Genomic DNA, 54,149 nt, shown 5'->3' with positions numbered 1-54,149 from the left:
GGCTGAAATGGAGCCCGGCCGGCGCTTGAGGCCACGGCTGGGCCGGCTAGGCCACTTCAGCCCGGCCGGCGCTTGAGGCCCCCACAGCCCGGCCGGCGCTTGAGGCCAAATGAAGCCTGGCCGACGATTGAGGCCGATCAAGCCCGGCCGGCGTGTGAGGCCACGTCGCGTCGCTCTGCCCGACAATGGAACACCTGACCGCAGCTCTGGAGGCACCGTGCCCGGTTTCCGCACCCCGAACCCCGCGCTCCGCACCCTGCGGCCCACCTCGTTCGGCGGCGACCCCACCGGCGAGCGCCTGCGGCGCATCCGCAACTCGCCGAATTTCGCGGACGGCTCGTTCCGCAACCCGGACGGCCTCCCGGCCACACCGTCCGCCGCCACACCCCGCGACCTGGCCCGCGCCTACCTCAGCAGGACCGGGCGGGTCCGCCGCGCACCCGCCCGGCCGATCCCGCTGCACCCCACCACCGTGGCCGACCTGGCCCGTCCGCCCGCCGACGGGCTGCGGCTCACGTGGATGGGCCACTCCAGCGTCCTCGTCGAGATCGACGGCGCCCGCCTGCTCTTCGACCCGGTCTGGGGCGAGCGCTGCTCGCCGTTCGGTTTCGCCGGACCGCGCCGCCTCCACCCGGCACCGGTGCCGCTGCGCGCGCTGGAGGCGGTCGACGCCGTGGTGATCTCCCACGACCACTACGACCACCTGGACATGCCCACCATTCGGGCCCTGGCCCGCACCGGCACGGTCTTCGTGGTGCCGCTCGGTGTCGGCGCCCACCTGGAGCGGTGGGGCGTCCCCGCCGACCGGCTGCGCGAGCTGGACTGGCGGGAGTCCACCCAGGTCGCCGGGGTCACCCTGACCGCCACCCCGGCCCGCCACTTCTGCGGGCGCGGCCTGCGCAACCAGCAGCACACCCTCTGGGCCTCCTGGGCCGTCCGGGGCGGCGACCACCGCGTCTACCACAGCGGCGACACCGGCTACTTCCCCGGTTTCCGGGACATCGGCGCCGAGCACGGCCCCTTCGACGCGACCATGATCCAGATCGGCGCGTACAGCGAGTTCCTGCCGCACAGCCGAGGCGGCGCGACGCGCGACCCGGGACCGTGGCCGGACATCCACATGACGCCCGACGAGGGTCTGCGCGCCCAGCTCGACCTCCAGGGCGGCGCACCCCACGGCGTGCTGCTGCCGATCCACTGGGGCACCTTCAACCTCGCCCTGCACCCTTGGGAGGAACCGGCGGAGCGCACCCTGCTCGCCGCCCACCGCGCGGGCCAGCAGGTCATCACCCCGCGCCCCGGCGAACCGGTCGTCCCCTCGCGGGCGCCCGCCGCCGACCCCTGGTGGCGCGCGGTGGCGGCGAAGGCCCCGGCGGACGGCTGGGCCACCTGGCCGCCGTCCGGGGAGCAGCGGGAGACGCTGGACCTGGCCGCCCCGGAACGCTGAGGCCCTGCCGCGGCCGTGCCGGTCGGAGCGGAGGCTTCACGGCGGGGTGTCGCGGGGCTGACGTCGGCCGGGTACGACTCCGGCAGCCTCGCCGACCTCCGCGCGGGGCCTTAGGCGGTGCCGCGCCATGACGAACCCCGCCACTCCCGCAAACCACCTCAGAACCGTCTAGCCTGGCCGGGCATCCCCGCAGATCCCTGGGTGGCCGCCCGTGCGAGCCCGCCCCCTCCTCCCTGCCGCCCTGCGCGGTCGGCTCGCCCCGACCCCGCGCCGCCCGCGGAGCGGGCCCGGCGCCGGGCCCCAGGAGGCCGCCGGACGTACGGCCGGAGCGAGTGGTCCCCGGTGACCGCGCCGCACGACCTCTTCGTCCGCACCGGCAACCTCTACCGCTCGCCTCTCGCCGAACGCCTCCTCGCGGCCCGGCTGCCCGGCGCCCGCGTCGAGAGCGCGGGCACCCACGCCTTCCCGAGCCCCGGCATGGAGGAGGAGACCCGCCGGGTCCTGGAGGAACGCGGGGGCGACGGTGCCGGCTTCGCCTCCCGGACCCTGGCGCCCGGCCTGGTGGCCGACGCTGATCTGGTCCTCGGTAGGGAACGGGCGCACCGCGACGCGGCGGTCCGCCTCTGCCCGGAGGCCCGCCGACGCGCTTCACGCACCGGGAGTTCCTCCGGCTCGCCGTGGGGGTATCGCCGGGAGCGGGCCCCGCGGCCGTGATCGCCGAGGCCGCCGCGCACCGCGGTCTCGCGCCGCCCGTACCGGCCACCGAGGACGAGGTGGAGGATCCCTACGGCGCGGGGGAGGACGTCCTGCGTGACTGCGCCCGCGCCCTCGACACCCTGGTCGCCCGGGTGGCGGCGCTGCTGGGAGGCTGACGCGGTGGCGAGGGTGGGAGCTCCCACTCCGCCGTGCAGGACCCTTGTTCGGGTCCTCGCCATGTCCGCCACCCCGTCAGTTCGCGGCAGCGACGCGGCCCGAGCCCCCACGGCCCGCGACAACCCCGCCGCCCGGGTCCGCGTCTACGCCGTCGTCTTCGCGGCGTTCGTCGGGGGAGGCGGGTACGTTCCCGCCGCGCTCTTCCTCCCGCTGACGGTGGCCTGGACGGCCGTCATCCTCCTCTCCGGGCTCCCCGCGATCGTCACCGGGCACGTCGCCCGGCGGCGCGCCGTGCGGCGCGGACTGGGCGGCCGGTGGCTGGCCCTCGCCGGGATCGCCGGCGGCTGGGTCTGCGCCCTGGTGGCCCTGCTCGCCGCCGCGGCCCTCGTCGGCGTGGTCGGCGGCCTCGCCGTACTGATCGGCTCCTGAAGCGGGCGCCTACGCCGGGCTGTCCATGGGTCGCCCGGGCGGCGACCGCACGTAGGGCGTCGTCGTGGTGACGGCGTGCAGGCCCAGCCGCCGCAGGATCGGGGCGCTGTCGTCGGAGGCGTCCACCTGGAGGAACCGTGTGCCGCGGCCGGCGGCGAGCCGGGCGCGGACGGCGGCCGGCGCGCGGTAGATGTCCGGCCCCGTGGGGGCGGGCCGCCGGTAGGCCGTCCGGATGGTTCGAACCTCTGTCCCCCCAGGGGTTTCGGACTGGCGTGCGAAGGGTCGTCCGGGAGGGGGGTGCTGCCCGTCCAAGTGGTCAACTGTCCACCGCGCGGGATGCTTTGATGACTACCGTGTGTGTCCGTCAGGTCGCGCGGAGCCCACGCCAGGGTGTCCGCGCGGCCGTCGCGGACCGACGCCGCATGCCCGCCACGCATCGCGCACCCCGGGGCCGCGCCCCCACCAGGAGCCCCGCCACCGCACCCCCGCCCCACGCCGGACCGGGGGGTTTCTTCCGAGGACGTCGATGTCACAACTACGCGCACCGGCCGCCCCCCGGGTGGACCGCCGTGAGGGCGGAGGCCGGCACGGCAAGGCCGCCCAGCAGCTCCCCGAGGCCCACATACGGCCTCAGTTGCTGCGGATCGCGGTGCTGCCCGCCGTCGCGGTCTCCCTCAGCGGTGCCGCCGCGGTGCTCTTCGCGCTGCGTTCGGCCGGCGGCGGCGGAACCGCCCCCCACCTGCTCTGGGCGGTCCTCACCGGCGCCGCCGCGGTCGCGCTCACCGGGATCGCCGTCGCCGCCGTGGCCGCCGACCGCACCGCCCGCAACATCCTGGACAGGGCCGGGCAGCTCCGCCGCACCAGCGCCCGCAACCAGGTCGAACTGCGCGGCGTCGTCGACGCCCTGCGCCAGGGCGAGCAGCCCGTCGTCGAGCACCCGCCCCTCGCCCCCCGCGGTGACGGCTTCGACCTGCTCGGCGAGGAGCTGCACCGCTCCCACCGGATGGCGGTCCAGGCCGTCGTCCAGGCCGCCCAGCTCTCCAGCCAGGCCGGCAGCGAACAGAAGGTCGAGGTCTTCGTCAACCTCGCCCGGCGCCTGCAGTCCCTCGTCCACCGCGAGATCCAGCTCCTGGACGAACTGGAGAACCAGGTCGAGGACCCCGACCTCCTCAAGGGCCTCTTCCACGTCGACCACCTCTCCACCCGCATCCGCCGCCACGCCGAGAACCTCGCGGTCCTCGGCGGCGCGATGTCCCGCCGGCAGTGGAGCAGGCCCGTCTCCATGACCGAGGTGCTGCGCTCCGCCATCGCCGAGGTCGAGCAGTACTCGCGGGTCAAGCTGGTGCCCCCGATCGAAGGGGACGTACGCGGCCACGCGGTCGCCGACACCATCCACCTCCTCGCCGAACTGGTCGAGAACGCCACGGTGTTCTCCGCCCCGCACACCCAGGTGCTGCTGCGCGCCAGCCGGGTCGCCGCCGGGGTCGCGGTGGAGGTCGAGGACCGGGGCCTGGGCATGCCCGGCGACGAGCAGCGCCGGATGAACGCCCTGCTCGCCGACCCCGACCAGGTCAACGTGGCCAGCCTCCTCCAGGACGGCCGCATCGGCCTCTACGTGGTCGCCACCCTCGCCCGCCGCCATGGCATCGCCGTCCGCCTCCAGTCCAACATCTACGGCGGCACCCAGGCCGTGCTGGTCCTGCCCGCCGCCCTCCTGGGCACGGTGCCCGACGAGGCGCCCGCCGCCCCGGAGCCCCTCCCCGGGCCGGCCGCTCCGGCCGAGCTCACCGGCCCGCCGCCCGCGGCCCGCGAGGCCGTGCCGAACACCTCCGCGGCCGAGCCGCCGGCCGGCCCGCCCGCACCGCCACCGCCCGCCCACGACGAGGAGCCCGCGCCGTTGCGCCCGGCCCCTGCCGGGGAACACCCCGCCCCGGACGAGTCCCCGGCCCGGCGCCCCGCCCCCGCCGACGGCGTCCCGCCGCCCCTGCCGATCCGCACCACCCGCCGGCAGGCGGCGGCCCGGGCCCAGCACGCCGCGCCGCCGGAGCCCGCGCCGGCGCCCGCCGTGCCCGGCCCGCGCACCCTGCCCGTCCGCGACACGCAGGAGCAGCGGCCCACCCCCGCCGAGGCCCGCCCCGGCATCCGGCCGGAGCACCGGGACACCGTCGAGGCCAACGCCGCCTCGCCCCTCGTCCTCGGCAACGCCCTCTACGAGCAGTCTCCCGAGCGGCCCTCCCTGCCGCGCCGCCGCGCCCAGGAACACCTCGCCCCGCAGCTGCGCGAGGGCCCGGTCGCCCGCACCGGGGAACAGCCCCACGTCGGCCACGACCCCGGCCTGATGGCGGCCTTCCGACGGGGGATCGGCCTCGCCGAGGCCCAGGACGAGCGGCCCGTCCACCCCGCGCCCGAGGCCGGTCCCGCCCACCGGCCCGGGTGAGGCGGGGCGCGTACGGCCCGTACCCGTCAGTCCCCACGTTCCCGTAGCCCCACAGGTACCCCCATGTATGCAAGGAGTCGATCCACCATGGCGAGCGATGCGCCGACCGGCCATGCCTCCGACCTCGACTGGCTGCTCGGCGGACTGGTCCAGCGGGTCCCGCACACCCGCAGTGCCGTGCTCCTCTCCGCCGACGGCCTGGTCAAGTCCCTGCACGGCCTCGACCCGGACAGCGCCGACCACCTCGCCGCCCTCGCCTCGGGCCTCTACTCGCTGGGCCGCAGCGCCGGAGCGCGCTTCGGTGAGGGCGGCGACGTACGGCAGGTCGTCGTCGAGCTCGACACCAGCCTGCTCTTCGTCTCGACCGCCGGGTCCGGCACCTGCCTGACCGTCCTGGCCGGCCGTGAGGCCGACGCCGCCGTCCTCGGCTACGAGATGACGATGCTGGTCAAGAGCGTGCGGCCCTACCTGGTGACCCCGCCGCGCCGCCCGGCGCCCGAACCCACGGCGATGAGGAACTGACCATGGCCCTCCCGCAGGACGGGCCCTGGCTGGACGACGCGGCCGGGCGCCTCGTCCGCCCGTACACGGTGAGTGGTGGCCGGACCAGACCGACCACCGCGCTGGACCTGATGTCGCTGGTGATGTCCACCGGCACGCAGCCGCTCGGCTACCTCGGCCCCGAACACAGCGACGCCCTCGGGCTCTGCGAGGCGCCCACCTCCGTCGCCGAGGTCGCCGGCCAGCTGCGGCTGCCCGCCGTCGTCACCAAGGTCCTCCTCTCCGACCTGGTCGACTGCGGCGCCCTGACCACGCGGGCCCCCGACTACTTCCACAACCCCACCGACCGGTCCCTGCTGGAGGCAGTGCTCGATGGACTACGACGACGGCTCTGACCCCTTTCCCACCGCGCTCAAGATCCTGGTCGCGGGCGGATTCGGGGTCGGGAAGACCACCTTCGTGGGCGCGGTCAGCGAGATCGCCCCGCTCAGCACCGAGGAGCTCCTCACCACCATCAGCGCCGAGACCGACAGCCTGGAGGGCGTGGAGAACAAGACCACCACCACCGTGGCCATGGACTTCGGCCGCATCACCCTCGACAGCAGCCACGTCCTGTACCTCTTCGGCACCCCCGGCCAGGAGCGCTTCTGGTTCATGTGGGACGAGCTCTCCGAGGGCGCGCTCGGTGCCGTCGTCCTCGCCGACACCCGGCGCCTGGAGGACTGCTTCGCCGCCGTCGACTTCTTCGAACAGCGGGGGATGAGCTTCGTCGTCGCCGTCAACGAGTTCGACGGCGCCCACCGTTACGGCCCCGAGGAGGTGCGCGCCGCCCTCGACCTCGGCGCGCACGTGCCCGTCGTCCGCTGCGACGCCCGCATCTCCAGTTCGGCCGTGCAGACCCTGCTCACCCTCGTACGGCACCTGCTCACCTCGCACCCCGCCGAGAGCCAAGGAGCACCCCTGTGACGTACGACCCGCTCGGCCACCTGCTCCTGACCCCTGCCGACCCCGAGGCCCCGGCGCGCGAGGAGCGGCTGGGCAGGCTCGGCCTCGGCCACCACGCCGACGCCGGGCTCGACGCCTTCGCCACCCGCCTCGCCGACCTCACCCGCGCCCCGTACGCCATGGTCAACTTCATAGGCACCGGCGGGCAGTTCTTCGCCGGGCTGCACACCCCGGCCGGGCCGCTCGCCGGGGGCACGGAGCCCGCCGGCGCCTTCCGGCACATGGCGCGCGACCACGGCTACTGCCCGCACGTGGTGGTGCGGCGCAGGGCGCTGGTGCTGGAGGACGTCTGCGACTTCCCGCGCTTCGCCGGGAACCCGGTCGTGGACGAGATCGGCATCCGCTCCTACCTGGGCGCCCCGCTCATCGACCGCACCGGCATCGTGCTCGGCACCGTCTGCGTGGTGGACACCCAGCCGCGCGCCTGGGGCCGGGCCGGGCTCGACACCATCAAGGCGATGGCCGCGGAGCTCACCGAGCAGCTCCAGCGCCGCGACCCGGGAGATGGCTGAGCGCCGCCGTCACCGCCCTGCGGCGTACTGGAGCCGGAGCTGGCCGATCTCGGCGGCGTTCTTCATCAGCTCCGCGTTCACCCAGGCCGCCGTGTGCCCCACGGTGAGCCCCGCCTCCGCGCCCCACGGGTAGGCCGAGGGGCGGTCGAGCGCCGCGTCGTCCAGCCCGTCGAGGACGGCCGCCCACTCCTCGCGGAGTCCGCGCAGCCAGGCGACGGCCGCCGCCCCGTCGCCCGGCCAGGCGATCTCCGTCCGCTCCGGCGGTCCGGCGCCCCGCACGACGGCGGCGGCGGTCGTCCACCACCAGCCGATGTGCCAGGTCAGCCAGGCGATCGTGGGGACCGGGACGGGGTCGGGCTCGGTCTCGGCCCAGTCGGGCCACCAGCGGCCGTCCGCGTCCTGACGCACCGTCCAGCAGAGGGCGGCCGGCTCCCGGAGGAAGTCCCCGGGCTCCAGCCGGTCCAGATGGTAGGTGAACAGCGACCAGGTCAGTTCCGACTGCCAGCGCAGCAGCTCGGTTCTCGAAGCGCCCATCGGGCCATCCTGGCACGCCGCGGAGCGTCCCGCCGCCGTCAGGCCGTCGGCGCAGCCGAGGCATGAGCGGGCCCCCGACCGGGGAGGGGCAGGCAGAGCGCGCCCGGAGCGGTCCGGGCGCCGACCGCCGACCGCACCGACCCCAGGGGAGCGCACCCGATGACCAGTCAGCCCGCACCCGGCAGCACCGCTCACCGACCCGGCGTCCTCAGCGCCCACGACGGGGTGGCCATCGCCACCTACACCTGGCTGCCCGAGGGGCGCCCCCGCGCCTTCGTCCAGATCGCCCACGGCGCCGCCGAACACGCCCAGCGGTACGACCGGTTCGCCCGCCGCCTCACCGCCCACGGCTTCGGCGTCGTCGCCTCCGACCACCGCGGCCACGGCGCGACCGCCCCGCTCACCGGCGGCTTCGGCGTCACCGGCGAGGACGGCTGGCGGTCGATCGTCACCGACCTCAAAGCCGTCGGGGACCAGATCCGCGCCCTGCACCCCGGCGCCCCCGTCCTGCTGCTCGGCCACAGCATGGGCTCCATGCTGGCCCGCGACTACGCCCAGGAGTATCCGGACGACCTCGCCGGACTCATCCTCTCCGGCACCTTCCGCTCCCTGCCCGGCGCGGACTTTGGCCGCGACACCGCCCGGCTGGAGAAGGAGATCGACGCCCACGGACGGGAGCACATCTCGTCCTTCGTCCCCGAGCTCTTCGCCGCCTTCAACGAGCCCTACCCGCACCGCACCGGTTACGAATGGCTCTCCCGCGACGAGGCCGAGGTCGACGCCTACGCGGCCGACGAGGCGTGCGGCTTCCCGTTCAGCGCCGGATTCAGCCTCGACTGGGTCCGCGCCGCCGAGAAGGTCAACGACCCGGACAACCTGGCCCGCTTCCCCGCCGACCTGCCCGTGCACGTCGCGGTCGGCTCCGACGACCCCTGCCACCAGTCCATGGCCCAGGTCGACGCCCTCCTGGACGACCTGCGCGGCCAGCGCGTCGAGGACCTCACCTGGAAGGCGTACGAGGGCGCCCGCCACGAGATCCTCAACGAGACCAACCGCGACGAGGTCCACGAGGACCTCACCCGCTGGCTCGACGCACACGCCCTCTGACCGGCGGGCCCGTTGTCGGTGCCGTCGCCTACCCTCCCGCCATGGCCGAAGCCCAGGACGCACGCACCATCGCCCTCTCCCTCCCCGGGACCACCGAGAAGACCGCCTGGTCCATGCCGACCTTCCGTGTGGCGGGGAAGATGTACGCCACCATGCCGGAGGACGAGACCTCGATCGCCGTCCGCTGCCCCAAGGTGGAACGCGACGAACTGGTCCTCGCCGAACCGGACAAGTTCTGGGTCGCCGATCACGAGGCCTCCTCCGCGTGGGTCCGCGTCCGCCTCGCCGCCGTCGACGACCTCGCCGAACTCCGCGACATCCTCACCGACTCCTGGCGGCAGGCCGCCCCCGGCCGGCTCCTGGAGGCCCATCCGGAGCTGGCCGGGCCGAACGGGGCGTGAGCCGGGGCCGGAAAACCGCGCGCCGTCCCGCCGCGGGCGTGGCATGATCCGGCCGGGCGGCGCGTGACGGGGGCCGCCCGACGGTGAGGAGGACGGACGGCCATGGCGGCAGCCACCGACACAGGCACCGGAACGGACCCGGAGCCCCGCCGGGGCTACTGGTCCCGCGACTTCGGCCTCTTCTTCACCGCCCGCGCCGTCGCCAAGCTCGGCGACACCATGCTCCCCGTCGCCCTCGCCACCGGCCTCCTCCTGCACGGGTACGGCGCGGGCGCCGTCGGCCTCGCCATGGCCTCCTCGGTCGCCTGTTTCGCGGGGCTGGTGATCTTCGGCGGGGTCGTCGCCGACCGGGTCAGCACCCGGCTGCTGATGATCGCCGCCGACGCCGTCCGGCTGGTCAGCCAGACGCTGGCCGCCGTCATGTTCTTCACCGGCCACGTGGTGCTCTGGCAGCTCTGCGTCATCGGCGCCCTCAACGGCGCCGCCGCCGCGCTCTTCCAGCCCGGAGTCGCCAGCACGGTGCCGCGCCTCGCCCGCGACGTGCAGGGCGCCAACGGCGCGATCCGCGTCGCCGAATCCGTGATGTCCCTCGCCGGTCCGGCCGCCGCGGGCATGCTCGTCGCCTTCGTCTCGCCCGGCGGCGTCTTCGCCGCCCACGCCGCCACCTACGGACTCAGCGCCCTCTGCCTGGTCCTGCTGCGGCTCCCGCCCGCCCCTCCCCGCGTTTCCACCGGAAAGGGCGGCGCCGCCTTCCGCCGGGACCTGGTCGAGGGGTGGCGCGAGTTCCGCTCCCGCACCTGGCTCTGGGGTGTCATCGCCATCTGGGGGCTGTTCATGCTGGCGGTGTCGGGCCCGGCCGTCCCGCTGGTCGCCGCCGACGTGGTCCAGGAACACGGCCCGCGCGCCTACGGACTGGTCAACTCCGCCCTCGGCGCGGGCACCGTCGTCGGCGGGCTCCTCGCGATGCGCGCACGGCCCCGCCGCATGCTGCGCGCCGGCGCCTTCGCCGTCCTCGGCTTCGGCCTCTTCCCCGGCACCGTCGGCGCCGGGCTGGGGGTGCCCGCGATGTGCGCGGGCGCCGCCGTGGCGGGCGCGGGCATGTCCTTCTGGGGCGTCATGTGGGCGACCAGCGTCCAGACCCAGGTACGGCCCGAGGTGCTCAACCGCATCCACGCCTACGACGTGGCGGGATCGCTCGCCATGATGCCGGTCGGCCAGGCCCTCGCCGGCCCGGCCGCGGGCCTCCTCGGCACCGACGCGGTCCTCGTCACCGGCGGTCTGCTGACCCTCGTCGTCGGCGGGCTCCTGCTCGCGGTCCCGGCCATCCGCAATCTGGAACGCGCCGACGACCGTCCGGTGACCGGTTCCCCCGCGGCCGCGCCCGGCGTCAGCCCCGCCCCGGCGCCAGGAACGCGCTGATGTCCCGGCGCAGCGAGGCCGCGTCCAGGCCGTGCGCGGCGTCGTGCTCCTCGGGCCGCCCGTAGCGCCGCAGCTCCTCGCGGCCCACCCCGAGCCCCAGCAGCCGGTGCGGCACCACGGACAGCGCCTCGTCGGCGGCCCGCACTGAGGTCCCCGCCAGGTACGGCTCGACCAGCACCACCTCGGCGGTGCCCCGGCCCGGGTCGACGGCCGCCCGGCGCAGCCCCGCCGCGTCGAAGGGCCGCACCGTCGCCGCGTACAGCACGGTGAGGTCCAGCCCCTCGGTCGCCGCCAGGACGACGTCCAGCATCGGGCCCACGGCGACCACGGCCACCCCGGACCGGCCTTCCCGCACCTGCCGGAACCGCGTGCCGTCCAGCGCCCGGCCCTCCACGTTGGCCCGCTCGGAGAGGCGTACGTACACCTTGTCGTCCCCGGCGGCGACGGCGGCGCGGACCAGGGCCTCGGCCTCGTCGGCGTGGCCCGGGACGTGCACGGTCCAGCCGGGGAGGGTGTCGAGGAGGGCCACGTCGCCCGGGGACATGTGGGTGTAGCCGCCCGACGCCATGTCGTAGGAGGCGCCGGAGCTGACCAGTACCCCGCCCACCCCCTGGTGGCCGAAGTCGAGCTTGACCTGCTCGAACGGCCGCTCCACCAGGAACGACGCGAAGGTGTGCAGCACCGGGCGCAACCCCGACAGGGCGAGCCCGGCACCGGCGGAGACGAGGAGCTGCTCCCGGATGCCGACGTTGACGACGCGGTCCGGGTGGGCGGCGATGGCGCCCTGGAGCCGGTCCCGGCTGATCTCTGCGATGACCAGGGCGACGCGCGGGTCGGCGTCCATCAGCTGGTGCACGGTGTCCGCGAAGCGGTCACGCATGGAGTCCACGGGGTGGTCCTTTCGAAAGGGGGGTGGTGGGGGAGGGGCGCCGTTGGTGGGCGGGGCCGGTCAGCGGCTCACGCGGGCGACCACGACGTGCGGGCGGCCCGGGTGGGGCGCGGTGAAGGCCCGGTACAGGGCCTCGTGGTCGTGGCCGTCGACGGTCTCCGCGGACCAGCCGGCCACCGCGAAGCGGGCCGCGAGATGGCCGGGGGCGGCGTGGCTGGCGGAGGCGTTGTCGACCACCACGGCGTGCAGGGAGTCCACCCCGGTCAGCCCCGCGAAGGTGATCGCCTCGTCGTTGGACCCCTCGTCCAGCTCGGCGTCCCCCGTCATCACCCAGACCTTCGGCTCCGTCAGCCCCTGCGCCCGCAGCCCGAGGGCCACCCCGACACCGATCGGCAGCCCGTGCCCGAGCGACCCGCTGCCGATCTCCGCACCCGGCACCAGCGTCCGGTCCGGGTGGTGGCCCAGCCGCGAGGTGAACCCGCCGAAGCCGCTGAGCCACGCCTCGGGGAAGAAGCCCCGGGCGGCGAGAACGGCGTAGTACGCCATCGGGCCGTGGCCCTTGGAGAGCAGGAACCGGTCCCGCCCCGGGTCCTCGGCGGTCTCCGGGGTGATCCGCAGCACCCGGTCGTACAGCACCCAGAGCGGGTCGAGCGTGGAGGTGGCGGCCGCGCCGTGCTTCTCGTCGCCGGTCTGGAGGCTCATGAGGCGGGGGATACCGGCGTAGGACGGGGCCGCGCCCGAGGTGGTGGTCGTCATGCGATCACCGTGCGACCTCGACTTCACTTGAGGTCAAGAGCGGCTACCCCCGGAAAGGGGAGCGCGACCACCGCCGCGAGTGAGGTATGGTTTTCCTGCGCGTTCGGCCAGGGGAAGCCCCAGGTCACACGGGCACCGGGACGTGGCGCAGCTTGGTAGCGCACTTGACTGGGGGTCAAGGGGTCGCAGGTTCAAATCCTGTCGTCCCGACTCGAGAGAGTCGATGACAAGGGCCGGTATCGGAGGCATCCGATACCGGCCCTTGATCTTTGTGGAAACCAGCCGGGGGCCGACCGACCGGACGACGCCCGGGGCTGGGCGGCGGAGGAGCCAAGGCCGCAGGAGAGTCACGTAGGCGGCTGCTGGCCCTGTCCGGAACGGCTACGCACCTTCTGGGCGGTCTCCTCACCAGTTCGACGCAGTCCCTGCCCGGCTTCCTTCCCGGAGTCCTCGGCCTGTTTCTTCGTGGCCTGGGCCGCCTCCTGCGCCGTGGATTTGACGGCCTCCGCCGCTTCGGCGGCGGGCTGCCGCAATTCCTCGTTGACGTCGTGCGCTGCTCTGCCCGCTTCCCGCTTGACCGGTTCGAGGAGCTCGTCGGATCGGTCCCGTAGCTGTTGGCCGACCCGTTCCTCGGCTTCGGTCGTCGGCATCAGCGCGGCGGTCAGCATGCCTGCCCCGAAGGCGATCAGGCCGACTGCGATCGGGTTCCCCTGAGTCTGCTGCCTCGCCTGGGCGGGTCCCTGTTGGAGAGCGTCGCCGATCTGATCCTTCGCACCCTCGGCCGAGTCGGTGAGCTGGCTCGCGGACTGTGCCGCGCCGCGCGCGGTGTCCTTCATGCCGGCGGTGGTGTCGCGGGCCGAGCCCATCACACGCTCCTTCATGCTGGTGAGCCGGCCTCGCGCCTGCCCGGCCTTGCGCTGAGCGATCCTGCGAGGGGTCACCTTGTTCGACAGGAGGTCGACGTCGCGGGCCAGCCGGGCGCGCCGCTGTTCGACATCGGTCCTCAGCTCGTCGGGTGTCGTGCCCATGCGGCGTCCTCCTTCAGAGTTTCCACGGTTCGCTCGGGCTTGATGTTGACCACGCGCAGCTTCTTGCGGCCGGTGAGGAAGAGCACCGCCGCGACGATCGCCCACAGGACGGTGACGATCAGAGCCGCCCAGGCGATGTTCATGACGTTCGCCAGGCCGAAAATGACGGTGAGGCTGCCCAGCAGCAGGACCAGGTGCCCGGCGTAACCGGCACCACCCAGCATGCCGACCGCCTTGCCCGCCTTCGTGGACTCCTGCTTGATCTCGGCCTTCGCCAGCTCGATCTCGTCGCGCACCAGCTGGGACACGTCCGTGCTGATCTCGCTCAGCAGATCGCCGATCGACGTTTCGCTGTCCGCCGTGGCGCCTGCGTGAGACGGGGGCGGGTGCGGAGGAAGGTGAGGATCCACCCCGCCCGATTCAGGGAACTGTGTTGCCATGGTCAGCTCCCTCGAGTCGGTCGTCGCAGGTCCGAGGGGGGCGGTCCGAAGCCAGGGGCCGCAGGCCGCAGATGGGTCTGCCCGGGCGGGTCCTCCGCCCCGGCAGAGCGTTCCGGTCCTGCCTGCGGGGCATCGCCGTCGTCTGGCCCCGTCCGAGAAGGGGCACCGGATCCGGCGGCATCCGGATCACCACCGGACGCGGTGGGCGAGTCCGCCGAACTGACGCCCTTGCCCAGGCGCGCGGCCGCGAACCCGGCCAGCGCGGCACCCGCGAGAAATGTTCCCGGCCGGCGCCGTGCGAAGTCCTGCAGGTCGGCGAGGAGGCCGTCCGGTCCGCGTTCGTCGAGACGCGAAGCCACCTCGTGGCCCCGGTCGGCTACCCGGCGAACGGCGTCCGTCGCGCTGGAATTCTCCTTGCCGTTCTCGCTCATGTCGCGCAACTCGTCCGAAAGCTTGCGCACGTTCTCCGCCAGGTGCTGGGTCTGGGACTGCGCCTGGCTTCGAAGCTGACCGCGCAGCTCGCCTGCCATGTCCTGGGCTCGCGCGGTGGCCTCCTGCCTGACGTCGGCCGCTTGCTCCTTGGCCGTACCGGCTACGTCGGCCGCCTTGTCACTCGCCAACTCAGCGCCCTGCCTGGTCTTTTCCTGGGCGGTTTGTGCTGCCTGCGCCGAGCTGTCCTGGCGGTCGGAGCCCTTCGCGTTCTCGGAGTCGTTCAACGTTCCTCCTGGACGATCGAAACGATGGGTTACCAGGCACCGTCCGTGCTCCGGCCGGGTTCTTGGCAGGAGCCGTGGTGAGCGTGCGCCGACAGGGGTGGGCTTCACGTGCCTCTTCGCACACCGGCACGGCCATGGTTCGACTGCCGCTGCCGGTGGCTACACCCAAGGACAAGATCGCCTCGCGCGGTCGTCACGCGCTTCTCCCGGCGGGAGCCGCCCCGCAGGCGGGGCTTCGAGATGCTCCCCTCTCCAGACTCCCCCAGAAGGGTGAGCGTCGCATGTCGGCCCGGGAGGAGGGCGCCAAGGGCCGACGGGGCGCAGGGTGTGCCGACCGCCGGGCGCCTCAGACGTGTGCTACTCCTGCCTTCCTGCGCCCCACCCGGCAGCCCCCTCGGCTCCCGCACCTCGCATGGCGGGCTCCCGGCCGGCGGACGAGTATGGGAGGTGGCGTCCAGCTCCCGGCGGCCCGCCCCTCGGCCCGTCTCCGCAGGGCTGTGCGCCTGCCCCTGCCCAGCCCTCCGACCCTTGGGAGAGACGCCATGCCCGAGCCTCGTCAGCAGCAGACTCCCCCCGGTTCCACCTCCGCGATGCACCCCGAACCCGACCACGGTGAGGAGAGCTACCGCGGCTCCGGGCGGCTGGCCGGCAAGGCGGCGGTGATCACGGGCGGGGACAGCGGCATCGGCCGCGCGGTGGCGATCGCCTACGCACGCGAAGGCGCGGACGTCCTGATCTCCTATCTCGACGAGCACGAGGACGCGGAACAGACGCGACGCTGGGTGGAGGAGGCCGGCCGCACCTGCGTGCTGGTCCCCGGGGACCTGGCGGACCCGGCCCACTGCCGGTCGATCATCGAAACGGCGGTGCGGGAGTTCGGCCGGCTGGACGTCCTGGTCAGCAACGCCGCGTTCCAGATGACCCGGAACGCGGTCGAGAACATCCCCGACGAGGAGTGGGACCGGACGCTCGCGATCAACATCAGTGCCTTCTTCCACCTGACCAAGGCCGCCGTCCCACATCTGCGGCCCGGCTCGGCGATCATCGGGTCGACGTCGGTGAACTCCGACGCCCCGCCGCCGCAGCTGCTCCCGTACAACGTCACCAAGGCGGGCATCGCGAACATGGTCGGCTCGCTGTCGCAGCTCCTCGGTCCGAAGGGCATCCGCGTCAACAGCGTGGCACCGGGGCCCATCTGGACGCCACTCATCCCGGCGACCATGCCGCCGGACCAGGTGGAGAGCTTCGGGGCCGACGTACCGCTCGGACGGCCCGGCCAGCCGGCCGAACTGGCGACGGTCTACGTGATGCTCGCCTCCGACGAGGCCAGTTACGTCTCCGGAGCGCGGATCGCGGTCACCGGCGGGCAGCCGATCCTGTGAGCGGCCGCCCCACCGGCCTCCCGCCGCTGCGGCTGACGGCCCTGGCCAAGCCCCTGGTCTTCGGCGGCCACGCCATCGCCCGGCACCTGGGGAAGACCGGCATCCCGGACTGGAACATCGCGGAGACGTGGGAGTGCAGCGACGTCTCGGGCGCGGGCGGCGTGGTCAGGACGGGGTCGCTGGCCGGGCAGTCGTTGCGCCAGGTGCTCACCGACCATCCGCGGGAACTGATGGGCGAGGGCTGGTCGGGCGAGTACTTCCCGGTGCTGACCAAGTTCATCGATGCCGCGGGCGCCCTCCCGGTGCACCTGCACGCGGACGACGAGGCCGCCCAGCGCCTGGAGGGCGAGCGCAACGGCAAGACCGAGGCGTGGCACATTCTCGCCGCCGCGCCGGGGGCGACCGCCCTCTGCGGGGTCAAGGAGGGGGTGACGGCCGACCGGCTGCGCTCCGCCCTGGAGGCGCAGGAGTTCGACGCCGTCCTCCGGCGCCTGCCGGTACGGGCGGGGGAGACCATCTACGTGCCCGGCGGCACCCCGCACAGCTTCGGGCCGGACACCCTGGTCTACGAGATCGAGCAGACGTCCGACGTCCAGCAGCACGCGATGCGCTGGAACATGGAGGACGGCTCCGCCGTCGGCGACGAGGAGTTCGCCTCCAACCTCGACATGCTGATGCGGCAGGTGCATCTCGGGTCGAGGCCGGACTTCACGCCGGGGCTGCGGATCGCCGCGGGCGACGGGGTCGCCCGGGTCTTCCTGACCGCGGGCCCCTACTTCGCTCTCGAACGCTGGACCGCCGGAACGGCCGAGCCACTGCGCCACTCGTTCGCCACCGCGCAGATCCTCACCAACGTCGGCGCGCCGGTGCGCGTGCGGACCGGCGGCTGGAGCGAGGAACTGGGCCGGGCCGAGACGCTGCTGCTGCCGGCCGCCTGCGGCGAGGTCGAGATCACCGGGCCGGCCGACGTCCTCTTCGGATATCTGCCCGACCTCGACCGTGATGTCCGCGCCCCGCTTCTGGAAGCCGGTTGCCCGCCCCCGCTCATCGACTCCCTCGTCGCGACCGCCCGGACGGCGTGACGAGGAGCGTGCCACCACCCCGGGGCGGTGGCACGTTCCGGGGCAAAGACCTCGGAAAGGACAGGTCGTGGCCTAGGACGGGCCCCGGAGGGACTCGCCGCACGCACCGACGGCGTCCCGGACAGACGGCGGTCCGGTGTGACGGCCTAGACGGGCTGGCTGAGCTCCGCCCGGCCGAAGAGGAGCGCGTGGCCGGGCGGCAGCTGGTCCAGGAGGCGGTCGAGGAGGTCGGGGTCGACCAGGTCGGCGACGACGGTGAGGACCGAGCCGGTGTCCCAGCGGGTGGTGGCGACCGAGGCGCCGCTACGGGCGGCGAGGTCGGCCACGAACTCCTGTCCGGACAGCGGGGAGGCTCCGGGTATCTCGCGGCTCAGCAGGCGGGCGGCCTCGGCGGGCAGCCGCGCGGCCAGTTCCGCGCGGGCGTCGCCGTCGACCAGGCGGCCCAGCCCGGCCAGGACGAGGCGGGCGGCCTCTTCGGCGCGCTCGCGCGTCGGGTAGACACCCCGGTAGCGGATCGCCTCCAGGAGGCGCGTCCAACTGGGCGCCGGAGCGGGGAGAGTGGTGTGGTGGGGGCCGTACGGCACTGCTGGGCGCCTTTCGTGTCGAAGGGCCGTGGGCGTGGGGCGGAGGGGAGGGCGCGCCGCCCGCCCGCCCCCGGACCCGGGACGTGTCTGTCCGTACCCGGGCTCAGGGGCGACGGCAGGGCGGCGACGAACGCCGCAGGCCCGTACCCAGCCGCGTACGGGCCTGCGGAGCCGGCCGGATCGACCGGCGGGCTCAGTTGGTGATCTCCTTGCGTGAGTCGCTCTGCCCGATCTTGATCCGGCGGCGCTTGGCGCGCTCGGCGATCGGGATGCGCAGGGTCAGGACCCCCGCGTCGTAGGCGGCCCGCACCTGCTCGGTGTCCAGGGTGTCGGCGAGGACGAGCTGGCGGGAGAAGACACCGAGAGGGCGTTCGGAGAGCTCCATCCGCACCTCCTCCGCCTTCGCGGCGGGGCGTCGCTCGGCCTTGACGGTGAGCATGTTGCGCTCGATGTCGACCTCGATGGCGTCCGGGTCGACACCCGGCAGGTCGAAGGAGACCACGTACGTGTCGCCCTCGCGATAGGCGTCCATCGGCATCGCCGACGGGCGGCTCCAGGTGCCGGAACCGGTCAGCTCACGGGTGATCCGGTCGAACTCGCGGAAGGGGTCGGTGCGCATCAGCATGGGTGAACACCTCCAGAAGTCCAGGCAGTTGATGCCATGCGCTTCACCTGACACCGTTGTAACATGTCATCGGAACGATGACAAGCAAGGCGTCGTCCATGTGATGACGACGCCGGAGTGCGAGGTACGCGGCCCCGCGCGGCACAGGAGGCCCCATGAGCACCGCCGACCGACCCACCCCCGGCCACCCCGGCCCCGCCGGACAGTCCCCGGCGTCCTTCACCCCGGACCCGGCTTCCTTCCTGGCGGTCGCGGGCGCCCTCGAAGCCATCAGGGAGGCGGTCGACGCCGCCGAGGCGGGGAGGACTGACGCCGCCGGCGGGGGAGCGGGGGCCGACGACGTCCTCGCCAGCCTGCTCCTGCTACGGCGGCTGCGGGAGCAACTCGCCGTCTGGGAGCCGGGCCTGGTCGAGACGGCGCGTCAGGCGGGCGCCAGCTGGGCCGAGCTCGCCCACCCCCTCGGCGTCTCCAGCCGCCAGGCCGCCGAACGCCGCTACCTGCGCAACCGGCCCGGAGCCTCGGGCTCCACCGGCGAGCAGCGCGTCCAGGCCACCCGCGAACGCCGGGCCGCCGACCGCGACCGGAGCGCGTGGGCCCGCCGGAACGCCGCTGACCTGCGCCGCCTCGCCGCCCACGTCACCGGCCTCGCCGACCTCCCCGCGGCCGCCCGGCGTCCCGTCGCCCGGCTCGACCAGGCCCTCGCCCACGACGACCCGGCCACCCTCCTGGAGCCGCTCCGCGAGGCCGGGCCGCCGCTCCGGGACGCCCACCCCGAGCTGGCCACGCGGCTCGACGCCCTGCCGGGACCGGGAGGAGTTGCGCGGGGCGACTGACCCGGCCGGAGGTGCGCCGGGGGTGCCGCCCCGGCCGGGTCATGGTGATGACCTCGCGGCCGGAGCCGGAGCCGGAGCGGAAGGCGCAGCCGCTCCTCGGCGCGGCCGTCCGGACCGCCTCACGGGTGCGGCGCGTCGTACGCCGCGTCGGGCGCCGGAGAACACACCCGGCCCCGCCCAGCCTCTTCCACGGGGCCCGGGGCGCCCGACCAGCCACCGGCCCGCACCGCTCAGGTGCGGGCCGGGCCGCCGTGCCGCAGACTGCGGCTGTGGGAGAGCGGCGGCAGCGCTTCGAAGGGTGGATCGCCGGGGTCGGCACGGGCTCCGGCACCCGCCTGGTGCTCGGGCACTGGGAACGGTCGCCGTTCGGCGCGTTCAGCGATGTGATGGTGGAGAACGCCGACGGACGGCGCATCCTGCTCGCCCCCTCACCGGAGGTCGCCGCGTACGTGGCCGCCACCTACCGGTTCGAGGAGGTGGTGGTCGTACCGGTCCAGGTCACCGTGGCGGGCCGGCGGTGGCAGGCGGCGGCCGGGCCGCTGCGACTGGAGTTCACGACGGGGCCCAGGACCCCGCTGGGGGTGCTGCTGCGCGCCGTACCCGTACGCCTCGCCCGTTGGCCCGCCTGGGCGGCCCTGCTCGACGGACCGGCGCGGCTGCTCCCCGGAGTCCGTACCCGGGGGAGCGCGGGCGGGGGACGCCGGGAGTGGTACGGCGCCCACGACCTGCGGCGGATCACCTCCGCCCGGGCCACGTGGCAGGACCGGGAACTCGGGCCGCTCGCGCCCGTGGAGCCGCCCGTCGCCTTCGGGTTCGGCTCCACGCCGCGCGGGCCCGCGCTGGTGCGGGTGACGACGACCGTGGAGACGGGCCCGTCCCGCCCCCGGAGGCGCGCCGGGGGCGGGTGACCCGGCTCCGCTCAGCCGATCCTGTACCGCAGGTTGGCCTTCACCTCGACCAACCGGGCCTCCGAGATGTACAGCGTCACGCTGCGGGCGCCGGAGGCGTTGTTGGTCCAGTGCACCGCGTACCCGGAGCCCGGCGAGACCCGCTTCGAGGCGAGGTTGCCCGAGGAGTTCTTCAGGCCGACGGTCAGCGCCTTGCCGCCCGAGGAGACGAGCTCCACCGAGACGGTCCTGCCGCGCGGCACCGAGAAACTGCGGCAGTTCTTGGCCGAGGTGTTCTTCGGGAGCGCGCAGCTGAAGTTGACCGGCGCCGCCGCCCGGGCCCCGGTGGCGGCCGGAGCGGTGGTGGGGACGGCCGGGGCGGCGGTGGCCACCGGCCCGAGGAGCAGGCCGCCGGTGAGGAGGGCGGTGGTGAGCAGGGGCAGACGACGGGGCAGGCGCATCGGTGTCTCACTTCCTCGTGGTCGATCGGCGGGTCGGCACCCGCCGGACCGAAGCTGCCACCTGCCCGCCGGACGGTGCCAGGCGCCGCCCGCAGCCCGGGGCCACACGGGACGAGGCACCTCCTGACCTGCGGAAAGGGGCGTCCGCACGAGCATGTGGCGGGACGCGTGGGACGGCCGGGAGGCTCTGGCGGAGGGCCGCTCTGCCGGTGGCGAATCTGCCACCGGCAGAGAACGGGTTCCGCCCGCCCGGCGGCGGCGAGAGTGAGGCCACCGGGGCGCGTCGGCGTCCCGCACCGGACCTGAGGAGAACGGACATGGCGCCCTCTCACCCCGCCTGGTCGGCCGCTGACGCGGAGACCGCCCCCACCCGCCACGACGACCAGCTCGCCGGACAACTGCTCAGCCAGCGCATCGTGCTGCTCGGCACCCAGGTCGACGAGACCTCCGCCAACCGCGTCTGCGCGCAGCTCCTCCTGCTGTCGGCGGAGGACCCGCGCACCGACATCAGCCTGTACGTCAACAGCCCCGGCGGCTCGGTCACCGCCGGGCTCGCCATCTACGACACGATGCAGCTGATCCCCAACGACGTGGCGACGCTCGCCATGGGATTCGCCGCCAGCATGGGCCAGTTCCTGCTGACGGTGGGCACGGCCGGCAAGCGGTTCGCCCTGCCCAACGCCCGCATCATGATGCACCAGCCCTCGGCGGGCATCGGCGGCTCGGCCGCCGACATCGCGATCCAGGCGGAGAACCTGGAGTACACCAAGCGCGCCGTCGAGCGGCTGACGGCCCGGCACACCGGGCGCAGCGAGGCGGAGATCAGCCGGGACAGCGACCGCGACCGCTGGTTCACCGCCGAACAGGCCAAGGAGTACGGCATGGTGGACCGGGTCGTGCACACCCTGGACGACGTCCGTCCGTCCGGCGCGCGGCGGAAGGCGGGGATCTGACATGGCGCAGTACACCATCCCCACCGTCGTCGAACGCACCGCGCGCGGCGAGCGGGCCTTCGACATCTACAGCAGCCTGCTCTCCGAGCGGATCATCTTCCTCGGCACCGAGATCGACGACGGCGTCGCCAACGTCGTCATCGCCCAGCTCCTCCACCTGGAGTCGGTCCAGCCCGACCGGGAGATCTCGCTGTACATCAACTCGCCCGGCGGCTCGTACACCTCGCTGATGGCGATCTACGACACGATGACCTTCGTGACCTCGCCCCTGTCGACCTTCTGCGTCGGGCAGGCCGCCTCCACCGCCGCCGTGCTGCTCGCGGGCGGGGATCGGGGGCGGCGGCTGATCCTGGAGCACGCCCGGGTGCTGCTCGGGCAGCCGGCCAGCGGCGGCAGCCAGGGCACCGTCTCCGACCTGAGCGTGCAGGCCAAGGAGGTGGCCCGGGTGCGCAGCCAGACCGAGGAGGTCCTCTCGCGCCACACCGGGCACAGCGTCGAGCGGCTGCGGGCCGACATGGACCGGGACAAGGTGTTCACCGCCGAGGAGGCGGTCGCCTACGGCCTCGCCGACGAAGTGCTCACCCGCAGGCGGCCGTCGGGCTGAAGGAGCCGGTGGGGGCGTCCCCGGTACGGGGGTCCGGGGGCGCCCCCGCCGCCGGCGGAGACCGGCGGAGAGGCGGCCGGCCTTCCGGCCGCGGAGAAGTCAGGCGGCCAGCCTGACCTCCGCCCGGGCCGGGCCGTTCCCCGCCGACGTGCCGCGGGGGAGCCGGGTCACGGCCGCCACCGGGAGGGTCGCCGCCGAGGTGGCGGAGGCCTCGGGGCGGGCGGTCCGGTCGGCCGGGACCAGGCCGCGCCGGGTCAGGGCGAGCAGGTCGGCGAGGCTCAGCCCGAGGGCCCCGGCGGCGGCCGCCAGCACCTCGGAGGACGCCTCCTTGCGGCCCCGCTCGATCTCGGAGAGGTACGGCATGGAGATCCGCGCCGTCTCGGAGACCTCCTTGAGGGTGCGGCCCTGCGCCTGCCGCTCCCCACGCAGGGCGCCGCCCACCACCTGCCGCCAGAGAGGTTCCTTCGCCGCCTGCTCGCGCGCGCGGGGGCCGGGGCCCCGGCGCGCGTCCCGGTTCTGGTTCGCCACGTGGTCGCTCACCGTCCCAGCGTAGGAGTGCGTGGGCGCGGTGGGGACCGGTACGCGTTCCGCCCGCGGCGAACCAGGCGGATGGGGTGGCTCCGGTTGGGCGCGGCGGGCGGCGCCGCAAAGCGGCCGCGCCCCCGGTACCGCTGGTCGCGGTACCGGGGGCGCGTCGGTACGTCAGGGGAGCGGCGCGGATGCGTCAGGCGGCGTCGTTGGTCGTCACCCGGACGTAGTCGACGACGAGTTCCTGCGGGAACGTGGTGTTCCCGTCGGGGTCGCCGGGCCAGTCGCCGCCGACGGCGAGGTTGAGGATCAGGAAGAACGGCTTGTTGAAGACCCACGGGTTGCCGCCGACGTCGGCGGGGGTGCGGGTCTGGTAGACCTGACCGTCCACCGACCAGCTGATGCGGTCCGGCGACCAGTCCACGGCGAAGGTGTGGAAGCCGTCGGCGAACACCTCGCCGTTCGGCAGGGTGTACCCGGCGCCGATGCCGCCGCCACCGGAGTAGCCGGGGCCGTGCAGCGTGCCGTGGACCGTCGACGGCTCGAAGCCGACGTTCTCCATGATGTCGATCTCGCCGGAGGCGGGCCAGCCCACCTGGCCGAAGTCGGCGCCGAGCATCCAGAACGCGGGCCACATGCCCTGGCCGCGCGGCACCTTCAGCCGGGTCTCGACGTGGCCGTACTCGGCGTCGAACCGCTCGGCCGTGTTGAGCCGGGCCGAGGTGTACTCGCACCGCCCGTACCAGCACTGGTAGTCGCTGGGGTTCTCCTTGCGGGCGGTGATGACCAGGTTGCCCTGGCCGTCGAGGGCGGCGTTGTCGGCGCCGGAGGTGTACCACTGGCGTTCGTGGTTGTTGACGTTGTCGCCGGTCTCCAGCTGCCAGCGGCCGCCGTCGACAGCCGAGCCGGCCGGGCCGTCGAAGTTGTCCTCGAAGGTGACTGCCGCTGCGCGGGCGGGGGTGGCCGATGTGTCGGCCGCTGCCGTTGCCGCGGGGGCCAGCAGGCCCGCGGTGCAGAGCAGGGAGGCCGCCCAGAGGGCGGTGGGGAGGCGTCGGGAACGGTGCACGGTGGCATCACATCGCTTCACGAGTAGTCGTGTCCATGTCAATGCGGTGGGGGGAGTGCCAGGGGGGTGCTGCGCTTGCTCGGTGGGGCTTCGCGGTGCGGGTGGAGCGTGACGGCGGGCCGGGATGGGTGCCCCGGTCGTTCCTTCACAGGTTGATTGAAGGGGTGTCCTGCGCGGGCGTCAAGGGTTCGCGTTCCAGAACCTTTTGAAGTCGAGGGGGGTGGGGCGCGCCGCGTGGGCGAGGGTGTCTTCATGTCGTGAAGGAGGCGCCCCGGTGTGTGCTGCGGATTCGCCGCCGCCGAGGGGTGGCCGCTGTCCCGAAACGCATCAAGCGCCGGCCGGGCTGGGTAGGGGTGGTGCGTCGTTCGGCCGCCTCCGGTCACGGATGGCCTCAAGCGCCGGCCGGGCTTCAGAGGGCGCCCCGTCCGCGAGGGCATGTCGGAGGGCACCCCGGGCACGCGCCCAGAGACCGAGGCGGGACGCCACAGGTGCCCGTTTATGTGAGGAATGTCTTACTTTGGAGAGCGTGGGTCCAGAGCGACCCCGACCGACGTAGACCCGGAAGGACGAACATGAGCGACAACGGCACAAGCCGTGTCCTGGCGATCGTGACCAACTACGGCGTCGAACAGGACGAACTGCTGGTCCCGGTCCGGCACCTGCGCGACCACGGCACCCCCGTCGACGTGGCCGCGGTGTCCGCCGGCGAGATCCGCACCCTGGTGGGCGACAAGGACCCCGGCGATCCGGGCCAGGCCGACCTCGCCCTCGCCGACGTCGACCCGTCCGGCTACGACCTGCTGCTCATCCCGGGCGGCACGCTCAACGCCGACTCCCTGCGACTCGACGACGCGGCCATGGACATCGTCCGCGCCTTCACCTCGTCGCAGCGCCCGGTGGCCGCGATCTGCCACGGCCCGTGGGCCCTGGTGGAGACCGGCGCCGTCAAGGGCAAGCGCCTCACCTCCTACGCCTCTCTGCAGACCGACGTGCGCAACGCCGGCGGCGAGTGGGTGGACGAGGCCGTGGTGACCGACGACAGCGGCGGCTGGACGCTGATCACCTCGCGGACCCCCGACGACCTCAAGCAGTTCCTCCAGGCCGTCGACAGCACCCTCACCGCCTGACCCCGGCCCGGCGGTGGCATCGGTGGCCCGCCGTACGGTGCGCGTCCGCGCGTACTGTCCGGCGGGCCCGTGTGCGTGGCAGCATCGGTCGCTGTGACCGACATCCCGCGATCCCTGTACCCGGAACCCGCCGGCGCGCGGAGGCTCACCGTACCCGCGGCCCGTACGGCGCCCGGCGCGGGGGCGGGACGCCGTACGGGGTGGAACCGTCACTCCTGGCGGGCCGGTTCGCCCGTCGCGGAGGAGACGTCGGCCAGGACGGAGCGGCCCGACGGGGTCAGCCGCAGGATCGGCACCGCCTTGTCGCGCGGGTCGCCGTTCTTCTTGAAGGAGAGGAAGCCGCTCGCCCCCGCCACCTGCTGCGCTCCGGCCATCTGATGGAACATCCGCGCGACCGACGGGCCGGTGACCTTGTCCTGGCCCTGCCACTTGGACGCCATCTCGACCCCCTTCGCCGCGGTGAGGACCGCGTCGTGGCCCATGATGTCCTGCCCGTCGTACCGGGCGTCGTCGGGGAACCACGTGTCCAGCAGGCCGTCGGGGAGGAAGTTGCGGACCGACGGCTCGGAGACCGCCTGCGGGTTCTTCCGGTACATGTCCTGGTGCGCGAGGCCCGTGTAGTACACCTGCACGCCGGTGCGCGCCGCGTCGGCGAGCTGCTGCGGCGTCAGGTTGGTGGTGTCGTCCCCGGTCAGCACCGTGAACTCGCGCTCCTTGCAACTGCTGCGGTTGGCCAGCGCGTTGAGGAAGTGCGCCAGGTGCCTGCCGCGCCCGGCGAAGTACACCGCCTCCGGCTTCTCCTCGCAGAGGTGGCCGGGGATGTACCGCAGCTCGCCCTCCCAGGCGCTGGGGACCGACGAGTCGTACGACAGCGAGTCGCCGACCAGCCGGTGGTTGCCGTCCGGGTACTCCTCGCGGAACGCCTGTGCCAGGGTGGCGGCGTAGAGGTTGGACTTGGCGTCGTCCTGGACCACCGCGGCGGTTCTGAAACCCTCCCGCTTCAGGTACGCGGCCCCCGCCCGGGCCTCGTCGACGTTGGTCGGCGCCACCCGCACGAAGCCGCCTATGCCCTTGATGTCGGTGGCCGTCATGATGCTCGCCACCGTCGCCACGTCGTTCTCGGAGAGCTTCTTCAGCGCGTCCAGGTTCCGTTCGGTGCTCGGCCCGAGCCCGGCGACCGCGACCAGCCGGTCCGGCTCGTCCGTGCGCTCCAGCAGCCGGTCGACCGTGTACTTCCACTGCGCGGAGTCGCTGCCCGTGTTGGCGACCAGCAGCCGGATCTTCGGCGACGCCGACAAGTCCCCCTGGTTGTGCCGGTACTGCGCCAGATAGGCGCCCTGCAGCTCGTGGCGGACCGAGTCCTCCGAGTTGCTGTCGTCGTCGGTGAGGGTGAAGGAGGTCAGGTACGCCACCGAGACGTACGGGTGCTTGTCGCCCTCCGCCTCCACCCGCGCGTTCTCCTTGGCGATCAGCTTCTGCACGTCCTCCAGGTGCGGCCCGAAGACGTGGCCGCCCGCGGTGACGCCGACGCACTCGTCGTGCGGGCCGCGCCGTACGACGTCCTCGTGGCAGGTGGCCCGCGCGCTCTGCCACCAGTTCCACGCCACCACGCCCGCCACGGCCAGCACCCCGGCGGCCACGACCCCCACCACGGTGCGGATCACCAGGTGCAGCGGCCATTCGATCCTGCGCATCCGGCCCTCAGCTCCCGTCCGTCGTCGTGCGCGAGGGGCGCCAGTGCAGATAGCGCTCCGACTCGTTCAGCAGGGCCACGTTGTCGCTCCTGCCCAGCCGCGAGAGCTGGATGAATCCGTCCGCCAGCACATGGCCCAGCCGCATCCCCGGGTCCGCCAGCGGGTCGCTCCACAGCCAGCGCGCCGCCACCAGGCCGCGCACCACCGACCGGCCCGTCACGGCGCCGCCCGGCTCGGGCGGTGCCAGGGCGGCCAGCAGCTCCAGCGGCCCGCCCACGCTCGCCAGCCGGTTCGGGGCCGCCGTGACCTTGTCGAACTCACTGATCCAGGTCGTCGCCGGCAGCGCGGTGAACCGGGTCAGCAGGTGGTCGGTCACCTCGTCGAGGCGGCCGGTCGCCAGCAGGTGGTACATCCGGTCGGCGGTCTTCCCCGCCTCCAGGGCGTGCTCCGCCAGCAGGTCGTGCGCCGCGTCCCAGTCGCTGGGCCGGGCGGCGAGCTTCCACAGCAGCAGCCGCCGCAGCCACGGGTGGAGCGTCGGCGTGAACGCCCCGGGTCCGTCCATCAGGCGGCGGATGCGCAACTGGGTGAAGAGCGCCTCGCCGTGCCCGAGCACCTGCGTGCCCACGTACAGGTCGGGCGCGGCCGCGCACTCGGCGAGCCGGTCCCGCTCCCGCTGGTCGAAACCGTCGAGCAGCGAGTCCAGCGCCGCGTCGGCCAGCGTCCGCTGCGCCTCGCCGACCAGTACGATCCGGTCGGGCAGCGTCCGCAGCCAGCGCTCCTGGGCGGGGCCGGGCGCGCGTTCCCCGTCGGCCTGCTGGAGTGCCTGGAGCACCTGGCTGACCGCCTTCGGCAGCCCGCCGGTGAGCCGGTGGACGAAGGGCGTCAGCCGCGTGAAGGGCGACAGGCCCGGGTGGGTGTGGAGCTGCTTCTCGACGAGGGTGTGCACCTCCTCCTGCTGGAGGTCGCGCAGCCTGATCGGGTACCACCAGGTGTCCTCGCCGTCCCGGGGCGGCCGGTGCGCCCGCCAGTCGTCCAGCGACGCCCCGTCGGGCACCCGCAGCTGCCACGGCCACTGCTCACCGGAGGCCGGGCCCCAGCGCGGCAGCCACCGGTTGCAGCTCGCGACCACCGTCAGCGGGTCGCACGGGCCGCTCGCCACCACGGTGTCGTCGTGGCGGGCCCGCAGCAGCAGGTCCAGGAAGCGGCGCCCGTACCGGGTGTCGGCCTGGTCGAGCAGGAGCAGGAACGACCGCGGCGAGAACGACGGCGCGGCACCGCGCCGCAGATCCTCCAGGAACGCGGAGAAGAGGATGCGGTCGAGGCGGTCCCGGTCCTCCTCGTGGCCCCGGTGGCGCCAGGAGTTCAGCTCGGTCAGCGCCTCCCAGCGGTCCTGGCCCCGGGTGAGCGGATGCGCGCCGTACCAGTGGGCGGCCTGCCCGAAGCGGTTGCCGCCGGGCAGCCGCCGACGGCCGCGCCGCAGCGCGTCGTTGAGCAGGGCGAGGGCTGCCGTCGAGGCGCCCTCGGGCGCGCCGACCGCACCGCCCGCCACCTCGAAGAAGGCGGCCAGGTAGTCGCCGTAGCGGTTCTCCGCCTGCTGCTGGAAGTGGCGCAGCCGCTGCTGGATGGAGCGCCGCCCCTCCTCCAGCGAGGTCATCGACAGGTCCTCGTCGGAGGCGAGCAGACCGAGGGTGAGCAGCGGGAACGACGTCCGGCGGTACTGCGGCAGCCGCCGCTCCAACTGCCGAGCCAGCAACCCCAGCGCGTACCTCGGCAGCAGCGCCTGCCCGGGGGCGAACCGCAGGTAGGCGAAGGGGTACGAGGGCCCGTACCGCTCCATCAGCGCGCTGTGCGTCTCGCTGGCGCCGCTGCCGCGCGGTCCGAGCAGCACGGTCACCGGTCGTTCCTCCTCAGGCGGGCGGCCCAGCGACTCACCCGTCAGGGACACGATCCCCCAGCGCCCGAGGACGCCCGCGCCCACCGCCGAATCCGTCACCTTGCCGAGTCCCCCTCCCGTCCGTGCTGAGCCCTCCGCGGCCTGACCGCCCAAGCGCGGTGCCCGGTCCGGCACCGCCGAGGCGTCCGGCGCGGCCTCGCGTCCCCGTGGCCCGTCCGGTCCCGGCGCCCCCCTGCGCTTCCCGTACCCTCCGTCGGCGTCGGGGACGCCTGCCCATGACTGTGGTCCGCGATGGTACGCGCGTAGCTCACGCTTGCGAAACACCTTTAGGGGCACGGGTGTTGAGGAAACGGGCGCGCGGGGACCCGGCAGATGCCCGTACGGGCGTCCGCCCCGCCCCCGCCCCCACAGAACGCCAGGACCACCAGCCCCAGCAGGCCGGCACCCGCCACCACGAACGGCGGCGCCAGGAACTCGGCCGCCGCCCCGGCCGCCGCGAACCCCAGCCCCTGGCCGGCCATCAGCCCGGCCAGGGCCAGCGTCAGCGTCCTGCCGCGCAGTTCGGCCGGAGCCGCCTCCAGGGTCCGCTGGTCCAGCGCCATCGCGTACGGGTAGCCGAGCCCGCTCAGCACCAGCAGCGCGGTGGCGGCCATGAGCCCGGGACGGAACGCGAAACCCAGCAGCGGGACGAAGATCAGCACGGCGGACGGGACGAGGAGCCGTGCCCGGGTGCGGGGGCTCAGCAGCGTCCCGTACAGCAGCTCACCGGCGACCGACCCGGCCGGAGCGGCGCAGAGCAGCAGCGCCGCCCCGCCCGGCCCCGCGCCCAGCTCCGCCGCGTACGGCGCCGCCAGCGCCTCCGGAGCCACCGCGAGGGCCGGCGGCAGCCAGGTCAGCAGGAGCAGCGGGCGCAGCCCGGGCACCGCCAGCACCCGCCGGACCCCCGCCAGCGAGGCGCGGGCCACCGACCCGCCCGCCGGCAACCGGGCGGCGCGGCGCCGCGTCCCGTACCGCAGGACCAGGGTGGCCACCGCGAAACCGGCGGCCGAGGCGAGCAGGGCCTGCCCGGCGGGGACCGCGAGAAGCAGCAGGCCGCCGACGGCGAAGCCCGCGACCTGCGTGGACTGCGAGACCAGGCGCAGCAGCGAGCGGCCGAGCGGGTAGCCCCCGGCGGGCAGCAGGTCGGGCAGGGCCGCGGCACGGGCCCCCTGGAAGACCGGCGCCGCGATCCCGAGGACCAGCACCAGCGCCAGCAGTGCGGGGACCGGCAGTCCTGGCAGCGCCATGGCGGCCGCCATGGCGCAGCTCAGCGCCTGGCAGGCGACGAGCACGTCTTGGGCCGGGTACCGGTCGGCGACGGCCGACAGCAGGGCCGCGCCGAACAGGTACGGGGTGAAGCCGAGCGCGAAGGCGAGTGACGCCAGCAGGGCGGAGCCGGTCCGCGCGTACACCAGGACCGAGAGGGTCAGCTGGACGACGACGCCGCCACAGGTCGCGAGGGTCTGGGCGAGCAGGAGGGCGCGGAACTCGGGCACGGCGAGCACCGTGCGGTACGAGGCCGGGCGGGCGGGCACGGCCGGGGCACCCCGGTGGCCGGGGGAGTCGTGGGTCGGCATGGCCCGGAGCCTGCGGGCGGCGCCGCACCCGGTTCAATGGATTCGTGCCGGGCCGAATCCTCAGGGCCGGAGCGGAGGAACGCGGGAGGGAGTGCCGTGGCCGTACGGCTTCAGGTGGGAGAGGCGGACCTGCTGCGCTGCCGCTTCGCGCTCTCGCCGCTGTGGGAGACGGTGGCGGCGGTGCGGACGCTGGGCGAACCGCGCCGCCAGGCGTACCACCTGCCGTGGCTGCGCGAGGTGGCCGCGGGCCACGACCCGGCCAGCACCGCCCCGCTCGCCCTGCTGCTGCCGCGCACCGGAAGCACCCCCGACTTCCTCACCCCGCCGCCGGCCGGGCCGCACGCCGACATCGAGGAGGAACTCGGCCGGGTCGCCGCCACCCCGCTCGCCCGGGTCGAGGCGGAGCTGCGGCGGTCCCTGCACGGACCCGGCCGCGACGCGCCCCCGCCGCCCGAGGCCGCCGCCCGCCTCCTCGCCGACCCCGGCCGCACCCTGAGCGAGCTGACGGCGCTGCTGCGCGAGTGCTGGCAGCGGCTGCTGGCGCCCCGGTGGACGCGGGTGCGGGACCTGCTGGACGCGGACATCGCCGTACGGTCGCGGGGGCTGGCCGAGGCCGGGCTGCGGCGGACACTCACCGGGATCCATCCGGGGATCGGGTGGGAGGAGCCGGGGACGCTGCGGGTCGAGGCCGCCCACCGCGCCGTGCGGCGGCTCGACGGAGCGGGGCTGCTGCTCGTGCCGAGCGCCTTCGTCTGGCCCGCTCTCACCGTCGTCACCGATCCTCCCTGGCAACCCACCCTCGTCTACCCGGCGCGCGGCGTCGGCGAGCTGTGGCGCGGCGGTCGCCCGGACACGCCCCGCGCCCTCGCGCGGCTCCTCGGACGGACCCGCGCCCTGCTGCTGGCCGCGCTGGACGAGCCCGCCACCACCTCCCGGCTGGCCCGCGCCCACGGCCTCAGCCCCGCCACCGTCTCCGCCCACCTCACCGCGCTCCGCGAGAGCGGCCTGGTCACCCGGCGCAGGCTCGGCCGCTCGGTCGCGTACGCCCGCACCCCGCTCGGCCTAGCCCTCCTGCGCGGAGGCGCGGGCGAGGAGCCGCAGACGGCGGCGCCCCCGCCCCGGTGACGGGACGGGGGCGCGGGCCTGGCCGGGGAGGGACGTCAGCAGACGCTGTCGGTCGGCTTCGGGTTGCCCAGGCCGAAGAAGGGGCGCAGCTTCAGGCCCGCCCAGGTGCCCGCGATGGCGACGGCGCCCCAGAGCCAGCCGTGCAGCGAGCCCGAGGCGATGCCCGCGAGGTAGGCGCCGATGTTGCAGCCGCCCGCCAGCCGTGCACCGACGCCCATCAGCACACCGCCGAGCACCGCGGCCACGGCGGTCCTCCCCGGGATGCCCCGGTGCAGGGTCCAGACGCCTCCGGCCGCCGAGGCGAGGGCGGCGCCGATCATGATGCCGATGTCGGTGAGGCTGTTCTTGTCCGTCAGGACCGGGCCGGAGAGCTGCGCGGCGTTGCCCGGCTGCTGCCAGAACGCCCAGGTCTCCGGGGAACCGCCGAGGAAGCCGACGACCTTCGAGCCCCACAGGGCGAAGGCGCTGGTGATGCCCCAGGCGCCGCCCGAGACGAGCAGCACGGCCGCGCCGAGCACCGCCAGCACCACCGCGCCGACGGCCAGCGGCCACGAGCCGCGCACCACGCGGGCGAGCGTGCCCCGCGCCGACGGCGGCGCGCCGACCGGCGGCGGGTTGCGGCGGGCCTGCACGGTGCGGGCGATCCACCAGACGGCGGCCAGCGCCAGCACGGTCACGGCCCACGACCCGAACCAGCCGACGTGGTCGGAGAGCAGGACGGGGTCGAGCGCCGGAAGGTCGCTCCACAGGCCGAACTGCCACGCGGCCAGCGTCGACCCGCCGATGAAGCCGAACAGGGTCAGCACGATCGAGGACTGCCCGGAGCCGACCGCGAAGAGCGTGCCGGAGGCGCAGGCGCCGCCCAGCTGCATGCCGATGGCGAAGACGAACGCCCCGATCAGCAACCCGATGCCGAGCGGGCCCGCGCTGGGCGCCGGGGTGGAGCCGAAGAGCCCGGTCCCGGTGCCGATGATCAGCGCGAAGAGGGTGGCGGTGGTGCCGAGCAGCAGGGTGTGGGCGCGCAGCCCGGTCCCGTTGCCGACGGCGACCAGCTGCCGCCAGGCCGAGGTGAAGCCGAAGCGGGAGTGGAACAGGGCGTAGCCGAGGCCGGTGCCCAGCAGGAGCAGCACACCGGGCTTGGCGCCGTGCCGCGCGAAGACGTACGCGGAGAGCAGCACGCCGACGACGGCGGCGACGGTCAGCGGTAGGCGGCGCACGGCGGGGGCGGTGCTCGCCTCGGGGGCGGGCGCCGAGGTGGGGGAGGGGGTGATCAGGGCGGCGCGGGGCGGCGCCCCGGCGGGGGGAGCGGTGGTCACAGCGGTACTCCGGGGGGAGGCAGGGAGGCCGGACAGTACAGGCGGTCACGCGCCCCGGGGCAGGGGGAGGGGCGCGGGGAAGCTAGCTGCGACAGAGCGCGTCGTCCACGCTCCACGGCGTGGCCGCGAAGAGGGCGAGCGCCAGACGGCGTGCGGGTCCGAACATGTGCGCCACTGTAAGGACGGCAGGGGCGATGTGGGGAATGTGTCTCGCATCGCGAGAAGGAAAATGAGACGGGGTGGGGTGCGCCTGGCTTCGGGGGGCTGGTGCTGAGTATCCGCATGGACGGAAAATGCCAGGTCAGGTCGGTGTGCCCGAGAAGGCGGGTGAGCGGGCCCGTCGCATCCCGGACCGGGCCCGTCCACGGCAGGGCCGGACGCCCGCGTTCCCTGTCCGGGATGCGGACGCCCGGCCGGGCGTCCGCGCGGGTCAGCTCATCGCGTCCACGCCGGTCAGGGCGCGGCCGATGATGAGCTTCTGCACCTGGCTGGTGCCCTCGTACAGCGTGAGGACGCGGGCGTCCCGCAGGTACTTGCCCACCGGGTACTCGTCGATGTAGCCGTAGCCGCCGAAGACCTGGAGGCAGTTGTTGCTGACGCGGACGGCGGCCTCGCTCGCGTGGTACTTGGCCACCGAGGCGTCGGTCGCGTACTCCTTCGGCGTCGCCCCGGCGTCCGCCATCCGCGCCACCTGGTGGGTCAGCAGCCGGGCGGTGCGCACATCCACCTCCGAGTCCGCCAGCAGCTCCTGGACCAGCTGGAACGAGGCGATCGGCTTGCCGAACTGGGTGCGCTCCCTGGCGTACCGCACGGCCGCGTCGACGGCGCCCTGGGCGAGGCCGACGGCGCCCGCCGCAACCGAGATCCGGCCCCGGGAGAGGGTGCCGAGCGCGATGCCGAGGCCCCGGCCCTCCTCGCCGAGCCGGGCCGAGTCGGGCACGCGGACGCCCCCCAGGGCCAGCTCGGCGGTGGCCTGGCCGCGCAGGCCGAGCTTGCCGTGGATCTCGGTGGCGGTGAAGCCGGGGGTGTCCGTGGGCACCAGGAAGGCCGTCAGGCCCTTCTCGCCGGTGCGGGCGAAGACCAGTGCCACGTCGGCGACGGTGCCGTTGGTGATGAAGATCTTGGCGCCGTCGATGACCCAGTCGCCGCCGTCGCGGACCGCGCGGGTCGACACCGACCCGGCGTCCGACCCGGTCCCCGGCTCGGTCAGCGCGAAGCAGCCCAGCGCCTCGCCCGCCGCCAGCCGGTGCAGCCACTCGGCCTTCTGCTCGTCGGTGCCGTGCGTGGCGATCGTCTTCGACACCAGCCCCAGCGACACCGACACGATCCCGCGCACCGAGGAGTCACCGCGCCCCAGCTCCTCGGTGACCAGCGTGTAGGAGAGCATGTCGGCCTCCACGCCCCCGTACTCCTCGGGCAGGGTCAGGCCGAGGATGCCCAGCTCGCCCAGGCGCTTGACGATGCCGGGGTCGACGCGCTCCGCCCGGTCCCAGTCGCGCACGTGCGGCACGATCTCGTTGTCGACGAACTCCGCGGCCAGGGACCGGAAGTCGCGCTGGGTCTCGGTGAGGCCGAAATCCCTTGTCAGCACGGTGTGTTCTCCTTCAGCGCGCCGACACGCCGGGCGTGTCGGACGGACGGGTGGGTGCGGGTGCGGGTGCGGGTGCGGGTGCGGCGGGTGGCGCGTCCGGCCGGTCAGCCGTACGCCGCCTCGGGACCGGTGCCCGGATCGGTGAGCGCCACTCCCAGCCGGGCCCGTTCGGCGACCCAGCGGGTCGGCCGGTGGCGCGGGTCGCCGGTCGCGGCGAGCAGCGCCTGCTGGAGTGCGAGCAGCCTGCCGGGACCGACGAGGTCGCCCCAGGCCAGCGGGCCCCGCGGGTAGCCGAGCCCGGCCGTGACGGCGGTGTCGATGTCGGCGGGCCGGGCCAGCCCGCGTTCCGCGACGGAGGCGGCGACCGAGACGATCGAGGAGAGCAGCCGCTGCGCCACCGAACCCGCCGTGTCCCGTACCGGCGTGACGGTGTGCCCGCCCGCCGCCAGCACAGCCCGGGCGTCCCGGGCCGCCTCGGGGGCGGCGGCCGGTGTCACCGACAGCACGCGGCGGGGCCGGTCCACCGAGAGCGGGTCGACACCGAAGCTCCGGTCGCCCGGCAGCCCCAGCTCCGCGACGGCCTGAGCGACGCTGCCGCCCCACACGGGGACGAGGACGAGGGCGCCCGGCACCTCCTGACCCTCCCGCAGGAGCTCGGCCCCGTCCGCCGCGAGGGCGTCGCGCAGGGCCCGCACGTCGGGCCCGGTCCCGGCGATCCGCACCGCGCGCCGGGCGTCGCCGGTGACCGGCGGTTCCGGCGCGGGCTCCGGCGCGTCCGGCCCGTAGCGGTAGAAGCCCTGGCCGGTCTTGCGGCCGTGCAGGCCGGCGGTGACGCGGTTGGGGGTGAGGAAGGAGGGGCGGAGCCGCTCGGAGTGCCGGAACCCCTCCCAGATCGTGTCGATCACCCTCGACGTGACATCGAGACCGGTCAGGTCCATCAGCTCGAACGGGCCCATCCTCAGGCCCAGCACGTCCCGTGCGATCCGGTCCACCGCCTCGACGGGAGCGATCTCCTCCTCCAGCAGCGCCAGCGCCTCGGTGACCAGGCCCCGGCCCGCGTGATTGATGAGGAAGCCCGGTGTGTCGGCGACGGTGACGGCGGCGTGGCCGGACGCCCGGACCGTCCCGGCCAGCCAGGGGGCCAGCTCCGGCCGGGTGCGGGCGCCGGGGATCACCTCGACCACCTTCATCAGCGGCACCGGGTTGAAGAAGTGCAGCCCGATCAGCCGCTCCGGCGCGCGGAGCCCGGCGGCGATCCGGGTCACCGGCAGCGAGGAGGTGTTGGTGGCGAGGACGGCGGTGGCGGGCAGCACCTCCTCAAGGCGGCGGAACAGCTCCGTCTTGACGGCCAGCTCCTCCAGCACCGCCTCGATCACCAGCTCCACCCCGTCGCCGGGCGCGTCCGGGGCGTCGAGCGGGACGAGCCGCGCGGCCGCGCCGTCGGCCTCGGCCCGGCTCATCCGCCCCTTCTCGGCGGCCCGGCCCAGCATCCGGCCGACGAAGGCGACCGCCTCGTCCACCGACTCGGGGCGGGCGTCGCCCAGCTCCACGGTGTGCCCGGCGGTCACCGCCCACTGGGCGATGCCCCGGCCCATGACTCCGGCGCCGACGACTCTGATGCGCATGACGGGGTGCTCCTCGGTAGGGGTGACGGTGTACGGGAGGGAGAGGGTGGCGGGGTGGCCGCGGTGTCAGCGGAGGTAGACCCGGCCCGGGTCGACGTCCTCGCGCAGCAGCCGCAGTTCGGCGGCGGACGGCGGCTCGATCACCGCGACCTCGTCGGCGACGGCCAGCTCCCAGCCGGTCGCCTCCCGCACCTGGCCGACCTCGACCCCGGGGTGGACGGCGGTCAGCCGCAGTTCCTCCCCGACGCCGGCCCGCTCCAGCAGCCCCAGGTCGGTGACGACCCGGGTGACCCCGGAGCCCAGCGGCCGGATGCCGTCGGCGAGCGCCCGGTCGGGCCCCGGGGAGGTGCAGAAGTCCAGCTCGGCCGTGAACGAGCGGGGCGTGTGGCGGCGCATCACCACGAAGATCTCCCGCGCGTTGGCCATCACCTCCATCGCGCCGCCCGCCCCCGGCAGCCGTACCTGCGGGCGCTCCCACTCCCCGATGACCGAGGAGTTGAGGTTCCCCCACCGGTCGATCTGCGCGGCACCGAGGAACCCCACGTCGATGTGGCCGCCCTGCAGGACGCTGCCGAAGAGCGTCGCCATCGGCAGCACCGCCTCCGCGCCGGTGATGAGGACCGCGTCGGCGATGGTCTCGGGCAGCTGGGCGGGGTGCGCCCCGCACACCCCGGACTCGTAGACGATCTCCAGCCCCGGCGCCACCGTCAGGTGGGCCAGCGACGCGGCCAGGGTCGGCAGCCCGATCCCGGCGAAGACGGTGCGGCGCCCGGCCAGGGCCCGGGAGGCGACGACCGCGAGCAGTTCGGAGGAGGTCGCCCCGGTCGCCGGGGCGGAAGCGGCCTCGGGCGCGGTGGCGGGCGGGGGAGCGGTGGTCATCGGCGGGACTCCTTCGGCGCGTGCGGGGGCGGGACGGGGGCGTGGGCCGGGCCGGCGCTCACAGCCGCCGCCCGTAGTCGACCTGCCCGCTCAGTGCCTCGCCCACGGCGAGTCGGTCACGGAAGTGGTCGGCGAGCTTCGCCGCGTACTCGGCGTGGTCGCGGGTGCCGTACACCCACTCGTCCAGCCAGGCGCGCAGCCGCTCGGGGTCCTTGCTGATGTGGGACCAGGAGCGGTAGAAGGCGTTGTCCCGGTCGTAGTAGCCCTGGGCGAAGGACGGGTGGGCGCCGCGCGGGCACTCCACGACGGCGTCCACGGCGTGGGCGGGGACCGCCGTGCGGTTCGGGTCGGCGCGGACCACCTCGTCGGCGACGATCTCCTCGACCACCACCACGGCGCGCTTCGCCGCGTACACGGCCTCCGCCTGGACGCCGGTGAGCCCCCAGATCTGGGTGTTGCCGAGCCGGTCGGCGCGTTGGGCGTGGATGAAGGTCACGTCGGGGTTGACCGGTGGGACCACGTAGATCTGCTCGGGCTCGCCGTCCGGACCCGGGTAGGGGGAGGTGACCTTGCGCAGCGCCGGGTTGACGCCGGGCAGGTCGCTGCCCGCGTAGCTGCGGAGCGGGAGGAAGGGGAGGCGCTGGGCGCCGGCCTGGTAGCGGCAGACCATGCCGTGGTGGCTGTACTCCTCGAACTCCAGCGGCTCGGGGTCGGCCCGCTCCACGCGGCGGCGCAGCTCGCCGAGGGAGCCGGCCGAGGAGTTGCCGACGAACGACGACACCAGGCGCTTCACGCAGCCGCCCGCCAGCATCTGGTCGACCACGATGTCGGCGGTCATGCGGACCACCGTCAGGTCGCGGCGGCGCTGCCGGATGATCTCGTGCCCGGCGGCCGTGGGGATGAGGTGGGTGAAGCCCTCCAGGCAGACCGTGTCACCGTCGTGCACGAACGCCGCCACGGCGTCCCTCATCGACATGGTCTTGTCCGGCGGGGCCACGGATCGTTCCACGGCAGGCAGCTCCTCGGCGCGTACGGTTCGAAAGGCGCGCCCCCCGGAGGGCGGCCGGGTCTCACGGTGCCAGCGACTATTGATTGCCGTCCAATACCGAATTAAGGTCACATCAAGACGCTCTGCTGAACAATCCCCCGGCGGTCCGTGCCTGGTGACCCACCCGCTCCGGCCGTCCGCCCGCCGCCCCGCCCCCCGGGGCCGGCCGTACCCGCGAGGAACACCGTGGAACTGCGCTATCTCACCGCCTTCGTGGCCGTCGCCGAGGAGCTCCACTTCGGACGCGCCGCCAAGCGGCTCCAGATGGCGCAGCCGCCGCTCAGCCAGCAGATCCGCCAGCTGGAGAAGGAGCTGGGCGCCCAGCTCTTCGAACGCAACACCCGCTCGGTCCGCCTCACCAGCGCGGGAGAGTCCTTCCTCGGCCCCGTCCGCACCGTCCTGGACGACCTCGACCTCGCGGTCCGCGCGGTGAAGGCGGCCGGACGCGGTGAGTACGGCCGGGTCACCGTCGGCTTCGCCGGGGCCTCCAGCCACGAGGCGCTGCCCCTGCTCACCGGCGCCGTCCGCGCCGCCCACCCCGGCATCGAGCTCGTCCTCACCGGCCAGACCTACGCCGACACCGCGCTGGCCCGCGTCGCGGAGGGCAGCCTCGACCTCGGCTTCGTCCGCCTCCCGGCCTCCCGGCCCGGTGTCCGCACCCGGGTCATCGGCGAGGAGGAGCTGATCTGCGCCCTGCCCGGCGACCACTCGCTGGCCGCCCGGAAGCGCATCGCCCTGGCCGACCTCGCCGACCAGCCCTTCGTCAGCTTTCCCGCCAACGCGGGCTCGAGCCTCCGCGACGCCATGGTGCGCGCATGCGAGAGTGCCGGGTTCACCCCGCGCGTCGTCCAGGAGGCCCCCGACTCGCACACCATCCTCGCCCTGGTCGCCGCCGGTGTCGGGGTCACCCTCACCCTCACCTCGGTCCAGCACGTCCAGTCCACCGGCCTCGTCTACCGCCCCCTGGACGCCGAACCGGTCCGCCTGCACGCGGCGCTCGCCTGGCGCGCCGACAACCCCTCCGCCGCCCTGCGCAGCGTCCTCGCCGTCGCCGAAGATGCCCTGCCCACCCCGCCCGGGGCCGCCGGGTCGATTGAGACGCCCACCGTCTCAGTCAGCGAGTAACTGAGTATTGGAAGTCGCGGGCCCGGCAGTGCGAGGGTCGACGCGGGCCCGGCCCCTGGCAGCAGGGGCGGCCCGCGCACCCGTACGCACCTCAGGAGGCCCCGCCCCATGCCCGCAGCCCCGTCCCCCACCGCGTCCCCCGAGGACATCGTCGTCTGCGCGCCCCTGCGCACCCCCATCGGCCGGTTCGGCGGCGCCCTCGCGGGCCGGCGGCCCGCCGCCCTCGCCGCCCACGTCGTCTCGGCCGTCGTCAAGGAGAGCGGCGTCGACCCCGACCGGATCGACGAGGTGATCCTCGGCCATGCCTACCCGACCAGCGACGCCCCCGCCATCGGCCGCGTCGCGGCGCTCGACGCGGGCCTGCCCGACCGGGTGACGGGCGTGCAGATCGACCGGCGGTGCGGCTCCGGACTCCAGGCCGTCATCGACGCCGCCCTCCAGATCGGCGGCGGCTTCAGCGAGGTCGTCATCGCGGGCGGCGTCGACGTGATGAGCGCCGCCCCCTACTACACGCACGAGGGCCGCTGGGGCATCCGCGGCCCCGGCCTCCAGCTCCACGACTCGCTCGCCCGGGGCCGTACCGAGGCCGGCGGCGTCCACCACCCGATACCCGGCGGCATGATCGAGACCGCCGAGAACCTGCGCCGCGCCTACGCCGTGACCCGGGAGGACCAGGACGCGCTGGCCCTCAGCTCCCAGCGCCGCGCGGCCGACGCCATCGCGGCGGGGCGCTTCACCGACGAGACGGTCCCGGTGCCCGTCCGCACCCGCAAGGGCGAGACCCTGGTCGACACCGACGAACACCCCCGGCCCGACACCACCGCCGAACAGCTCGCCGCGCTCAAGCCCATCCTGCGCGCCACCGACCCCGAGGCGACCGTCACCGCGGGCAACGCCAGCGGCCAGAACGACGCCGCCGCGGCCTGCCTGGTCACCAGCCGCGCCACCGCCGAACGGCTCGGTCTGGCCCCCCTGGTCCACCTCGTCTCCTTCGCCCGCACCGGCGTGCCCGCCGAGACGATGGGGCTCGGCCCGGTCGCCGCCACCGCCGCCGCCCTGCAGAAGGCCGGGCTCACCCTCGCCGACCTCGACCTGATCGAGCTGAACGAGGCCTTCGCCGCCCAGACCCTCGCCTGCACCCGCCTGATGGGGCTCACCGCCGACGACCACGAGCGGATCAACGTCAACGGCTCCGGCATCTCGCTCGGCCACCCCGTCGGCGCCACCGGCGCCCGCATCCTCGCCACCCTCGCCCACGAGATGCGCCGACGGGAGGCCCGCTGGGGTCTGGAGACCATGTGCATCGGCGGCGGGCAGGGGCTCGCCGCGGTCTTCGCCCGCGCCTGACCGCGCACCGGCTCTCCGGCCTGCCCCCGGGCCGCTCCGTACGCGGTCCGCGCGCCGCGCCGCGCCCGCGTGGACCGCGTGCGTACGGGACGGTCCGGCCGGCCCCCGGTGAGACCGGAACCGTCTCACTGCATCAGCTATTTGGTATTGGACCGCTCTCGGTGCCGCCTGGCACCGTAGCGGCCATCACACCGGAGGCCACCGGGGCGGGACGCCCCCGAGGCTCCGCGTGCCGAGGCCGTCCCCGAGGCCCGCCCCCACCCCACCCCTTCCTCGATCAACGCTGCCCATGGGAGCCGTCATGAGCACCACCGCCGACCAGGCGCGGAGCAAGACCGCCCGCCGCGCGGGAATCGGAGCCTTCATCGGCTCCACCATCGAGTGGTTCGACTTCTACATCTACGGAACCGCCGCCGCCCTCGTCTTCGACAAGGTGTTCTTCCCCGAACTCGAAGGCGCCCTCGGCACCCTCGTCGCCTTCGCCACCTTCTGGGTCGGCTTCCTCGCCCGTCCGCTCGGCGGCATCATCTTCGGCCACTTCGGCGACAAGCTCGGCCGCAAGACGACCCTGGTCATCACCCTGCTGCTGATGGGCATCTCCACCACCGCGATCGGGCTGCTGCCCAGCTACGCCAGCATCGGCATCGCCGCCCCGATCCTGCTGGTCTGCATCCGCATGATCCAGGGCATCGGCCTCGGCGGCGAGTGGGGCGGCTCCGTGCTGATCGCCTCCGAGCACGCCCCCAAGGGCAAGTCGATCCTCTACGGCGCCTTCGCCCAGCAGGGCTCCCCTGTCGGCAACACCCTCTCCACCCTCAGCTTCCTCGCCATCAGCCAGCTCCCGGACGACGCCTTCGTGGCCTGGGGCTGGCGGGTGCCCTTCCTCGCCTCGGCGCTCCTGGTCGTCGTCGGCCTCTTCGTCCGGCTCAAGGTCACCGAGTCGCCCGCGATGGCCCGCGTCATCGAGAAGCGCGAGACCGCCAAGGTCCCGCTCTCCGAAGTCCTGCGCAGCCACCCCATGCTGATCGTCCTCGGCATCGGCGCCTGCACCATCGGCCTCTCCGCCACCTACTTCAAGTCGACCTTCGCCCTCTCCTGGGCCACCACCGACCTGAACTTCGACCGCAGCGCCTTCCTCACCATCATCCTGGTCGCCAACATCACCCAGATCGTCGTCCAGCCCTTCGGCGCGGTCCTCGCCACCCGGATGCGCAGCTGGTCGCGGGCGGTCACCTTCATGCTGGTGCCCGAACTGGTCCTCATGCCGCTGATGTTCGTCCTCATCGGTACCGAGAGCTACGGCTTGGCCATGCTCGGCGTCGCCGTCGCCACCATCCCGCACTGCCTCTACTACGCGGCCCTCGCCGGGATGCTCGCCAGCCGCTTCCCCGCCCACCTGCGCTACACCGGCATCTCGCTCTGCTACCAGCTCTGCGGCACCCTCCTCGGCGGCACCACCCCGATCATCGGCCAGTTCCTCCTCAACCAGACCGGCTCCATCACCGCCGTCATCGCCTACGCCGTCTTCCAGGTCGCCCTCACCCTCGGCTGCATGCTCCTGCTCCTCAAGCGCCGCAACTACGAGGAGCAGGACGAGGCGCCCCGCGCCGCCGCCCCCGCCGTCGCCACGGCCTGACCCGGCCTCACCGGCCTCGCACGCAGAAAGGCGGCACCCGTTGCCCCGTACCGCCCACGGCATCGACGAGATCACCGCCCTCGCCGGCCAGGACCTCGGCCACTCCCGCTGGTGGGAGGTGAGCCAGGAGACCATCGACACCTTCGCCGCGGTCTCCGGCGACAGCCAGTGGATCCACACCGACACCGCCCGCGCCGCCTCCGGCCCCTACGGACGGACCATCGCCCACGGCTACCTGGTACTGAGCTGGGGCATCCCGATGTTCGCCGAACTCCTCCAGGTCACCGGCGTCGGCATGGCCCTCAACTACGGCGTCAACAAGGTCCGCTTCCCCGCGCCCGCCCCCGTCGGCAGCCGCGTCCGCCTGCACGCGACGGTGGCCTCGGTGACCCCGGTCAAGCGCGGCGGCGTCCAGATGACGCGGGCCTTCACCTTCGAACGGGAAGGCGGCGACAAGCCGGTCTGCGTCGCCGAGTCGCTGACCCACTTCTACCCGTGACGGCCTGACCTGTCGCCGGCGACCGGCCCCCGCCTCCGTCCGGGCGGGGGCCGTTCCGTACGTACGGGTGAGGCCGCCCGGGTCAGAGCAGGGCCTTGGCCGACGTGGACCCGACCGGGCCGCGCTGCTCCGCCAGACCCAGCGCCAGATCCTCCGCCAGCAGCCGCTTGGCGATCGCGTCCACCGCCCGGCGCAGCTCCCGGTCGGCCGGCACTCCCCGGTCCTCGTCCAGCCGCGACCGCAGCCAGCGCGCCCACGCCTCGGTGATGACCGCCGCCTCCCGCGCCCCGGCGGGCGTATGGGTCAGCAGCGTTCCCGTGCGCGTCAGGTACCCCTCGTCCACCATCCGGTCGAAGACCGGCACCAACACCTCCGGCGGCATCTGGCGGCGGGCCGCGATCAGCCCGGTCCCGGCGTGCCCCACGAGCCGGGTGAAGAGCTCCACCTGCATCACCGCCCACGCCCCGGCCGCGTCCAGCCGGGTGTCCGACTCGGCAACGATCCGCCGCGCCGTACGGGAGTCGGCCGAGCGCAGGACGTTGGCCACCTCCCATTCCAGCAGCCGCTCGGAGTCGCCCGTGCCCGGCGTCGCGAACCCCTCGCCCATGTCCGTCGACCCGTGCCGCGCGCTGTCCCGCAGCCGCACCTCCTTCAGGAACAGCGCCACCACGAACCCCAGCAGCGCCACCGGCACCGTCCACAGGAACACCGTGTGCAGCGTCTGCGCGTACGCCTCCACCACCGGACCGCGCGCCGCCCCCGGCAGCCCGTGCACCCCCTGCGGATTCTGCGCCGCCTGCGCCAGCGCCGCCGGGTCCACCCCGCCCGCGGCGGCCGCCGACCGCACCCCCTCGTCGAGGTTGGGGCCGAGCGCCGAGGCGTAGATGGTCCCGAAGACCGCCGTGCCGAAGGCGCTGCCCAGCGTCCGGAAGAAGGTGACGCCCGAGGTGGCCGTCCCCAGGTCCGCGTAGTCCACGGTGTTCTGCACGACGATCGTCAGCACCTGCATCGACAGCCCGATCCCGGCACCGAGCACCACCATGTACAGCGACTCCAGCCAGTTGCTGGTCTCCGCGTCCATCCGCGACAGCAGGTACAGCCCGAGCGCCATCACCAGCGACCCCACCACCGGGAAGGTCCGGTACCGCCCCGTCCGGCCCACCACGGTGCCGCTCACCACCGACGCCACCAGCAGCGCCACCACCATCGGCAGGGTCCGCACGCCGGAGAAGGTCGCCGAGTCCCCGTCCACGTACTGCAGATAGGTCGGCAGGAAGGTCAGCGCGCCCAGCATCGCGAACCCGACGATGAAGCTCAGCACCGCGCAGACGCTGAACACCGGGTTGCGGAAGAGCCGCATCGGCAGCATCGGCTCCCGGGCCCTGGTCTCCACCAGGCAGAACAGCGCCAGCGCCACCAGACCGCCCACGAACAGGCCGATGATCGCCGGCGAGCCCCAGGCGTACTCGTTGCCGCCCCAGGTCGTCGCGAGGATCAGCGCGCTCGCGCCCACCGCGACCAGCGCGATCCCCAGATAGTCGATCCTCGGCTTGTGCGCCGCCCGTACCGCGGGGATCGTCCGGGCGGCGGCGATCACCACCACGATCGCGATCGGCACGTTGACGTAGAACGCCCACCGCCACGTCAGATGGTCCGTGAACAGGCCGCCCAGCAGCGGCCCGACCACCGTCGAGACGCCGAAGACCGCACCCATCGCACCCTGGTACTTGCCGCGCTCCCGCAGCGGGATGACATCGGCGATCAGCGCCATCGCCGTCACCATCAGCCCGCCCGCGCCGACGCCCTGCACCGCGCGCCAGGTGATCAGCAGCAGCATGTCGGTGGCGAGGCCGCACAGGAACGACCCGGTGATGAAGACGACCGCCGAGATCTGGAAGACCACCTTGCGGCCGAACAGGTCGCCGAACTTGCCGACCAGGACCGTCGCGACCGTCTCCGCCAGCAGGTACGAGGTCACCACCCACGACATGTGGGAGGCCCCGCCCAGCTCCGAGACGATAGTCGGCAGCGCCGTCCCCACGATCGTCTGGTCCAGCGCCGCCAGCAGCACCCCCAGCGTGACCGTGACGAAGACGACGTTCCGCCGCCGCCGGTCCAGCACCGGCGGAGCAGCGGCGTGGGGCACGGACTCATCGATGGTCGTCACAACCGCCACCCTCACACCGCGCCACCCCGGCCGCACGCGGGCCCGGTCCGCTCCGGTGAACCCGCGCCACAGAGGGCGGCCCGCGCTCGCCCGGGGTGGTTTCCAGCCTGCCCGGGGGAGCGGCGCGCGCGAGTCCGACACCACCCCCGCCGGTCCGCGGCGCCCCACGCCCGCCGGGCGCTACCGGGTGCGGCCCTCCCTCACCCGGCCGCCCGCAAATCAGGCGCCACCGCCCCCGCGTCCGCCACCGCCCCCTCGGCCTCCACCCGGCCCGCCAGCGCCCGCGCCCACGCCACCACCCCGTCCACGTCCAGCCCGCCCGGGGCCGCCTCGTCCGGGACCGCCCACCGCTCCACCCCGTCCGCGCCGCGCCGCAGCAGCCGGGCCCCGCCGGTGGTGTTGCCCCGGGCCGCGTGGGTGAGCCCCACCGCCATCTGGGCCAGTCCGCGCCACAGGGCGCGCTCCTCGTCGGGCCCCGACTTCCACGCGTCCTCGAACACCTCGTGCGCGTGGAAGGGCCGCCCCGCCCGCAGCAGCTCCTGCGCCTCGTCCACCGACTCCCCGGCCGCCCGGACCACACCCTCCGGCGCCCTCGGCACCCCCGGCGCGCCGTACGGCAGGGGGCGGCCCAGGCCGTCCCGGGGACGGGCGTTGCGCGCCTTGCCCTCGGCGTCCCGGTCCCGGCCGCGACCGGGCCGACCCGCCGTGTGCTCCTCGCCGGACTCCTCGTTCGTACGATCCCTGCGTTCCATACACCGATTCTGCCTCCCGGCGCCCATGCGCTGCCGCGCCACCTCGCGCGCTCCCCGCACGCCGGGGTGCGCCGGGCGTCCCGAAGAGGCCGAAGTATGTCGTCCGTACCACCGGGGCCACTAGGCTCGGCAGGGCAACTGCTCTCCGTACGAGCTCCCTTGGACAGGCATGACGACCACGCCGCCTCCGTGGCCCGGCGCCCCGCTGCTCGAACGCGAACTGGAACTCGCCGCGGCGGACCGCGCGGTCGACGCCCTGTGCCGCGCCCGCCCCGAAGGCGGCCTGCTCGTCTACAGCGGCGAGGCGGGCATCGGCAAGACCTCCGTCCTCGCCCGCGTCCGCGCCCGGGCCGCCGATCGCTGCACCGTCCGCCCCGCCCGCGCGGACCCCGGCACCACCGCGGTCCCCTTCCACACCGCCCGCACCCTCCTCACCCCCGACCTGGCCGACGGCGACGGGCTCGCCGAGCTGCTCGGCCCCCACCCCGCCCTCGTCGGCCCCGCCCTCGGTCTCACCGCACCGGGGTCCGCCCCGGCCGACCCCCAGGGCGTCCAGGACGGCCTCGTCGGACTCGCCGTCCGCGTCGCCCACCGCCACCGGGCCCGCCCGCTGGTCCTGGTCCTGGACGACGCCCACTGGGCCGACGGCGAGTCGCTCGCCTGGCTCGCCGCGCTCAGCCCCCGGCTGGCCCGCCTCCCGCTCCTCCTGGTCCTCGCCCACCGGCCCGCCGACCACGCCGCCCCCGACAGCCGCGGCCACCTCGACGCCCTCGGCACCGCCGCCCGCCTGCGCGTCACCCTGCGCGCCCTCACCCCCGAGGCCACCACCGACCTCACCCGCCGCACGCTCGGCCCCGGCATCGCCGACTCCCTCGGACGCGCGCTGTGGACCGCCACCGGCGGCAGCCCCTACGAAGTGGTCGAACTCCTCACCCGGCTGCGCGACGACCCCCTCGACCCCGGCGCCGACCAGCCCGCCGCCCTCCGGGAACTCGCCGCCGCCGTCCGCGGCCACCGGCTCGCCGACCGCCTCGGCGACCTGGGCGCCGACGCCGCCCGGTTCGCCTGGGCCGCCGCCGTCCTCGGCGCGGGCCTCCCGCTGCGCCTCGCCGGCAGCCTCGCCGGACTCTCCCCCGACCAGTGGGCCACGGCGGCCCACCGCCTCCGCGCCGCCCGCGTCCTGAACGCGGGCGACACCGTCGACTTCACCCACCCCTTGGTCGCCGGAGCCGTCTACGACGCCGTGCCGCGCACCCTGCGCACCGCCTTCCACGGCCGCGCCGCCTGGCTGCTGACCGCCGAGGGCAGGGGCCCGGCGGCCGCCGCCCGCCACCTCCTGGAGGTCCACCCCGACCAGGACCCCGCCCTGGTCGAGCAGTTGCGCCACGCCGCCCGCGAACATCTGGCCGTCGGCGCGCCCGACGCAGCGCGCCGCTGCCTCGAACGCGCCCTGCGCGAACCGCCCGAGCACCACCTGCGCGCCCTCGTCCTTCACGAGCTGGGGTGCGCCACCCTCCTCACCGCCCCCGCCGACACCGTCCGCCACCTGCGCGCCGCCCTCGAACTCCCCGGCCTGGGCGACGCCTTGCGCGCCGACGCCACCTTCCGCCTCGCCCAGGCCCTCGCCCACAACCAGCAGATGCGCGAGGCGTCCCTCAGCGTCGCCTTCGCCGCCGCCACCACCGAACCGGGCCCCGAACGCCTCCGCCTCCAGGCCGCCCACTTCATGTACGACGCGTTCCGCGCCACCGAGGACGACGGCCCCGGCCGCTCCCGCCGCCTCGCCCAGCTCGCCGGCCCGCTGCCCGGCGAGGACAACGCCGAACGGGCCCTGCTCACCCTGCGCGCCTTCGACGGCATGCTGCGCGGCGAGAACCACACCGTGGTCCGCGAGTTCTGCGACCGGGCCCTCGCCGACGGGCGCCCCGCCCCCGGCCTCGGCTGGACCGACACCGCCTGGGGCTTCGAGTACCCCTGCCTCGCCGGCATCACCTACACCTGGATCGACGAACTCGACCGCGCCGAGGAGCTCTTCGCGGAGGCCGTCCGGGCCTACGAGATCTCCGGCTGGAGCGGCGGCCACCTCGCCTTCGCCCACATGCTCACCGGCGCCGTCCAGCGGCGGCGCGGCCACCTGGCCGAGGCCGAGACCCGGCTCGTGGAGGCCCTGCGGCTCGCCGACCGCATCGGCGCCGGGCTCCCCGTCCACTGGGACGCGGTCTGCCTGCTCGTCGACACCCTCCTCGCGCGCGGCCGCACCGCCGACGCCCAGCGGCTCGCCGAGGCCCGCGGCTTCGGCCCGCCCTACCCCGACGCGATGATCCTCCCCGACGCCCCCAGCGTCCGCGGCCGCCTGCTGCTCGCCCTGGGGCGCACCGACGAGGCCGTCACCGAACTCGAAGCCGCCTCCGCCATGGCCGAGCGGGGCCGCCACAACCCCGTCTGGGCGCCCTGGCCCCGCGACCTGGCCGCCGCCCTCGCCGGCCGCGACCCGGAACGGGCCCGCGCCCTCGTCCGCCTGCTCCGCGTCGACGCCGAACGCTTCGGCACCCCGACCGCACTCGGCACAGCCCTGGGCTGCGAGGCCGCCCTCGCCCCGCCCGGGGCCGCACCGGCCCTGCACCGCCAGGCCGTGGCCCACCTGGAGGAGTCCCCGGCCCGCGACGAACTGGCCCGTGCCCTGGTCGCCCTCGGCCTGGCCACGGGCGACCAGGGCGACCTCCACCGGGGCCTGCTGCTGGCCCGCTCCTGCGGCGCCGACGGCCTCGCCGAACAGGCCCGCGCGGCCCTCGCCTGAGCCGCCTCCCCACGGATGCGGAACCACCCCGGGACGTGGGGTAAAGTTCATCTCGCGCGGTCGGCACAGCACCACCGCAGACCGCGCACCGGGACGTGGCGCAGCTTGGTAGCGCACTTGACTGGGGGTCAAGGGGTCGCAGGTTCAAATCCTGTCGTCCCGACTGGAGACAGTCGCAGATCAGGGCCGGTTTCGGAGCAGTCCGAAACCGGCCCTTGATCATTTCTGGGGACCAGTTGGGGACCAGCGGCCTTGACCGAGTCAGCGGGTCATGACACTGGGGCTCGGCAGCGAGCGGGATGCGCGTAGCACGCTGAAGTGGGCCAAGAGCGCCGCCCCGGCCGCCGTGATCTTGTGGACGTCCGGGTGCAGGTAGCGCTGGGTGGCGGTCAGTGAACCGTGGTCGGCGATCCTGCGAAGGACGCGTACTTGGACCCCGGCGTCGGCGAACCAGGCCAAGCCGGTGTGCCGGAGTCATGGCGGCGCGAGGCGCGTAGCCGAGCTTGGTGACCACGTCGTCTCAGTGTGTGGCGTCGCGCAGGACGGCGGTGGAGATACGTCCGCCTCGTGGGCCCGTGAACAGTCGGACGTCGGGATTGTCGGGCCCGGCGGACAGGATGCGCTGGGCGACGAGGGGGCGGATCTCCTCAACGATGGGAACTTTGCGGGCCCGAGGCGGCGACGTACACGCCGGACCGCATCGGAGGGGCCCTGCTGACGCTTTCGGGCCGGTCGAGCGTCCTGGAGCGCGACCGGTAGCAGCGTGGTGAGTTGGCGGACCGCCGGGGGGACCACGCTCGTGCGCTCACCCAGCACGACACCGATCTCGCCCGCGAGGACCAGCTCCTCGAAGACGTGGCGCTGCGCGAAGACCTGAGCGCCAAGCTGGGCAGTGCCCTGGCGGACCAGCGGTCGTGTCTGGCACGGCCCGTGCTGGAGGCCGTCGCACGGCAGCGCAGCGCCGAAGCATCGCTTCCCGCCGCCCACGCGCTCCTGGAGTCGGCCGCGGCACCCTAGGAGCGCTTTTGGGGGAACGCGTCGCCTACGAAGACGTCCGGGCGCTGGAGTCAGCAGTACATGCCGCCGGTGAGGAGCACCGGCAGGCGCAGGAGGCATGGCTCGGCTGCCAGAAGGACGAGCTCGCAGCTGAGCGGGACCTCACCGACGCCGAAGCGGACCTCGTCAGGCTGCGCGAATTGGCCACTGCCCCCGGTACCTGGAGGCGACGATCTGCACGGGCTGGGACGTCCGGGGCCTCACCGTCCTGGGCAGCAGCGGCTCGATCGCCACCCACAGCTCATCGTCGACCTGCCATGGCGTCGGCCGTGCCACGTTGCGCTCTCAGATCATTGACTCCGGAGTGATCCGACCACCACGACGATCATTTCGTTAGGAGTCTTACTGCCGGATGGCCACGAGGACGTAGCTGTTACCCACCTGCCAGACCGGATTGGCTGGCCCGAAGCCTGCCGCGGCCAGTAGTTCGACGTGTCGGCTGAGTGTGACGGAGCAATTGGAGTGGGTGGTCTTTCGCTTACGGCGTTCGGCGCACAGGGCCATCAGCTCCGGTTCGTTCTCGATCGCGGACCACCAGGCCTCCCAGTCCTCATGGTCGAAGGCGCGCTGGCGTTCCGCCCGGCGAGTCCCCACGAACTCGGTGATCTCCGCGAATCCCGTCGCCTCCTGCGACAGATGGTCCGCGTTGATCAGCACGCCGCCCGGCCGGAGCAGAGTGGCCAGTTCCGCGTATGTGCGGTGCAGTACGTGCTCGGCAAGGTAGTGGAGGGCGGTGGTGGAGACGACGGCGTCGACCGGCTCCGTCAGGCCGAGGGCGCTAGTCCATCCGGGCTCGCCGATCACGGCCTCGACGTAGCGGGCCGCGTCCGGATGGCGGGCCCGGGCGAGCGCCAGCAGCAGCGGGTCCATGTCGACGGCGACGATCTCGGCCTGGGGCAGACGCTCGATCAATCGCGCCGGCAGCGAGCCGGGCCCACAGCCGAGATCCAGTACGCGAGGGGCCCTGCAGCCGGCCGTCACGTGTTCGACGACGTCCGCAACGACGGTGAAGCGCTCCTCACGGTCGAAGGCGTACCGCTGCTGCTGGCGTTCCCAGCGGTCCACCCACATCTGGGCCGTCAGCATGCTCACGTTCATTGCCCTCTACCACCTCTGCCGTGTCCGTACTGCGTGTGCCTCCGAATCTACAGGTGAAAATGGATGTCATTGCGCTACGCGAGGCCGGCGAGTACGTCCAACAACCGGTCCACCTCCTCCCGGCTGTTGTAGACGTGCAGGCTGACCCGGACGGAGCTGCGACTTTCGCCCGCCCTGCCCTGGCAAAGCCCGTCCGTTCGCACCATGAAACCGTGGCTGAACAGGATGAAGCCCAGATCGACCGAGTCGATGGCGCTGTGCCTGAACGTCACGATGCCGTGCCGTTGCTGCACGGGAGAGTCGGCTGCCAGACTCCGCTGGCAGCCGAGCACTTCGTAGGGTGCCAGGGCCCGCAGCCCGTCGGTCAGTCGCGCCGCCAAGCGCACGGTCCATTCCTCGACGCGTTCCAGGCCGGCCCGTTCGAGCCACTCCAGGGCGGCGTTCAGACTGGCGACGCCTACCGTGTTGGGTGTGCCGCTCCAGCCGCGCGGAGTGAATGGCGCTCCTCGGGCATTGCGGGACCAGACCGCCCCGGACCCGGGCATAGCCAGGGCCTTGTGCCCGGAGAAGGCGATGAAGTCGACATCCAGCGCCTGCGCGGAGACCGGTAGATGGCCGACGCTCTGCGCCGCGTCCAGGCAGATCGTCACGTCGGGGCCCACCGTTCGGCGTATCCGGTGCACGTTCATGTCCCCGCCGTACACGTGATGCACATGGGTGGCGGCCACGAACCGGGTCCGCGAGGAGACGAGTCCGGCGAGCGCGTCCGTGTCGTAGTCACCCGAGGACAGCTGGTACGGCATGCTGCGGACGGTGACACGTGTTCCCTGGCGGGCCAGGACCTCGACGGCCTCGTGCCAGGGTGAGATGTTGGCTTGGTGGTCCGCGGACGGCACGATGATCTCGTCCCCGTCGCGGAGTTGATGGACCAGCCAGTCCAAGGCCACCAGGCGCAGCCCCTCGGTCGTGCCGCTGGTGAAATGCACCTCGGAGATGTCGGGGGACGGGTCGTCAAGAAATGCCTTGACCCGGTTCCTGGTCTCCTGGAGCAGCGCCGTCGTTCTGTTGGCCCACGGGTACGTGCCGCGTCCGGCGTTCGCGTTGGAGGTGGTGAGGTACTCCTGGACCGCGTCCAGGACCGCTTGGGGCTTCTGAGCCGTCGCGGCGCTGTCCAGGTACGCCAGTTCGGGGTGACGTGCGATGATAGGGAACTCCGCGCGCAGGCTGGTGTGCCAACTGGCCAGCCCCTCCGTGTCGTCGCGGCCGGGTTGACTACCCACGGGCGTCACTCCCTCACCAGCGGTGCGCCCGCGTCACGCCAGGCGATGATGCCGCCTTCGAGGCTGCGTACATCCGGATGGCCCATGCGGGTCAGCAGAGCCGCGTACTTCAGGGACTTCTCACCGACCGGACATGCCAGCAGCACGGGTTGCGCCTTGCTGAACGGCAGCCCCCCGCGCACGAGTTCTTCGAAGAGTTCGTCGACGATGTTGAGGGACCCTTCGATGTGCAGCGCTGCGTACGCGTAGGGGCTGCGCATGTCCACGATGACGGGTCTGCTGTCCGATATCCATGCCTGGGAGTCGGCGACGCTGATGGTGGTGGCCTCGCCCAGGTCCGCTGCGGGGGGCATGTCCGGGGCGGAATTGTTCGCGGGCTGCTGGCCGAGGAGTTCCGGGCGCCGCTTTCGGATGTAACTCAGGTAGCTCTCGACACGGTCGCACACAAGGAAAACGGCGGTCGCGGGCTCGGTGAGCTGGGGGCCGATCTCCATGAGATGGCGAACCGCCCCGAAGTAGGCCGCTCCGCCTGTGGGGCCAGCCAGTATCCCGCATCTCCGGATGAGTTGCAGCATGCCGTCGATGGCTTCGTTGGAGCTCACCTTCTCGATGGTTCCGTAGGTGTCCGGGTCGAAGATCCCGACTTCTTGCACCTCGTCGATGTTCCTGATTCCAGGAATAAAGTCCGATTTCTCGGCGACTAGACCTACTACGGAAACCTTGGGATCTCTCTCACGTAATGCTCGTGCCACTCCTGTGGATGAGCCGGCAGTACCTACACCCGAGATGAACCAGTCCGGCGCCCTGCCGTCCAGGTCCCTGATGATCTCGGGGCCCGTGCCGTGCTCATGGGCCTCAGGGTTGCGTTCGTTGAAGTACTGATCGGTGTGCAGGTGGGTGCTGCCTGGTTCATGGAGACTGCGGTGGAAGAGCGTCAGCGGGTCTTCCGAGTCCGTGGGGTCGAGGCACTCGGTCTGGCCGGGAAGTTCCTGAATTTCCGCTCCGAGCAGCAGGAGCAGTTCTTTGATCTCCGGTATCTTCATCCGGTTGGTCACGCTCTTGAAGCCGATACCGTGGATCCCGGCGATGGCCGCCAGCGCTTTGGCTGTGTTCCCGCTGGACAATTCGACTATCTGGCTTCCCTGCTCGACCGCCTCCTGGAGGCCGGGGCGAACCATGTTCCACGCGGCCCGGTCCTTCAGCGAACCGAAGGGGTTGAACGACTCAAGTTTGGCATACAGATCTATGTTGGGGATGCGGTGAACGTGCGGCGCGATACGAACCAGAGGTGTGTCGCCGATTGTCTCGATGATGCTGTCATACCTCATGCGCGTCTCCTGTGGAATGTATCGGCCAATATTGTTCGTCGAGGCGCCATTCCCAACCGCCCGCGCCTTCGTACATTGCCACCTTCCGGGCGACGGGCTGCTGCTGGGCATGATGGGCGTTGAAGTCCATGCAATACCCCGCTGTGTTGGGAAACGCCAGGAGATCGCCTGGCATCGGTCTCTCAGGTAGGTAGACGATTCTGCGTGTGATCAAGTCGGATTCGAGGCACAGATTCCCGTGGAGATAGAAGCCGCCCCCTTCTTCGGGGGGCCTCGTCCTCTCCCGCCGGCTCGTGTCGCGGCGGAGCAGCACCGGGTCCATGAGGATGCCGTGCTCCTCCAAGGCGCAGTCGTCGGCGTTCATGGCCAGGCGCAGGGAGTGCGAACCGTCCGGCTCGGTGCGCGTCTCCAGGACTCGGGCCAAGGTCAGTCCGCACTGGTCGAGCAGCGCCCGTCCGGGCTCGACGCACAGGTCGTAGAGATTTTCGAGGAGGAGAGTGGCCAGCGGGCGCCCCAGCGTGGGAGCGGGGGAGCGCAGCAGTTCGTCCAGGTATTCGGCGCCGGCGATGGGGCGGTAGGAGGGATAGAGCTCCAAGCTCCCTCGTAAGGCGTTTCCTTCGCGGCGCAGCCCGTAGGAGTGGTCACGCCAGGCCATGGTCTGTCCTTTGCCCATGGCCGCGAGGGTGAGCTGAGTGGTGTAGCGCTCCCACTGCGCGCCGTCCGCCAGGTAGCTGACACCGAAGCCGCCACCCATGTCGATCAGGCGCGGCCGCATTCCCCGGGCCCGGCACCCGTCCATGGCCCGTATGCAGCCCTCCAGCGCGCGCGCCTTCTCCTCGATGCTGGTGGTGTCGAGGTGGTACGAGACGCCGACCACCTCCAGCGCGTCGCCATGCCGCTCGGCAGCGTCCAGCAGGCCGGCGAACTCCGAGGCCGGTGAACCGAACCTGCTCCGGCGGCTCAGCACTCTCACCCCGGGACCGGAGAAGTCCGAGAGCCGCAGCAGCACGTGAACGGGCGGAAGGCCGTGGCGGCGCACGAGGGAGGCGAGGTCTTCCAGCTCGGCGGGCCCCTCGACGTTCACCGTCACTCCGGTGCGGGCGGCCAGCCAGAGGAACTCCGGTTCCTTCGGTCCTGTGGCGCCGATGCGGTCGGGGGTGAACCCGCAGGCCAGGGCATGCTGCAATTCGTTGAGCGAGGCCACGTCCATGGCGGCGCCGGTGGTGGTCAGACGGCGGACCAACGACGTGGACCTGTTGGCCTTGTGGGCGAAGTAGATCTTCCCGTCCAAGTGGTGGCGGCGGTAGACGGACTGGAAGCGCGCGACGTTGTCGGCGATCCGGTCGGGAACGACCACATTGAGCGGCGACCCGAGTCCGTCCACGAGGCGGTGAAGGACAGTCGACGCCAGCAGGGAAGTGAGCGGCGGCTCCAGCTTGGGATCCAGGTACAGGGGGACAGCCAACAGCAGGTACTTCCCTTTCACGGAGGCATCGGCGGCCGCACCGTCGGTCTGTCAGTGCTGCCGCAGACTACGAGGAACTGATGGATGTGATTGTCGTATCCATGATGTCCATCGCGGGTCTCCTCTATGCCTTCTTCGTCGTGGCGCACGGACAGGAGGGGTGCCCCCGCGCGATCGCGCGGGGG

Annotated in this window: 51 protein-coding genes, 2 tRNA genes and 2 pseudogenes; 28 read left to right on the top strand and 27 right to left on the bottom strand. The window is 73.7% G+C overall.

Going from position 1 to position 54,149, the window contains the following annotated elements; genetic code table 11:
* Positions 1-217: 217 nt before the first annotated feature.
* The 4 genes from ACFWMZ_RS22920 (at position 218) to ACFWMZ_RS22905 (ending at position 2,749) form a co-directional block, all read left to right on the top strand.
* Positions 218-1,447, top strand: a complete 1,230-nt coding sequence (locus ACFWMZ_RS22920) for an MBL fold metallo-hydrolase (protein WP_383171646.1) — start codon at positions 218-220, stop codon at positions 1,445-1,447.
* A gap of 342 nt (positions 1,448-1,789) precedes the next feature.
* The gene (locus ACFWMZ_RS22915) at positions 1,790-2,161 is read left to right on the top strand and encodes a hypothetical protein (protein WP_383171648.1); all 372 of its coding nucleotides are present in this window, start codon (positions 1,790-1,792) and stop codon (positions 2,159-2,161) included.
* Entirely contained in the window at positions 2,158-2,319 is a 162-nt protein-coding gene (locus ACFWMZ_RS22910) for a hypothetical protein (protein WP_383171650.1), read from the top strand. Before ACFWMZ_RS22915 ends, ACFWMZ_RS22910 begins: the two co-directional genes overlap by 4 nt.
* Positions 2,320-2,380: 61 nt before the next feature.
* Positions 2,381-2,749, top strand: a complete 369-nt coding sequence (locus tag ACFWMZ_RS22905) for a DUF4190 domain-containing protein (RefSeq protein WP_383203794.1) — start codon at positions 2,381-2,383, stop codon at positions 2,747-2,749.
* Between the two features lie 9 nt (positions 2,750-2,758).
* Here the strand turns inward: ACFWMZ_RS22905 and ACFWMZ_RS22900 are convergent.
* Positions 2,759-2,950 (bottom strand): annotated as a pseudogene (locus ACFWMZ_RS22900) (GNAT family N-acetyltransferase); the annotation flags it as partial.
* A 325-nt stretch (positions 2,951-3,275) separates the two neighbouring features.
* Here ACFWMZ_RS22900 and ACFWMZ_RS22895 point away from each other — a divergent pair.
* The 5 genes from ACFWMZ_RS22895 to ACFWMZ_RS22875 all read left to right on the top strand — a co-directional run bounded on the left by ACFWMZ_RS22895 (position 3,276) and on the right by ACFWMZ_RS22875 (position 7,204).
* Positions 3,276-5,186, top strand: a complete 1,911-nt coding sequence (locus ACFWMZ_RS22895) for an ATP-binding protein (RefSeq protein WP_383171653.1) — start codon at positions 3,276-3,278, stop codon at positions 5,184-5,186.
* Between the two features lie 87 nt (positions 5,187-5,273).
* Positions 5,274-5,708 (top strand): roadblock/LC7 domain-containing protein, encoded by a 435-nt coding sequence (locus ACFWMZ_RS22890; RefSeq protein ID WP_383171655.1) that lies wholly within the window; start codon positions 5,274-5,276, stop codon positions 5,706-5,708.
* A gap of 2 nt (positions 5,709-5,710) precedes the next feature.
* On the top strand, positions 5,711-6,082 hold the full coding sequence (locus ACFWMZ_RS22885) for a DUF742 domain-containing protein (RefSeq protein WP_383171657.1): 372 nt from the start codon (positions 5,711-5,713) through the stop codon (positions 6,080-6,082).
* Positions 6,060-6,653, top strand: coding sequence for an ATP/GTP-binding protein (locus tag ACFWMZ_RS22880; RefSeq protein WP_383171659.1), 594 nt, complete (start codon positions 6,060-6,062; stop codon positions 6,651-6,653). Before ACFWMZ_RS22885 ends, ACFWMZ_RS22880 begins: the two co-directional genes overlap by 23 nt.
* Positions 6,650-7,204, top strand: coding sequence for a GAF domain-containing protein (locus ACFWMZ_RS22875; RefSeq protein ID WP_383171661.1), 555 nt, complete (start codon positions 6,650-6,652; stop codon positions 7,202-7,204). The genes ACFWMZ_RS22880 and ACFWMZ_RS22875 overlap by 4 nt, the downstream gene beginning before the upstream one ends.
* A 9-nt stretch (positions 7,205-7,213) precedes the next feature.
* On the opposite strand, the gene ACFWMZ_RS22870 is transcribed toward ACFWMZ_RS22875, so the two are convergent.
* Positions 7,214-7,738 (bottom strand): DinB family protein, encoded by a 525-nt coding sequence (locus ACFWMZ_RS22870; protein ID WP_383171663.1) that lies wholly within the window; start codon positions 7,736-7,738, stop codon positions 7,214-7,216.
* Between the two features lie 159 nt (positions 7,739-7,897).
* Here ACFWMZ_RS22870 and ACFWMZ_RS22865 point away from each other — a divergent pair, with 159 nt between their 5' ends.
* The 3 genes from ACFWMZ_RS22865 to ACFWMZ_RS22855 all read left to right on the top strand — a co-directional run bounded on the left by ACFWMZ_RS22865 (position 7,898) and on the right by ACFWMZ_RS22855 (position 10,665).
* Entirely contained in the window at positions 7,898-8,845 is a 948-nt protein-coding gene (locus ACFWMZ_RS22865) for an alpha/beta fold hydrolase (protein ID WP_383203791.1), read from the top strand.
* Positions 8,846-8,886: 41 nt separating this feature from the next.
* Entirely contained in the window at positions 8,887-9,246 is a 360-nt protein-coding gene (locus ACFWMZ_RS22860) for an MmcQ/YjbR family DNA-binding protein (protein ID WP_383171667.1), read from the top strand.
* Between the two features lie 102 nt (positions 9,247-9,348).
* Entirely contained in the window at positions 9,349-10,665 is a 1,317-nt protein-coding gene (locus ACFWMZ_RS22855) for an MFS transporter (protein WP_383171669.1), read from the top strand.
* Here the strand turns inward: ACFWMZ_RS22855 and ACFWMZ_RS22850 are convergent.
* Together ACFWMZ_RS22850 and ACFWMZ_RS22845 are read right to left on the bottom strand one after the other, a co-directional pair.
* Positions 10,634-11,554, bottom strand: coding sequence for a transketolase family protein (locus ACFWMZ_RS22850; protein WP_383171670.1), 921 nt, complete (start codon positions 11,552-11,554; stop codon positions 10,634-10,636). The two genes, ACFWMZ_RS22855 and ACFWMZ_RS22850, sit on opposite strands and share 32 nt — an antisense overlap.
* A 60-nt stretch (positions 11,555-11,614) precedes the next feature.
* A complete protein-coding gene (locus tag ACFWMZ_RS22845) occupies positions 11,615-12,310 on the bottom strand; it encodes a transketolase (RefSeq protein ID WP_383171672.1) in 696 nt (231 codons plus the stop codon).
* Positions 12,311-12,446: 136 nt separating this feature from the next.
* Between ACFWMZ_RS22845 and ACFWMZ_RS22840 the strand changes: the two genes are divergently transcribed.
* Positions 12,447-12,520 (top strand) — tRNA-Pro (locus tag ACFWMZ_RS22840).
* A gap of 137 nt (positions 12,521-12,657) precedes the next feature.
* Here ACFWMZ_RS22840 and ACFWMZ_RS22835 read toward each other — a convergent pair.
* The 3 genes from ACFWMZ_RS22835 to ACFWMZ_RS22825 are packed head-to-tail and all read right to left on the bottom strand — an operon-like array spanning position 12,658 to position 14,494.
* Positions 12,658-13,338, bottom strand: coding sequence for a DUF3618 domain-containing protein (locus ACFWMZ_RS22835; RefSeq protein WP_383203788.1), 681 nt, complete (start codon positions 13,336-13,338; stop codon positions 12,658-12,660).
* Positions 13,314-13,778 carry a phage holin family protein gene (locus tag ACFWMZ_RS22830; protein ID WP_383203785.1) on the bottom strand — a complete coding sequence of 155 codons (465 nt, stop codon included), beginning with the start codon at positions 13,776-13,778 and terminating at the stop codon, positions 13,314-13,316. The genes ACFWMZ_RS22835 and ACFWMZ_RS22830 overlap by 25 nt, the downstream gene beginning before the upstream one ends.
* Before the next feature lie 2 nt (positions 13,779-13,780).
* Positions 13,781-14,494, bottom strand: a complete 714-nt coding sequence (locus ACFWMZ_RS22825) for a hypothetical protein (RefSeq protein WP_383203782.1) — start codon at positions 14,492-14,494, stop codon at positions 13,781-13,783.
* Between the two features lie 542 nt (positions 14,495-15,036).
* On the opposite strand from ACFWMZ_RS22825, the gene ACFWMZ_RS22820 reads away from it, so the two are divergent.
* Both ACFWMZ_RS22820 and ACFWMZ_RS22815 read left to right on the top strand, forming a co-directional pair.
* A complete protein-coding gene (locus tag ACFWMZ_RS22820) occupies positions 15,037-15,876 on the top strand; it encodes an SDR family oxidoreductase (RefSeq protein WP_383203779.1) in 840 nt (279 codons plus the stop codon).
* A complete protein-coding gene (locus tag ACFWMZ_RS22815) occupies positions 15,873-16,958 on the top strand; it encodes a class I mannose-6-phosphate isomerase (protein WP_383203776.1) in 1,086 nt (361 codons plus the stop codon). Before ACFWMZ_RS22820 ends, ACFWMZ_RS22815 begins: the two co-directional genes overlap by 4 nt.
* A 146-nt stretch (positions 16,959-17,104) precedes the next feature.
* Here ACFWMZ_RS22815 and ACFWMZ_RS22810 read toward each other — a convergent pair whose 3' ends face one another.
* Positions 17,105-17,542 (bottom strand): DUF2267 domain-containing protein, encoded by a 438-nt coding sequence (locus ACFWMZ_RS22810; protein WP_383171683.1) that lies wholly within the window; start codon positions 17,540-17,542, stop codon positions 17,105-17,107.
* Positions 17,543-17,735: 193 nt separating this feature from the next.
* Complete coding sequence (locus ACFWMZ_RS22805; protein ID WP_383171685.1) at positions 17,736-18,167, bottom strand: Hsp20/alpha crystallin family protein; 432 nt, start codon at positions 18,165-18,167, stop codon at positions 17,736-17,738.
* 155 nt (positions 18,168-18,322) lie between these two features.
* Between ACFWMZ_RS22805 and ACFWMZ_RS22800 the strand changes: the two genes are divergently transcribed.
* Complete coding sequence (locus ACFWMZ_RS22800; protein WP_383203774.1) at positions 18,323-19,000, top strand: type III effector protein; 678 nt, start codon at positions 18,323-18,325, stop codon at positions 18,998-19,000.
* 269 nt (positions 19,001-19,269) lie between these two features.
* Positions 19,270-19,908: a hypothetical protein gene (locus tag ACFWMZ_RS22795; RefSeq protein WP_383203771.1), complete on the top strand. Its 639-nt coding sequence runs from the start codon at positions 19,270-19,272 to the stop codon at positions 19,906-19,908.
* Positions 19,909-19,919: 11 nt separating this feature from the next.
* On the opposite strand, the gene ACFWMZ_RS22790 is transcribed toward ACFWMZ_RS22795, so the two are convergent.
* Positions 19,920-20,348, bottom strand: a complete 429-nt coding sequence (locus ACFWMZ_RS22790; RefSeq protein WP_383203768.1) for a hypothetical protein — start codon at positions 20,346-20,348, stop codon at positions 19,920-19,922.
* Between the two features lie 317 nt (positions 20,349-20,665).
* Between ACFWMZ_RS22790 and ACFWMZ_RS22785 the strand changes: the two genes are divergently transcribed.
* Together ACFWMZ_RS22785 and ACFWMZ_RS22780 are read left to right on the top strand one after the other, a co-directional pair.
* Entirely contained in the window at positions 20,666-21,301 is a 636-nt protein-coding gene (locus tag ACFWMZ_RS22785; protein WP_383171692.1) for a ClpP family protease, read from the top strand.
* Position 21,302: 1 nt separating this feature from the next.
* Positions 21,303-21,905: a ClpP family protease gene (locus ACFWMZ_RS22780; RefSeq protein ID WP_383171694.1), complete on the top strand. Its 603-nt coding sequence runs from the start codon at positions 21,303-21,305 to the stop codon at positions 21,903-21,905.
* A gap of 99 nt (positions 21,906-22,004) precedes the next feature.
* Here ACFWMZ_RS22780 and ACFWMZ_RS22775 read toward each other — a convergent pair whose 3' ends face one another.
* Positions 22,005-22,445: a helix-turn-helix domain-containing protein gene (locus ACFWMZ_RS22775; RefSeq protein WP_383171696.1), complete on the bottom strand. Its 441-nt coding sequence runs from the start codon at positions 22,443-22,445 to the stop codon at positions 22,005-22,007.
* Between the two features lie 184 nt (positions 22,446-22,629).
* Positions 22,630-23,499: a family 16 glycosylhydrolase gene (locus ACFWMZ_RS22770; RefSeq protein WP_383171698.1), complete on the bottom strand. Its 870-nt coding sequence runs from the start codon at positions 23,497-23,499 to the stop codon at positions 22,630-22,632.
* 572 nt (positions 23,500-24,071) lie between these two features.
* Between ACFWMZ_RS22770 and ACFWMZ_RS22765 the strand changes: the two genes are divergently transcribed.
* A complete protein-coding gene (locus tag ACFWMZ_RS22765) occupies positions 24,072-24,626 on the top strand; it encodes a type 1 glutamine amidotransferase domain-containing protein (RefSeq protein ID WP_383171700.1) in 555 nt (184 codons plus the stop codon).
* A gap of 209 nt (positions 24,627-24,835) precedes the next feature.
* On the opposite strand, the gene ACFWMZ_RS22760 is transcribed toward ACFWMZ_RS22765, so the two are convergent.
* From ACFWMZ_RS22760 to ACFWMZ_RS22750, 3 genes are all read right to left on the bottom strand, one after another.
* On the bottom strand, positions 24,836-26,320 hold the full coding sequence (locus tag ACFWMZ_RS22760) for an ABC transporter substrate-binding protein (RefSeq protein ID WP_383203765.1): 1,485 nt from the start codon (positions 26,318-26,320) through the stop codon (positions 24,836-24,838).
* Between the two features lie 7 nt (positions 26,321-26,327).
* Positions 26,328-28,214 carry a hypothetical protein gene (locus ACFWMZ_RS22755; RefSeq protein ID WP_383171704.1) on the bottom strand — a complete coding sequence of 629 codons (1,887 nt, stop codon included), beginning with the start codon at positions 28,212-28,214 and terminating at the stop codon, positions 26,328-26,330.
* A gap of 326 nt (positions 28,215-28,540) precedes the next feature.
* Positions 28,541-29,830: an MFS transporter gene (locus ACFWMZ_RS22750; protein WP_383203762.1), complete on the bottom strand. Its 1,290-nt coding sequence runs from the start codon at positions 29,828-29,830 to the stop codon at positions 28,541-28,543.
* Between the two features lie 96 nt (positions 29,831-29,926).
* Here ACFWMZ_RS22750 and ACFWMZ_RS22745 point away from each other — a divergent pair, with 96 nt between their 5' ends.
* Positions 29,927-30,955, top strand: coding sequence for a DUF5937 family protein (locus ACFWMZ_RS22745; protein WP_383203760.1), 1,029 nt, complete (start codon positions 29,927-29,929; stop codon positions 30,953-30,955).
* 35 nt (positions 30,956-30,990) lie between these two features.
* On the opposite strand, the gene ACFWMZ_RS22740 is transcribed toward ACFWMZ_RS22745, so the two are convergent.
* From ACFWMZ_RS22740 to ACFWMZ_RS22720, 5 genes are all read right to left on the bottom strand, one after another.
* A complete protein-coding gene (locus tag ACFWMZ_RS22740) occupies positions 30,991-32,271 on the bottom strand; it encodes a YeeE/YedE family protein (protein WP_383171710.1) in 1,281 nt (426 codons plus the stop codon).
* A 430-nt stretch (positions 32,272-32,701) separates the two neighbouring features.
* A complete protein-coding gene (locus ACFWMZ_RS22735) occupies positions 32,702-33,862 on the bottom strand; it encodes an acyl-CoA dehydrogenase family protein (protein WP_383203757.1) in 1,161 nt (386 codons plus the stop codon).
* A gap of 104 nt (positions 33,863-33,966) precedes the next feature.
* Entirely contained in the window at positions 33,967-35,487 is a 1,521-nt protein-coding gene (locus ACFWMZ_RS22730) for a 3-hydroxyacyl-CoA dehydrogenase NAD-binding domain-containing protein (protein ID WP_383203754.1), read from the bottom strand.
* 66 nt (positions 35,488-35,553) lie between these two features.
* The gene (locus tag ACFWMZ_RS22725; protein WP_383171716.1) at positions 35,554-36,366 is read right to left on the bottom strand and encodes a CoA-transferase subunit beta; all 813 of its coding nucleotides are present in this window, start codon (positions 36,364-36,366) and stop codon (positions 35,554-35,556) included.
* A 58-nt stretch (positions 36,367-36,424) separates the two neighbouring features.
* Complete coding sequence (locus ACFWMZ_RS22720; protein ID WP_383172006.1) at positions 36,425-37,342, bottom strand: CoA transferase subunit A; 918 nt, start codon at positions 37,340-37,342, stop codon at positions 36,425-36,427.
* 258 nt (positions 37,343-37,600) lie between these two features.
* Here ACFWMZ_RS22720 and ACFWMZ_RS22715 point away from each other — a divergent pair, with 258 nt between their 5' ends.
* From ACFWMZ_RS22715 to ACFWMZ_RS22700, 4 genes are all read left to right on the top strand, one after another.
* The gene (locus ACFWMZ_RS22715; RefSeq protein ID WP_383203751.1) at positions 37,601-38,539 is read left to right on the top strand and encodes a LysR family transcriptional regulator; all 939 of its coding nucleotides are present in this window, start codon (positions 37,601-37,603) and stop codon (positions 38,537-38,539) included.
* 108 nt (positions 38,540-38,647) lie between these two features.
* The gene (locus tag ACFWMZ_RS22710; protein WP_383171720.1) at positions 38,648-39,886 is read left to right on the top strand and encodes an acetyl-CoA C-acetyltransferase; all 1,239 of its coding nucleotides are present in this window, start codon (positions 38,648-38,650) and stop codon (positions 39,884-39,886) included.
* A 301-nt stretch (positions 39,887-40,187) separates the two neighbouring features.
* Complete coding sequence (locus tag ACFWMZ_RS22705; RefSeq protein ID WP_383171722.1) at positions 40,188-41,522, top strand: MFS transporter; 1,335 nt, start codon at positions 40,188-40,190, stop codon at positions 41,520-41,522.
* Positions 41,523-41,562: 40 nt separating this feature from the next.
* Positions 41,563-42,021, top strand: coding sequence for a MaoC family dehydratase (locus ACFWMZ_RS22700; protein WP_383203748.1), 459 nt, complete (start codon positions 41,563-41,565; stop codon positions 42,019-42,021).
* Positions 42,022-42,103: 82 nt separating this feature from the next.
* Here ACFWMZ_RS22700 and ACFWMZ_RS22695 read toward each other — a convergent pair whose 3' ends face one another.
* Positions 42,104-44,188 carry an MDR family MFS transporter gene (locus ACFWMZ_RS22695; RefSeq protein ID WP_383171726.1) on the bottom strand — a complete coding sequence of 695 codons (2,085 nt, stop codon included), beginning with the start codon at positions 44,186-44,188 and terminating at the stop codon, positions 42,104-42,106.
* A gap of 200 nt (positions 44,189-44,388) precedes the next feature.
* Complete coding sequence (locus tag ACFWMZ_RS22690) at positions 44,389-44,940, bottom strand: DUF309 domain-containing protein (protein WP_383171728.1); 552 nt, start codon at positions 44,938-44,940, stop codon at positions 44,389-44,391.
* 169 nt (positions 44,941-45,109) lie between these two features.
* On the opposite strand from ACFWMZ_RS22690, the gene ACFWMZ_RS22685 reads away from it, so the two are divergent.
* On the top strand, positions 45,110-47,737 hold the full coding sequence (locus ACFWMZ_RS22685) for an ATP-binding protein (RefSeq protein WP_383171730.1): 2,628 nt from the start codon (positions 45,110-45,112) through the stop codon (positions 47,735-47,737).
* An 89-nt stretch (positions 47,738-47,826) separates the two neighbouring features.
* Positions 47,827-47,900, top strand: a tRNA-Pro gene (locus ACFWMZ_RS22680).
* A gap of 98 nt (positions 47,901-47,998) precedes the next feature.
* On the opposite strand, the pseudogene ACFWMZ_RS22675 reads toward ACFWMZ_RS22680, so the two are convergent.
* Positions 47,999-48,422: pseudogene (locus tag ACFWMZ_RS22675) on the bottom strand (tyrosine-type recombinase/integrase); the annotation flags it as partial.
* Positions 48,423-48,508: 86 nt separating this feature from the next.
* Here ACFWMZ_RS22675 and ACFWMZ_RS22670 point away from each other — a divergent pair.
* Positions 48,509-48,754, top strand: a complete 246-nt coding sequence (locus ACFWMZ_RS22670; RefSeq protein ID WP_383171732.1) for a hypothetical protein — start codon at positions 48,509-48,511, stop codon at positions 48,752-48,754.
* Positions 48,755-49,135: 381 nt separating this feature from the next.
* On the opposite strand, the gene ACFWMZ_RS22665 is transcribed toward ACFWMZ_RS22670, so the two are convergent.
* The 4 genes from ACFWMZ_RS22665 to ACFWMZ_RS22650 form a co-directional block, all read right to left on the bottom strand.
* Positions 49,136-49,891, bottom strand: a complete 756-nt coding sequence (locus ACFWMZ_RS22665) for a class I SAM-dependent methyltransferase (RefSeq protein ID WP_383171734.1) — start codon at positions 49,889-49,891, stop codon at positions 49,136-49,138.
* Between the two features lie 74 nt (positions 49,892-49,965).
* Positions 49,966-51,171 (bottom strand): aminotransferase class V-fold PLP-dependent enzyme, encoded by a 1,206-nt coding sequence (locus ACFWMZ_RS22660; RefSeq protein WP_383171736.1) that lies wholly within the window; start codon positions 51,169-51,171, stop codon positions 49,966-49,968.
* Positions 51,172-51,176: 5 nt separating this feature from the next.
* Complete coding sequence (locus tag ACFWMZ_RS22655) at positions 51,177-52,499, bottom strand: pyridoxal-phosphate dependent enzyme (protein WP_383171738.1); 1,323 nt, start codon at positions 52,497-52,499, stop codon at positions 51,177-51,179.
* Positions 52,489-53,985 carry a Y4yA family PLP-dependent enzyme gene (locus ACFWMZ_RS22650; protein ID WP_383203745.1) on the bottom strand — a complete coding sequence of 499 codons (1,497 nt, stop codon included), beginning with the start codon at positions 53,983-53,985 and terminating at the stop codon, positions 52,489-52,491. Before ACFWMZ_RS22650 ends, ACFWMZ_RS22655 begins: the two co-directional genes overlap by 11 nt.
* Positions 53,986-54,149: the final 164 nt, after the last annotated feature.

The sequence above is a fragment of the Streptomyces sp. NPDC058373 genome, from assembly GCF_042723275.1.
Lineage (GTDB): Bacteria > Actinomycetota > Actinomycetes > Streptomycetales > Streptomycetaceae > Streptomyces.
This window is presented reverse-complemented; position numbering and strand designations above follow the sequence as displayed.

Bases quoted from the DNA above. Each gene is read 5' to 3' on its own strand.
- ACFWMZ_RS22855 (WP_383171669.1), top strand. From the start codon at position 9,349: ATGGCGGCAGCCACCGACACAGGCACCGGAACGGACCCGGAGCCCCGC.
- ACFWMZ_RS22780 (WP_383171694.1), top strand. From the start codon at position 21,303: ATGGCGCAGTACACCATCCCCACCGTCGTCGAACGCACCGCGCGCGGC.
- ACFWMZ_RS22890 (WP_383171655.1), top strand. From the start codon at position 5,274: ATGGCGAGCGATGCGCCGACCGGCCATGCCTCCGACCTCGACTGGCTG.
- ACFWMZ_RS22820 (WP_383203779.1), top strand. From the start codon at position 15,037: ATGCCCGAGCCTCGTCAGCAGCAGACTCCCCCCGGTTCCACCTCCGCG.
- ACFWMZ_RS22905 (WP_383203794.1), top strand. From the start codon at position 2,381: ATGTCCGCCACCCCGTCAGTTCGCGGCAGCGACGCGGCCCGAGCCCCC.
- ACFWMZ_RS22725 (WP_383171716.1), bottom strand. From the start codon at position 36,366: ATGACCACCGCTCCCCCGCCCGCCACCGCGCCCGAGGCCGCTTCCGCC.
- ACFWMZ_RS22720 (WP_383172006.1), bottom strand. From the start codon at position 37,342: ATGTCGATGAGGGACGCCGTGGCGGCGTTCGTGCACGACGGTGACACG.
- ACFWMZ_RS22690 (WP_383171728.1), bottom strand. From the start codon at position 44,940: ATGGAACGCAGGGATCGTACGAACGAGGAGTCCGGCGAGGAGCACACG.
- ACFWMZ_RS22665 (WP_383171734.1), bottom strand. From the start codon at position 49,891: ATGAACGTGAGCATGCTGACGGCCCAGATGTGGGTGGACCGCTGGGAA.
- ACFWMZ_RS22765 (WP_383171700.1), top strand. From the start codon at position 24,072: ATGAGCGACAACGGCACAAGCCGTGTCCTGGCGATCGTGACCAACTAC.
- ACFWMZ_RS22895 (WP_383171653.1), top strand. From the start codon at position 3,276: ATGTCACAACTACGCGCACCGGCCGCCCCCCGGGTGGACCGCCGTGAG.
- ACFWMZ_RS22885 (WP_383171657.1), top strand. From the start codon at position 5,711: ATGGCCCTCCCGCAGGACGGGCCCTGGCTGGACGACGCGGCCGGGCGC.
- ACFWMZ_RS22655 (WP_383171738.1), bottom strand. From the start codon at position 52,499: ATGAGGTATGACAGCATCATCGAGACAATCGGCGACACACCTCTGGTT.
- ACFWMZ_RS22705 (WP_383171722.1), top strand. From the start codon at position 40,188: ATGAGCACCACCGCCGACCAGGCGCGGAGCAAGACCGCCCGCCGCGCG.
- ACFWMZ_RS22865 (WP_383203791.1), top strand. From the start codon at position 7,898: ATGACCAGTCAGCCCGCACCCGGCAGCACCGCTCACCGACCCGGCGTC.
- ACFWMZ_RS22835 (WP_383203788.1), bottom strand. From the start codon at position 13,338: ATGGGCACGACACCCGACGAGCTGAGGACCGATGTCGAACAGCGGCGC.
- ACFWMZ_RS22830 (WP_383203785.1), bottom strand. From the start codon at position 13,778: ATGGCAACACAGTTCCCTGAATCGGGCGGGGTGGATCCTCACCTTCCT.
- ACFWMZ_RS22730 (WP_383203754.1), bottom strand. From the start codon at position 35,487: ATGCGCATCAGAGTCGTCGGCGCCGGAGTCATGGGCCGGGGCATCGCC.
- ACFWMZ_RS22710 (WP_383171720.1), top strand. From the start codon at position 38,648: ATGCCCGCAGCCCCGTCCCCCACCGCGTCCCCCGAGGACATCGTCGTC.
- ACFWMZ_RS22870 (WP_383171663.1), bottom strand. From the start codon at position 7,738: ATGGGCGCTTCGAGAACCGAGCTGCTGCGCTGGCAGTCGGAACTGACC.
- ACFWMZ_RS22750 (WP_383203762.1), bottom strand. From the start codon at position 29,830: ATGCCGACCCACGACTCCCCCGGCCACCGGGGTGCCCCGGCCGTGCCC.
- ACFWMZ_RS22785 (WP_383171692.1), top strand. From the start codon at position 20,666: ATGGCGCCCTCTCACCCCGCCTGGTCGGCCGCTGACGCGGAGACCGCC.
- ACFWMZ_RS22880 (WP_383171659.1), top strand. From the start codon at position 6,060: ATGGACTACGACGACGGCTCTGACCCCTTTCCCACCGCGCTCAAGATC.
- ACFWMZ_RS22790 (WP_383203768.1), bottom strand. From the start codon at position 20,348: ATGCGCCTGCCCCGTCGTCTGCCCCTGCTCACCACCGCCCTCCTCACC.
- ACFWMZ_RS22860 (WP_383171667.1), top strand. From the start codon at position 8,887: ATGGCCGAAGCCCAGGACGCACGCACCATCGCCCTCTCCCTCCCCGGG.
- ACFWMZ_RS22845 (WP_383171672.1), bottom strand. From the start codon at position 12,310: ATGACGACCACCACCTCGGGCGCGGCCCCGTCCTACGCCGGTATCCCC.
- ACFWMZ_RS22685 (WP_383171730.1), top strand. From the start codon at position 45,110: ATGACGACCACGCCGCCTCCGTGGCCCGGCGCCCCGCTGCTCGAACGC.
- ACFWMZ_RS22760 (WP_383203765.1), bottom strand. From the start codon at position 26,320: ATGCGCAGGATCGAATGGCCGCTGCACCTGGTGATCCGCACCGTGGTG.
- ACFWMZ_RS22800 (WP_383203774.1), top strand. From the start codon at position 18,323: ATGAGCACCGCCGACCGACCCACCCCCGGCCACCCCGGCCCCGCCGGA.
- ACFWMZ_RS22805 (WP_383171685.1), bottom strand. From the start codon at position 18,167: ATGCTGATGCGCACCGACCCCTTCCGCGAGTTCGACCGGATCACCCGT.